Source organism: Streptomyces purpureus (assembly GCF_014648195.1).
In the GTDB taxonomy this organism is placed as follows: Bacteria; Actinomycetota; Actinomycetes; order Streptomycetales; family Streptomycetaceae; genus Streptomyces; species Streptomyces purpureus.
The window spans coordinates 1-56,716 of the sequence record NZ_BMQQ01000012.1 but is presented as its reverse complement, the minus strand read 5'-3'; the positions used below and the strand labels follow the sequence as shown (position 1 = coordinate 56,716).

General features: G+C 72.0%; 52 protein-coding genes (1 of these 52 cut by a window edge). 27 read left to right on the top strand and 25 right to left on the bottom strand.

The genetic code is table 11. The features are described 5' to 3' along the window. Positions 1-281: the 3' end of a GTP cyclohydrolase I FolE gene (folE, locus tag IEZ01_RS17030; protein ID WP_019888418.1), read on the top strand. Its footprint begins 325 nt before the window's first position; 281 of the gene's 606 nt are visible here — the last part of the coding sequence; the start codon falls outside the window, past its left edge; the stop codon is at positions 279-281. Between the two features lie 59 nt (positions 282-340). Here the strand turns inward: folE and IEZ01_RS17025 are convergent, their stop codons facing one another. The 6 genes from IEZ01_RS17025 to IEZ01_RS17000 form a co-directional block, all read right to left on the bottom strand. Continuing rightward, positions 341-820, bottom strand: a complete 480-nt coding sequence (locus tag IEZ01_RS17025) for a DUF3180 domain-containing protein (protein ID WP_019888419.1) — start codon at positions 818-820, stop codon at positions 341-343. 43 nt (positions 821-863) lie between these two features. Then, complete coding sequence (gene folK, locus IEZ01_RS17020) at positions 864-1,451, bottom strand: 2-amino-4-hydroxy-6-hydroxymethyldihydropteridine diphosphokinase (protein ID WP_019888421.1); 588 nt, start codon at positions 1,449-1,451, stop codon at positions 864-866. Continuing rightward, on the bottom strand, positions 1,448-1,807 hold the full coding sequence (folB, locus tag IEZ01_RS17015; RefSeq protein WP_019888422.1) for a dihydroneopterin aldolase: 360 nt from the start codon (positions 1,805-1,807) through the stop codon (positions 1,448-1,450). The genes folK and folB overlap by 4 nt, the downstream gene beginning before the upstream one ends. Positions 1,808-1,940: 133 nt before the next feature. Continuing rightward, complete coding sequence (locus tag IEZ01_RS17010; protein ID WP_019888423.1) at positions 1,941-2,399, bottom strand: nuclear transport factor 2 family protein; 459 nt, start codon at positions 2,397-2,399, stop codon at positions 1,941-1,943. Then, positions 2,396-3,253 carry a dihydropteroate synthase gene (gene folP / locus IEZ01_RS17005; RefSeq protein WP_078513368.1) on the bottom strand — a complete coding sequence of 286 codons (858 nt, stop codon included), beginning with the start codon at positions 3,251-3,253 and terminating at the stop codon, positions 2,396-2,398. The genes IEZ01_RS17010 and folP overlap by 4 nt, the downstream gene beginning before the upstream one ends. 37 nt (positions 3,254-3,290) lie before the next feature. Then, the gene (locus tag IEZ01_RS17000) at positions 3,291-5,123 is read right to left on the bottom strand and encodes a phosphatidylglycerol lysyltransferase domain-containing protein (RefSeq protein WP_189202435.1); all 1,833 of its coding nucleotides are present in this window, start codon (positions 5,121-5,123) and stop codon (positions 3,291-3,293) included. Positions 5,124-5,275: 152 nt separating this feature from the next. On the opposite strand from IEZ01_RS17000, the gene IEZ01_RS16995 reads away from it, so the two are divergent. Continuing rightward, on the top strand, positions 5,276-6,388 hold the full coding sequence (locus tag IEZ01_RS16995) for an alpha/beta hydrolase (RefSeq protein ID WP_019888428.1): 1,113 nt from the start codon (positions 5,276-5,278) through the stop codon (positions 6,386-6,388). Here IEZ01_RS16995 and IEZ01_RS16990 read toward each other — a convergent pair. Then, on the bottom strand, positions 6,375-7,523 hold the full coding sequence (locus IEZ01_RS16990; RefSeq protein ID WP_189202433.1) for an ABC transporter ATP-binding protein: 1,149 nt from the start codon (positions 7,521-7,523) through the stop codon (positions 6,375-6,377). The genes IEZ01_RS16995 and IEZ01_RS16990 overlap by 14 nt on opposite strands. A 144-nt stretch (positions 7,524-7,667) precedes the next feature. On the opposite strand from IEZ01_RS16990, the gene IEZ01_RS16985 reads away from it, so the two are divergent. The 4 genes from IEZ01_RS16985 to IEZ01_RS16970 all read left to right on the top strand — a co-directional run bounded on the left by IEZ01_RS16985 (position 7,668) and on the right by IEZ01_RS16970 (position 11,163). Beyond that, entirely contained in the window at positions 7,668-8,345 is a 678-nt protein-coding gene (locus IEZ01_RS16985; RefSeq protein ID WP_189202431.1) for an ABC transporter permease, read from the top strand. After that, positions 8,345-9,049, top strand: a complete 705-nt coding sequence (locus tag IEZ01_RS16980) for an ABC transporter permease (protein ID WP_019888431.1) — start codon at positions 8,345-8,347, stop codon at positions 9,047-9,049. Before IEZ01_RS16985 ends, IEZ01_RS16980 begins: the two co-directional genes overlap by 1 nt. A gap of 25 nt (positions 9,050-9,074) precedes the next feature. Next, positions 9,075-10,058, top strand: a complete 984-nt coding sequence (locus IEZ01_RS16975; protein ID WP_028797812.1) for an ABC transporter substrate-binding protein — start codon at positions 9,075-9,077, stop codon at positions 10,056-10,058. Between the two features lie 97 nt (positions 10,059-10,155). Then, entirely contained in the window at positions 10,156-11,163 is a 1,008-nt protein-coding gene (locus IEZ01_RS16970) for a hypothetical protein (protein WP_189202429.1), read from the top strand. A gap of 145 nt (positions 11,164-11,308) precedes the next feature. Here IEZ01_RS16970 and IEZ01_RS16965 read toward each other — a convergent pair whose 3' ends face one another. The 3 genes from IEZ01_RS16965 to IEZ01_RS16955 are packed head-to-tail and all read right to left on the bottom strand — an operon-like array spanning position 11,309 to position 13,849. Beyond that, a complete protein-coding gene (locus IEZ01_RS16965; protein ID WP_019888434.1) occupies positions 11,309-11,911 on the bottom strand; it encodes an AAA family ATPase in 603 nt (200 codons plus the stop codon). 5 nt (positions 11,912-11,916) lie between these two features. Further along, the gene (locus tag IEZ01_RS16960; RefSeq protein WP_019888435.1) at positions 11,917-12,594 is read right to left on the bottom strand and encodes a response regulator; all 678 of its coding nucleotides are present in this window, start codon (positions 12,592-12,594) and stop codon (positions 11,917-11,919) included. Between the two features lie 52 nt (positions 12,595-12,646). Beyond that, on the bottom strand, positions 12,647-13,849 hold the full coding sequence (locus IEZ01_RS16955; RefSeq protein ID WP_019888436.1) for a sensor histidine kinase: 1,203 nt from the start codon (positions 13,847-13,849) through the stop codon (positions 12,647-12,649). 95 nt (positions 13,850-13,944) lie between these two features. On the opposite strand from IEZ01_RS16955, the gene IEZ01_RS16950 reads away from it, so the two are divergent. Both IEZ01_RS16950 and IEZ01_RS16945 read left to right on the top strand, forming a co-directional pair. Continuing rightward, the gene (locus tag IEZ01_RS16950) at positions 13,945-15,021 is read left to right on the top strand and encodes an SAM-dependent methyltransferase (protein WP_373287626.1); all 1,077 of its coding nucleotides are present in this window, start codon (positions 13,945-13,947) and stop codon (positions 15,019-15,021) included. Positions 15,022-15,223: 202 nt separating this feature from the next. Then, positions 15,224-16,366 (top strand): NADH-quinone oxidoreductase subunit D, encoded by a 1,143-nt coding sequence (locus tag IEZ01_RS16945; RefSeq protein WP_019888438.1) that lies wholly within the window; start codon positions 15,224-15,226, stop codon positions 16,364-16,366. A gap of 26 nt (positions 16,367-16,392) precedes the next feature. On the opposite strand, the gene IEZ01_RS16940 is transcribed toward IEZ01_RS16945, so the two are convergent. After that, positions 16,393-17,481, bottom strand: coding sequence for a DUF5937 family protein (locus IEZ01_RS16940; protein ID WP_189202427.1), 1,089 nt, complete (start codon positions 17,479-17,481; stop codon positions 16,393-16,395). A gap of 285 nt (positions 17,482-17,766) precedes the next feature. Between IEZ01_RS16940 and IEZ01_RS16935 the strand changes: the two genes are divergently transcribed. The 10 genes from IEZ01_RS16935 to IEZ01_RS16890 all read left to right on the top strand — a co-directional run bounded on the left by IEZ01_RS16935 (position 17,767) and on the right by IEZ01_RS16890 (position 25,926). After that, on the top strand, positions 17,767-18,666 hold the full coding sequence (locus tag IEZ01_RS16935; protein WP_019888441.1) for a Rossmann-like and DUF2520 domain-containing protein: 900 nt from the start codon (positions 17,767-17,769) through the stop codon (positions 18,664-18,666). Then, positions 18,663-19,655, top strand: coding sequence for a pantoate--beta-alanine ligase (gene panC, locus IEZ01_RS16930; RefSeq protein ID WP_019888442.1), 993 nt, complete (start codon positions 18,663-18,665; stop codon positions 19,653-19,655). The genes IEZ01_RS16935 and panC overlap by 4 nt, the downstream gene beginning before the upstream one ends. Continuing rightward, entirely contained in the window at positions 19,652-21,346 is a 1,695-nt protein-coding gene (locus tag IEZ01_RS16925) for an L-aspartate oxidase (RefSeq protein WP_019888443.1), read from the top strand. Before panC ends, IEZ01_RS16925 begins: the two co-directional genes overlap by 4 nt. Positions 21,347-21,348: 2 nt before the next feature. Next, positions 21,349-22,368 (top strand): carboxylating nicotinate-nucleotide diphosphorylase, encoded by a 1,020-nt coding sequence (gene nadC, locus IEZ01_RS16920; protein WP_028797813.1) that lies wholly within the window; start codon positions 21,349-21,351, stop codon positions 22,366-22,368. Continuing rightward, positions 22,368-23,174, top strand: coding sequence for a type III pantothenate kinase (locus IEZ01_RS16915; RefSeq protein WP_019888445.1), 807 nt, complete (start codon positions 22,368-22,370; stop codon positions 23,172-23,174). The genes nadC and IEZ01_RS16915 overlap by 1 nt, the downstream gene beginning before the upstream one ends. 353 nt (positions 23,175-23,527) lie before the next feature. Further along, the gene (locus tag IEZ01_RS16910; protein ID WP_189202528.1) at positions 23,528-24,091 is read left to right on the top strand and encodes a hypothetical protein; all 564 of its coding nucleotides are present in this window, start codon (positions 23,528-23,530) and stop codon (positions 24,089-24,091) included. Positions 24,092-24,105: 14 nt separating this feature from the next. Further along, the gene (locus IEZ01_RS16905) at positions 24,106-24,285 is read left to right on the top strand and encodes a hypothetical protein (protein WP_019888447.1); all 180 of its coding nucleotides are present in this window, start codon (positions 24,106-24,108) and stop codon (positions 24,283-24,285) included. Between the two features lie 126 nt (positions 24,286-24,411). Continuing rightward, positions 24,412-24,882 (top strand): BlaI/MecI/CopY family transcriptional regulator, encoded by a 471-nt coding sequence (locus IEZ01_RS16900; protein ID WP_078513369.1) that lies wholly within the window; start codon positions 24,412-24,414, stop codon positions 24,880-24,882. Between the two features lie 9 nt (positions 24,883-24,891). After that, positions 24,892-25,440, top strand: a complete 549-nt coding sequence (locus tag IEZ01_RS16895; protein ID WP_189202425.1) for an amino-acid N-acetyltransferase — start codon at positions 24,892-24,894, stop codon at positions 25,438-25,440. Between the two features lie 144 nt (positions 25,441-25,584). After that, on the top strand, positions 25,585-25,926 hold the full coding sequence (locus IEZ01_RS16890; protein WP_019888451.1) for a histone-like nucleoid-structuring protein Lsr2: 342 nt from the start codon (positions 25,585-25,587) through the stop codon (positions 25,924-25,926). Here IEZ01_RS16890 and IEZ01_RS16885 read toward each other — a convergent pair. Beyond that, on the bottom strand, positions 25,905-26,474 hold the full coding sequence (locus tag IEZ01_RS16885; protein WP_019888452.1) for an SCO3374 family protein: 570 nt from the start codon (positions 26,472-26,474) through the stop codon (positions 25,905-25,907). The genes IEZ01_RS16890 and IEZ01_RS16885 overlap by 22 nt on opposite strands. A gap of 441 nt (positions 26,475-26,915) precedes the next feature. Between IEZ01_RS16885 and IEZ01_RS16880 the strand changes: the two genes are divergently transcribed. Next, positions 26,916-29,441 (top strand): ATP-dependent Clp protease ATP-binding subunit, encoded by a 2,526-nt coding sequence (locus IEZ01_RS16880; RefSeq protein ID WP_019888454.1) that lies wholly within the window; start codon positions 26,916-26,918, stop codon positions 29,439-29,441. A gap of 93 nt (positions 29,442-29,534) precedes the next feature. On the opposite strand, the gene IEZ01_RS16875 is transcribed toward IEZ01_RS16880, so the two are convergent. The 3 genes from IEZ01_RS16875 to IEZ01_RS16865 are packed head-to-tail and all read right to left on the bottom strand — an operon-like array spanning position 29,535 to position 35,864. Further along, positions 29,535-32,399, bottom strand: coding sequence for an NACHT domain-containing protein (locus tag IEZ01_RS16875; RefSeq protein WP_189202423.1), 2,865 nt, complete (start codon positions 32,397-32,399; stop codon positions 29,535-29,537). Next, positions 32,399-32,725: a trypco2 family protein gene (locus IEZ01_RS16870; RefSeq protein WP_019888457.1), complete on the bottom strand. Its 327-nt coding sequence runs from the start codon at positions 32,723-32,725 to the stop codon at positions 32,399-32,401. Before IEZ01_RS16870 ends, IEZ01_RS16875 begins: the two co-directional genes overlap by 1 nt. A gap of 58 nt (positions 32,726-32,783) precedes the next feature. Continuing rightward, the gene (locus IEZ01_RS16865) at positions 32,784-35,864 is read right to left on the bottom strand and encodes an NACHT domain-containing protein (protein WP_189202421.1); all 3,081 of its coding nucleotides are present in this window, start codon (positions 35,862-35,864) and stop codon (positions 32,784-32,786) included. A gap of 481 nt (positions 35,865-36,345) precedes the next feature. Here IEZ01_RS16865 and IEZ01_RS16860 point away from each other — a divergent pair, with 481 nt between their 5' ends. Next, on the top strand, positions 36,346-37,035 hold the full coding sequence (locus IEZ01_RS16860) for a M23 family metallopeptidase (RefSeq protein ID WP_189202419.1): 690 nt from the start codon (positions 36,346-36,348) through the stop codon (positions 37,033-37,035). A gap of 12 nt (positions 37,036-37,047) precedes the next feature. Here the strand turns inward: IEZ01_RS16860 and IEZ01_RS16855 are convergent, their stop codons facing one another. After that, positions 37,048-37,602 (bottom strand): TetR/AcrR family transcriptional regulator, encoded by a 555-nt coding sequence (locus IEZ01_RS16855; RefSeq protein WP_019888460.1) that lies wholly within the window; start codon positions 37,600-37,602, stop codon positions 37,048-37,050. A 118-nt stretch (positions 37,603-37,720) separates the two neighbouring features. Here IEZ01_RS16855 and IEZ01_RS16850 point away from each other — a divergent pair, with 118 nt between their 5' ends. Beyond that, complete coding sequence (locus tag IEZ01_RS16850) at positions 37,721-39,283, top strand: MDR family MFS transporter (RefSeq protein WP_189202417.1); 1,563 nt, start codon at positions 37,721-37,723, stop codon at positions 39,281-39,283. A 90-nt stretch (positions 39,284-39,373) separates the two neighbouring features. Here IEZ01_RS16850 and cseC read toward each other — a convergent pair whose 3' ends face one another. The 6 genes from cseC to IEZ01_RS16820 all read right to left on the bottom strand — a co-directional run bounded on the left by cseC (position 39,374) and on the right by IEZ01_RS16820 (position 44,634). Next, positions 39,374-40,687, bottom strand: a complete 1,314-nt coding sequence (gene cseC, locus IEZ01_RS16845; RefSeq protein ID WP_019888462.1) for a two-component system sensor histidine kinase CseC — start codon at positions 40,685-40,687, stop codon at positions 39,374-39,376. 52 nt (positions 40,688-40,739) lie between these two features. Next, positions 40,740-41,444 carry a two-component system response regulator CseB gene (cseB, locus tag IEZ01_RS16840; protein ID WP_019888463.1) on the bottom strand — a complete coding sequence of 235 codons (705 nt, stop codon included), beginning with the start codon at positions 41,442-41,444 and terminating at the stop codon, positions 40,740-40,742. A 9-nt stretch (positions 41,445-41,453) separates the two neighbouring features. After that, a complete protein-coding gene (locus tag IEZ01_RS16835; RefSeq protein WP_373287625.1) occupies positions 41,454-42,158 on the bottom strand; it encodes a hypothetical protein in 705 nt (234 codons plus the stop codon). Beyond that, the gene (locus tag IEZ01_RS16830; RefSeq protein ID WP_019888465.1) at positions 42,146-42,709 is read right to left on the bottom strand and encodes a SigE family RNA polymerase sigma factor; all 564 of its coding nucleotides are present in this window, start codon (positions 42,707-42,709) and stop codon (positions 42,146-42,148) included. The genes IEZ01_RS16835 and IEZ01_RS16830 overlap by 13 nt, the downstream gene beginning before the upstream one ends. A gap of 235 nt (positions 42,710-42,944) precedes the next feature. Continuing rightward, complete coding sequence (locus tag IEZ01_RS16825; protein WP_019888466.1) at positions 42,945-43,952, bottom strand: iron-sulfur binding domain-containing protein; 1,008 nt, start codon at positions 43,950-43,952, stop codon at positions 42,945-42,947. 22 nt (positions 43,953-43,974) lie between these two features. Beyond that, complete coding sequence (locus tag IEZ01_RS16820; protein WP_019888467.1) at positions 43,975-44,634, bottom strand: phosphatase PAP2 family protein; 660 nt, start codon at positions 44,632-44,634, stop codon at positions 43,975-43,977. Positions 44,635-44,928: 294 nt separating this feature from the next. Between IEZ01_RS16820 and IEZ01_RS16815 the strand changes: the two genes are divergently transcribed. Beyond that, the gene (locus IEZ01_RS16815; protein WP_189202526.1) at positions 44,929-45,720 is read left to right on the top strand and encodes a hypothetical protein; all 792 of its coding nucleotides are present in this window, start codon (positions 44,929-44,931) and stop codon (positions 45,718-45,720) included. A 111-nt stretch (positions 45,721-45,831) separates the two neighbouring features. Here the strand turns inward: IEZ01_RS16815 and disA are convergent, their stop codons facing one another. Both disA and radA read right to left on the bottom strand, forming a co-directional pair. Then, positions 45,832-46,956, bottom strand: a complete 1,125-nt coding sequence (gene disA / locus IEZ01_RS16810; RefSeq protein ID WP_189202415.1) for a DNA integrity scanning diadenylate cyclase DisA — start codon at positions 46,954-46,956, stop codon at positions 45,832-45,834. Positions 46,957-47,082: 126 nt separating this feature from the next. Beyond that, positions 47,083-48,489: a DNA repair protein RadA gene (gene radA, locus IEZ01_RS16805; RefSeq protein WP_019888471.1), complete on the bottom strand. Its 1,407-nt coding sequence runs from the start codon at positions 48,487-48,489 to the stop codon at positions 47,083-47,085. 176 nt (positions 48,490-48,665) lie between these two features. Between radA and IEZ01_RS16800 the strand changes: the two genes are divergently transcribed. Then, positions 48,666-50,378, top strand: a complete 1,713-nt coding sequence (locus IEZ01_RS16800) for a BACON domain-containing protein (RefSeq protein WP_444545488.1) — start codon at positions 48,666-48,668, stop codon at positions 50,376-50,378. A 135-nt stretch (positions 50,379-50,513) separates the two neighbouring features. On the opposite strand, the gene IEZ01_RS16795 is transcribed toward IEZ01_RS16800, so the two are convergent. Next, complete coding sequence (locus IEZ01_RS16795) at positions 50,514-51,353, bottom strand: DUF3109 family protein (RefSeq protein ID WP_229833014.1); 840 nt, start codon at positions 51,351-51,353, stop codon at positions 50,514-50,516. Between the two features lie 40 nt (positions 51,354-51,393). Here IEZ01_RS16795 and IEZ01_RS16790 point away from each other — a divergent pair, with 40 nt between their 5' ends. From IEZ01_RS16790 to ilvD, 4 genes are all read left to right on the top strand, one after another. Further along, positions 51,394-52,359, top strand: coding sequence for a Ppx/GppA family phosphatase (locus IEZ01_RS16790; RefSeq protein WP_052185671.1), 966 nt, complete (start codon positions 51,394-51,396; stop codon positions 52,357-52,359). 290 nt (positions 52,360-52,649) lie between these two features. Then, entirely contained in the window at positions 52,650-53,492 is an 843-nt protein-coding gene (locus IEZ01_RS16785; protein WP_078513370.1) for a sugar phosphate isomerase/epimerase family protein, read from the top strand. Further along, positions 53,489-54,232 carry a TetR/AcrR family transcriptional regulator gene (locus IEZ01_RS16780; protein WP_078513371.1) on the top strand — a complete coding sequence of 248 codons (744 nt, stop codon included), beginning with the start codon at positions 53,489-53,491 and terminating at the stop codon, positions 54,230-54,232. The genes IEZ01_RS16785 and IEZ01_RS16780 overlap by 4 nt, the downstream gene beginning before the upstream one ends. 93 nt (positions 54,233-54,325) lie before the next feature. After that, entirely contained in the window at positions 54,326-56,176 is a 1,851-nt protein-coding gene (gene ilvD / locus IEZ01_RS16775; RefSeq protein ID WP_019888478.1) for a dihydroxy-acid dehydratase, read from the top strand. Positions 56,177-56,716: the final 540 nt, after the last annotated feature.

The following is a 56,716-nucleotide window of genomic DNA, read 5'->3' as shown; positions in this document are numbered from 1 at the left end:
CCACGGGCAAGATCACGGGCCTGTCCAAGCTGGCCCGGCTGGTAGATGTCTACGCCCGCCGCCCCCAGGTCCAGGAGCGTCTGACCACGCAGGTCGCCGACTCCCTGATGGAGATCCTGGAGCCGCGCGGAGTGATCGTGGTCGTCGAGTGCGAGCACATGTGCATGTCGATGAGGGGCATCCGTAAGCCGGGAGCCAAGACGATCACCTCGGCCGTTCGTGGTCAGCTGCGCGACCCCGCGACCCGCAACGAGGCGATGAGCCTGATCATGGCTCGCTGAGCGCCCGGGACAGACGCCCTCGGCGCCCGACGGCGTGTTCCGCCGGGCGCCGGAGCGGTTCAGACCGTCGTGGTGCCCGGGGGCTGGTCGTCCTCGGGGAGTTTGCAGACGCGCTCCAGGAAGAGGGCCGCCGCGATCACGGCGATGCCCGCGAGGACCGAGAAGGCCGCGTAGATCGCCTGGTCACGGCGGGCCGGGATGTCCAGGGAGCCGAGCAGGTAGACGCCCGTACCGCCGTACATGCCGGAGACCAGGGCCGCCACCAGGGCGCTCGCCTGGCCGAAGACCACGGCGCGGGCCGCCATCAGGGGTTCCACGCCCTTCGCGCCGGGGCGGCGCTCGCGCTGGGCCCTCAGGCGGGCGCGGATCGACAGGGCCGTGGCCATGAGGACCACGGCGATCGCGGCGAGCACGATGGGCGCGGCGAGGGGCACGCTGGGCAGGGTGCCGAAGGCCTCCCAGAGCCGGGCGCCGCCCCAGGACAGGATGCCGGCGACGACGAACAGTCCGGCCAGAACCTTCAGCCGCAGTTGCTTCACCAGGTGCCTTTCGCTGCGTGGTCGTCGAGGAGGGTCGGGGCGGCTATTCGGGCAGGCGGAGTTCCAGGTCGGCGCGGGCGGTCACACCGTCGAGGCCGACGCCGGCCAGCAGGTCGGTGACCTGGCCGTGGCCGGGCAGCTGGGCCTCGGGGTCCACGTCGTGCCAGGGGGCGAGGACGAAGCCGCGCTGGTGGGCGCGGGGGTGGGGCAGCGTCAGCACCGGGTCGTCGGAGACCACGTCGGCGTACGTGACGATGTCCACGTCGATCGTGCGTGGCCCCCAGCGCTCCTCACGGACCCGGTCGTAGGCCTCCTCGATGGCGTGGGCGCGCTCCAGTAGCGAGGACGGCGGCAGGGTCGTCTTCACGACCACGACGGCGTTGAAGTACGACGGCTGGGAGCCGGGCTCGACGCCCCAGGGCTCCGTCTCGTACACCGGGGAGACCGCCTTGACCCGCAGACCCGGGGTGTCCTCCAGGGCGTCGATGGCGCCCTGGAGGGTCTCCAGCCGGTTGCCCAGGTTGGAGCCGAGGGCGATCACGGCCCGTTTGGGGTTGGAGAGCGTGACGTCGGCGGCGTCGACCGTCTCCACCACGGAGGTGGGGACGGGCTGCACCGTGGGGTCGCTCATGCTCGCCTCCGGGTGATGGTGATGGTCACGTCGTCGAAGGGGACCGTGATCGGCGCGTCCGGCTTGTGCACCACCACCTCGACCTCCTGGACGCCCTCGTGCTTCAGGCACTGCTGGGCGATCCGCTCGGCGAGCGTCTCGATCAGATCGACCGGCTCTCCCTGGACCACGTCCACGACCTCTTCGGCGACCACGCCGTAGTGCACGGTCTTCGCCAGGTCGTCGTCGGCCGCCGCCGGGCGGGTGTCGAGGCCGAGCACCAGGTCCACGATGAAGGTCTGGCCCTCCTCGCGCTCCCGGGGGAAGACGCCATGGTGCCCGCGGGCCTTGAGGCCGCGCAGCGCGACACGATCCACGCGAATCACTCCTGCTGTTCGTAGGTCTTGCGGCATGCTGCCGGGTGCGGACGGCGTTGTGCCACCTCTCGAATCTACCTGCGGGTACCGACAGTGCCCGCCCATGGGGTGTGTCTGCCCCCCGCTTACCCACTCAGGCGGCGGTGTCGTCGCCTTCCTCGTCACCGGTTTCGGTGAGGACCGGCGAACCGTGGTGGGACCAGATCCGCCACCCCCCGGTTGTGCGCCGGAACACATTCGTGGCGACCACGAGCTGGCCGACCAGGGGGCCGAGTTCGGCGCCGTCCTCGGCGGGCCCGCCGCTGAGGATGTTCTCCGTGCAGGTGACCAGCGCGGTGTCGCCGGCCAGGGAGACCTGGACGTCGGTGAGGAAGAACTGGATGTATTCGGTGTTCGCCATGATCAGGGCGTACGAGCGCAGAACCTCGCCGCGGCCGGTGAGGACCGGCCAGCCGGGGTGGACGCAGGTGATCGTGGAGCGCCGGTCGTCGAGCCAGAGGTCGGAGATCTCCTCGAAGTCGCCGCGCTCCATCGCCTCGTAGAAGGCGGTGTTGACCGCCTCCACGGCCTCGATGTCGGTGGCGCGCGTCACGCGGCTCCCTCGACGGCTCGGGCGACCCGCACGGCGTCGGCGGTGGCGCGCACCTCGTGGACGCGGACCGCCCAGGCGCCCTGGTGGGCGGCGATGGCGGAGACGGCGGCGGTGGCGGCGTCCCGTTCGCGGGCCGGCGGCGGGCCGCCGTCGCCGGCCAGGACGTGGCCGAGGAAGCGTTTACGGGAGGCGGCGACCAGAAGTGGGCGGCCCAGTTCGCGCAGGTCGCCGAGGTGGGCGACGAGGGCCAGGTCGTGCGGGGCCTGCTTGGCGAAGCCGAGGCCGGGGTCGACGACCAGCCGCTCGGGGGCGATACCGCCCTCGACGACGGCTTCCATGCGGGCGCGCAGTTCGGTGAGGACCTCGGCGACCACGTCGTCGTAGACGGCGAGGCTGTTCATGGTGCTGCTGAAGCCGCGCCAGTGCATGACGACGAAGGGGACTTCGGCGGCGGCGACGGCCGGGACCATGTCCGGGTCGGCGAGGCCGCCGCTGACGTCGTTGACGAGGGTGGCGCCGGCCGCGACGGCCTGGGCGGCGACCGAGGCGCGCATGGTGTCGACGGAGACGGTGACGCCTTCGGCGGCGAGGCCTCGTACGACCGGTATGACCCGCCGCAGCTCTTCGTCCTCGTCGACCCGGCTGGCGCCGGGGCGGGTCGACTCGCCGCCCACGTCGACCATGTCCGCGCCTTGGGCGACCAGGTCGAGTCCGTGCTTGACGGCGGCCGTGGTGTCGAACCAGCGGCCGCCGTCGGAGAAGGAGTCCGGCGTCACATTGACGACTCCCATGACCGCACAGCGATCCCACTCCGGCAGGCCCCAGGCCGTGCCCCGTCCGCGCAACGTACTCATGTCTCCAGCCTAGGGCCCAGCGGGTGCGGGGCCCGGTTCAGGCGGCGCGTACTTCGCGGTCGGTGTGCTGCGGGACGATGTGCGCGCAGGGCCGGGGCTGGGCGGCCGGCCTGCGGCGGGCGAAGGGGCGGGGCAGGGAGAAGCTGACGAAACCTTCCGCCTGCATCGCCGCGAAGCCGATGCGGGGCAGGTCGCGGCTCTTGCGGTAGACCACGAAGCGGGGTTCCCAGCGAGGCCGGAACTTGGCGTTGAACTTGTACAGCGACTCGATCTGGAACCAGCGCGAGAGGAAGACGAGCAGTCCGCGCCAGAGCCGCAGGACGGGGCCGGCGCCGATCTTCTCGCCGCGCGCGAGGGCGGCGCGGAACATGGCGAAGTTCAGCGAGACGCGCTCGATGCCGAGCCGGGGGGAGTCCTGGAGCGCGGCGACGATCAGCAGTTCGTTCATGCCGGGGTCGGCGCTGCGGTCGCGGCGCATCAGCTCCAGGGACATGCCGTCCTTGCCCCAGGGCACGAAGTGGATGATCGCCTTCAGGTCGCCGTAGGGGGAGTCGGGGTCGTCCTTGTGCGCGGTGGCGATGACGGCGTCACCGTCCCCGGGGTCGCCGATCCGGCCGAGGGCCATGGAGAAGCCGCGCTCGGTGTCGGTGCCGCGCCAGTCGGCGGCGGCGCGCCGGACGCGCTCCAGCTCTCCTTCGGAGAGGTCACGGACGCGCCGGACCTTCGTGGTGTAACCGTTGCGCTCGATGCGCTTCACCATCTGGCGCACGTTGCGCATGGCGCGCCCGGTGAGCGAGAAATCCGCGACGTCCACCACCGCCTCGTCGCCGAGCTCCAGCGCGTCGAGTCCGGTCTCGCGGGTCCAGACCTCGCCGCCGGTCTCGGAGCAGCCCATGACGGCGGGGGTCCAGGAGTGGGCCTTGGCCTCGTCCATGAACCGCTCGATGGCGCCGGGCCAGGCCTCGACGTCGCCGATGGGGTCGCCGCTGGCGAGCATCACTCCGGAGACGACGCGGTAGCAGACGGCGGCCTTGCCGCTGGGGGAGAAGACGACGCCCTTGTCGCGGCGGAGCGCGAAGTGGCCGAGGGAGTCGCGGCCGCCGTGCTTGGCGAGCAGTTCGCGCAGCCGGGACTCGTCGTCCTCGGTGAGCCGGGCGGCCGGGTGCTCGGGGCGGAAGGCCAGGTAGATGGTGGTGACGGCGGTGAGCAGGCCGAGCGCGCCGAGCGAGTAGCCGACGGTCCAGTCGACGTTGCTTGAGTAGCGGACGGGGCCTTCGTAGCCGAAGAGGCCCCACAGGACGTGCTCGAGCCGGTCGGCGAGGCTGGGGCTGCCGATGACGCGGCCCGGGTGGGCGCTGACGATGACCAGTCCGAGCCCGATCGACCCGGCGCCCATGAGGACGAAGTTGGCGAGCGCCTTCCAGCGGCTGCGCGGGTCGGGCAGGGCGGCGAACTCGCCGCGGTGGCGCAGCAGCAGGGCGAGCAGCACGACGGAGAGCAGGACGCCGACGACGGAGTGGCGCCAGACGAACTGGGCCACCGCGCCGAGCGGCAGCAGGATGACGGCGGCGCGCCAGGCGCGGCGCTTGTGGCGCTTGAGGCCGTGGGCGAGCAGCAGGAGCAGGACGCCCACGCTCAGGGACAGCGCGGCGGAGAGCGGGCCGAGCGTGCCTGGCAGCACTTCGGCGAGGGCGTGCATACGGCTGGCGCGGAAGCGGGGGAACACCCCGGCCGCGATGTCGATCAGGCCGATGAACGTGCAGGCCGTACCGACGAGGGAGGGGACCGCTTCGGGGCGCGGCCCGCGGAGTATCCGGCGTACCCGATCCGGAACCAATCCTGTTTTGTCCCCATCTACCGTGACAGACATCGCTTCCCGTGGCTCTGCGAAAGATTTGGTGTCCGGCCGCCGTGGTCAATGGGCGCCGGACCGGATGATGTGCGCCCTCTAGGACGACACGTCGGGGGAGCGGGTTCACTCGCTCTCAGGAAAATTCTCAAGGAAGAAAGCTCGAACGACTCATGGGTCTCACCAGCAACAAGGTCTTGGCGCTGGCCATCGTGCTCGCCGTGGTGTTCTTCGTAGCCACGGTGTGGCTCTGGCCACGGCTCTCCCGCCGCAGCTGGCGCGCCGTCCTCGGCCGGGTGGGGCTGCTCCTCGCCACCCAGCTCGCGCTGTTCGCGTCGGTCGGACTCGCGGCCAACAAGTCCTTCCTCTTCTACGGCTCCTGGGCCGACCTCTTCGGCCAGGAACAGGAACTGGGCGTGGTCGTCGACCATTCGGCGGGCGCCAAGGACATCAAGGTGGTCGCCACGCAGAAGCCGGACGTGCCGGGCGCGGGCCGCCCGTCGGTCGGCGGCCAGATCCAGAAGGTGGTGATCGCCGGCGAGAAGTCGAAGATCGACAGCCCGGCGTACGTCTACCTGCCGCCGGAGTACTTCCAGCCGCGGTACGCCAAGAGCACCTTTCCGGCCTCGATCGTCCTGACCGGCTACCCGGGCACCGCCGAGAACCTGCTCAAGGGCCTCAAGTACCCCAAGACCGCCCACCAGCAGGTACAGGCGGGGAAGATGCGGCCGATGATCCTGGTGATGATGCGGCCGACCGTCGCGCCGCCCCGGGACACCGAGTGCGTGGACATCCCCGGCGGCCCGCAGACCGAGACGTTCTTCGCCAAGGACCTGCCCAAGGCGGTGTCGGAGACGTACCGCGTCGGCAAGAAGCCGCAGAACTGGGGCTTCATCGGCAACTCCACCGGCGGCTACTGCGCCCTGAAGATAGCCATGCACCACCCCGAGCAGTTCTCGGCGGGCGCGGGCCTGTCCGCGTACTACAAGGCGGCCGAGGACGTGACCACCGGCGACCTCTTCCACGGCAACCAGAAGGAGCGTGACCGCGCCAACCTGCTGCGGAGCCTGGACAAGCTGCCGCCGTCCAAGAGCTCGTTCCTCGTGACCACGTCCAAGCAGGGCGAGGGCAATCTCAAGGGCACCCTGGCCTTCATCTCCAAGGTGAAGGCGCCCGCGCGCGTCTCCTCCATCACGCTGGACAGCGGCGGGCACAACTTCAACACCTGGAACCGCGAGATCCCGCCGATGCTGGCGTGGATGAGCAGCCGGCTCAGCGCGAGCTGACCGTCTCCAGCTCCACGTCGGTACGGGCGATGTCCTGGGCGTCGGCGGCGGTGGAGCGGCGCAGCGCCTCGTGCAGCGTGGCCGGGGTGAGGACGCCCAGGAAGCGGCCGGTCTCCGCCGCGTCGATGACCGCGATCCAGCCCGCGTCGTGCTGGAGCATGGTCGCGAAGGCCTGCTTGAGCGAGGCTCCGACGGGCAGCCATGCCTCCATACGGCGGGCGTGGTCCCGTACGCGGCCCTTGCCGTGGGCGGCCTGTTCGGAGGAGATCCAGCCGTGCAGGTTCTCCTCCTGGTCGAGGACGACCGCCCACCGGGAGTCGAGCGGGCGGGGCAGCGGGTCGTCGAGATGGACCACCGGGGGCTGTTCGAGGTCGCCGGACTCGATCCGGGTGACCGAGAGCCGCTTCAGACCGCGGTCCGCGCCGACGAAATCGGCGACGTACGGGGTGGCGGGGGCGCCCAGCACGGCGGCCGGGGCGTCGAACTGCTCGATCCTGCCGTTGCCGTAGACGGCGATACGGTCGCCGAGCCGCACGGCCTCCTCGATGTCGTGGGTGACGAAGAGGATGGTCTTGCGCACCTGGGACTGGAGCCGCAGGAATTCGTTCTGCAGGCGCTCGCGGACGACCGGGTCGACCGCGCCGAACGGCTCGTCCATCAGCAGCACCGGCGGATCGGCGGCCAGCGCCCGCGCCACCCCGACGCGCTGGCGCTGCCCGCCGGAGAGCTGGTCCGGATAGCGGTCGCCGTAGGTGGCGGGGTCGAGGCCGACCAGGTCGAGGAGTTCGGCGGCCCGCGCGCGGGCCTGGGCGCGGGGGACGCCGAGCAGGTGCGGCACGGTCGCGGTGTTGTCGAGGACCGTCTTGTGCGGGAAGAGGCCGACCTGCTGGATGACGTAGCCGATACGGCGGCGCAGCTGGACCGGATCGGTCTCGGCTATGTCCTGGCCGTCGAGGTATATCCGGCCCTCGGTCGGCTCGATCAGCCGGTTGACCATCTTCATCGTGGTGGTCTTGCCGCATCCAGACGGCCCGACGAGCGTGACCAGTTCACCCTCGGCGACCTCGAAGGACAGGTCGTCCACGGCGGTCGTGCCGTCGGCGTACCGCTTCGTCACGTTCTCGAATCGGATCATGGCTCCCATTGTGGTCGCTCGCCCGGGCAGGTGTGTGAAGGGCGTGTTGCCGGAATGTGGTGGTCCTCGGCGATTGTCAGTGGTCGGGGATAGGGTCGTTTTCGGTCGAACACTGGATCGGCTGACCGGGACAGGGGGTGGGGCATGAGCTGTCTGGCGACCAACGACTGGATCTGCGGGGAATATCTGCGCACCCGCAGCCAGGAGTTGACCGACGCGACGCTCCAGCACGTCGGGATCACGGTGGTCTCGGTGCTGATCGGCCTGGTCGTCGCCGTGCCGCTGGCGCTGATCGCCCGCGCGAGACCGCGGTTCGCCGGGCCGGTGCTCGGGCTGACGACCGTGCTGTACACGGTGCCGTCGCTGGCGATGTTCTCGCTGCTGCTGCCGCTGTTCGGGCTGTCGGCGGCGCTGGTGGTGACCGGTCTGGTGATGTATTCGCTGACGATTCTCGTACGGAACACCCTGGCCGGCCTCCAGGCCGTGCCCGCCGAGGCGCGGGAGGCCGCGCGCGGGATGGGGTACGGACCCGCGCGGCTGCTGTGGGAGGTCGAACTGCCGTTGGCGCTGCCGGCGCTGATGGCCGGGATACGGATGGCGACGGTCTCCACGATCGCGCTCACGACGGTCGGGTCGATCGTCGGCCGCGGCGGTCTGGGCAACCTCATCGAGGACGCCCTGCCCAGCTTCTTCAAGGCGCAGGTGCTCACCGCCTCCGTCCTCTGCGTGTTGCTCGCCGTCGTCGCCGATCTGCTGCTCCTGGGGCTCCAGCGCCTGCTCACGCCCTGGACCCGAATACGTGTCGCGGGAGGGGCCGGCTGATGGGCGTGGTCTCGGAGGCGTGGGGGTGGCTGGCCACCGGCGCCAACTGGTCGGGGGACGGCGGCGTCTGGCACCGCCTCGGCGAGCACCTGTACGTCAGCGGGGTCGCCCTCGCGGTGGCCTGCGCGGTCGCGCTGCCGCTGGGGCTCTTCCTCGGCCACCGCGGCCGGGGCGGGGCCCTCGCCATCAACGTGTCCAACGTGGGGCGGGCGGTCCCCGTCTTCGCGGTCCTCGCCCTCTTCATGGTGTCGCCGCTGCGCAACGCCGGATATCTGCCGACGATCGTCGCGCTGGTCCTGTTCGCCGTCCCGCCGCTGCTCACCAACGCGTACGTGGGCATGCGGGAGGTGGACCGGGCCGTGGTGGAGGCCGCGCGCGGCATGGGGATGTCGGGCGGGCAGCTCTTCCGCAAGGTCGAACTCCCGCTCGCGCAACCGCTGGTCATGACCGGGCTGCGGTCCGCCGCCGTGCAGGTGGTCGCCACCGCGACCATCGCGGCGATGGTCGGGCAGGGCGGCCTCGGCCGGATCATCACCGCCGGCTTCAACACGTACAACACCCCGCAGGTGGTGGCGGGCGCCCTGCTCGTGGCCGTGCTCGCCCTCCTGGTGGAGGCCGTGCTGGTGGGGGTGGGCAGGCTGCTCGGCCCGGGGCGCCCGGCGCCCGTACGCGAGGACCGCGGCCCGCTCCGCAAGACCGTGTGAAGACTCAAGACTGGGAGAGTGACTCGTGAGCAGGATCTCGCGTATCGCGGGTGCCGTGGTGGGCGCGCTGGCGCTGACGGCCGGACTCGCCGCGTGCGGCGGCGACAGCCTGGAGAAGCAGGGCGGCGGTTCGGCGGGTGCCGGCGGCGCGGGCGACGGCAAGAAGGGCTCGCTCGTCGTCGGAGCGGCGGCCTTCACCGAGTCGAAGGTGCTGGCCGAGCTGTACGCCCAGGTCCTCGGCGACGCCGGGTACCGCACCTCCGTGACCACGGTGAAAAACCGCGAACTGTACGAACCGTCGCTGGAGAAGGGTGAGATCGACGTCGTCCCCGAATACGCGGCGACGATCGCGGAATTCCTCAACGCGAAGGTGAACGGCCCGAAGGCGCCCGAAGAGAAGCCGGTCGCCAGCAGCGACCCGGCCGCCACCGTTGCGGCGCTGAAGAAGCTCGCCGAGCCGCTCGGGCTGAAGGTGCTCCCCGCCGGAGAGGCCGTCGATCAGAACGCCTTCGCGGTCACGAGGGAATTCGCCGAGAAGAACAAGCTCAAGACGCTTTCCGATCTCGGCGCCGCCAAGATCAAGGTGAAGATCGCGGCCGGCGACGAATGCTCCGTACGGCCCTTCTGCGCCCCCGGTCTGAAGAAGACCTACGGCATCGACGTGGCCGGGGTGGACCCCAAGGGCGTCGGCACCCCGCAGGCCAAGCAGGCCGTCAAGGACGGGGTGGACCAGCTCGTGCTGACCACCACGACGGACGCGACGATCGACTCCTTCGGGCTGGTGTTCCTGGAGGACGACAAGAAGCTGCAGAACGCCGACAATGTGCTGCCCGTCGTCAATGCGAAGGACGCCGGGGCACCGGAGATAGCCGCCGCGCTGGACAAGCTCACCAAGGCCCTGACGACGGCCGATCTCGCGGAGTTGAACCGCAAGGTGGACGCGGAGCGGGCGAAGCCGAGGGACGTCGCGGAGGAGTACCTCCGGTCGAAGGGACTGATCAAGAAGTAAGAGGTGGGTAAGGGGAGTCGGCCTGTTGCAGAGAAGTAAGCAAGAGAATGCCGGGCCGACCCCCCATACAGCGCCTACGCACGGTAAATTTCAGGCCATGCCACGTGGACGCCACCGCCATTCCCCACCCCTGCACAGGCTTCTGCCGCCCTCCGCGGTCGCCGGAGCTTCGGTCCTCTGTGCCGCCGGCGCCTGGCTCTTCGCCGACCCGGTGGTCCTGCGCACCCTGGTCGCCGCGGCCGCTGCCGCGGCCGTCACCGGCTCGGTCCTCATGCGCAGTTGGGACCGGAGCGCGGGCCGCAAGGTCGCCGAGCTCACCCGGGCCCGCCTCGGTGACCAGTGGAAGACCGAGGAGCGCATAGCCGAGCTGGAGTCCGACATCGAGGAGTCCCGCGAGCTGCGGGCCCGCCTCGACGCCAAACTGCGCGCCAAGCGTGTGGAGCTGGCGGGGCTGCGCGGGGAGCACGCGGCCCTGCTGCGCCGGTACGCCACGGCGGAGACCGAGCGCGCCAGCGCCCTGGAAGGCCGCCGGCAGCTCGCCATAGAGGCGTCCTCCCCGGCCAAGGCGCTGCCCGTGGCAGGTTCGACGCCCACCCCGGCCTCCTACCTCGCGGCGGCCAGGGCGCTGGAGAACCTCTCGCGCAACGCTGCCACCCAGGAGGCCCGCCGTACCGCCGAGGCGGCCCGCAAGCGCGACCTGGCCGAGCGGGCCCGGGAGACGGAGGAGCCGCGGGGGAAGCACGCGGCGGGCGGTGCGCAGCAGGAGACCGAGCACCACACCCGCCCTCAGCGCGCCCTGCCCGCGGTCTCCGCGGTCCCCGCCGTACGGGCCGTCCCGGCCGCGGCCGCGATCGTCCCGTACACGCAGCACCGCCCGGTACCGCGCCCCGAGGGCGGGTTCGACTTCTTCGGCACGCAGAAGAAGGCGGCGGCCGCGATCGAGGCGGTCGCCGGCGAAGACCTCGCCGACGTGGTGGGGGCCGAGGCGCTCGCCGCGCACCGGCGAACCGAGGAGCGCGCGGTCGGCAAGGTCATCGACCTGACCGCGCACGACGAGACCGAGCAGCTCGATGTGGCCGAGCTGCGCGGAGCGGTGAATTCCTGACGCCAGGCACTGTTTACCGCGGTAATCCGACCGCACTGATCGTGGCGCCTCTGCCCGCACCTCACGGCCGTCCGGCCGCCGGGGTGCGGGCAGAAGCATGTCCGGGGCCCTGGAGCCGCCACGCGCAGCCGTCAGCCGCCAGCCGTCAGATGAAGCGGATGTGGCGCACGCCGACCTGCATGCGGCGCAGCCGGTGCCGCATCGGGCTGTCCGTGTTCGGGACAAGGGTGAGCCCCGCCGAGGCCGCGATCCGGTCGGCGACCTGAGGGACCGTCAGCCGGTCCGTCCGGATGTGCTGCGCGAACTCAGGTCCTTGGAGCCGCTCCAGGCAGCGATCCAGCTTCGCGACGGCGAAGCTCTCCCGCTTCAGGCCGCGCCCGAGCCCCCGCTCGCTCAACCGGCGCAGCACCGTCTCGCGGCGCGCGAGCAGCGCGAAGTGGTGCACGTCGTGCCCGCTCTCCCGGAGCCGTCCGACGATCTCCTCGAAGTACGGGCCCTCCACCAGCGTCATGGGGACGATCACCGCGCCCCTGTGGCGCCGCAGAGTCAGATCCAGCACCTCGAAGACGCCCTGGCGCCAGGCCGGCAGGTCCTGGAAGTCACCGCGCAGCGCGCGGGGCGTCATCCGGTGCAGACCGAACCCGACCTCCTCCGGGTCGCACACCACGCTCCCCGGCAGCCGGCGCCGCAGCTCGTAGGCGGTCTGCGTCTTGCCGCCCCCGAAGGGGCCGTTGATCCACAGCAGCATGGGGCTCAGACTGCCCCGCCACCGCCCGCCCGAACCAGTCCGGTCTCGTAGGCGAGCACCACGACCTGCACGCGGTCGCGCAGGTTCAGTTTGGTGAGGATGCGGCCCACATGGGTCTTCACGGTCGCTTCGGAGAGCACGAGACGGGCGGCGATCTCGCCGTTGGACAGCCCCTGGGCGACCAGCATCATGACCTCCCGTTCCCGGTCGGTGAGCTTCTCCACTGCCTTGTGCCGCGGCTCCTTGCCCCCCGACGGCAGCAGCGGCGAGAACCGGTCGAGCAGCCGCCTCGTCGTCGACGGCGCCACCACCGCGTCACCGCTGTGCACCGAGCGGATGGCACCGAGGAGTTCGCTCGGCGGCACGTCCTTGAGCATGAAGCCGCTGGCACCCGCCTTCAGCCCGGAGAAGGCGTACTCGTCCAGGTCGAAGGTGGTCAGGATCAGCACCTTCGGGGCGTCCGGCTGCGCGCAGATACGGCGGGTGGCCTCGACCCCGTCGAGCTTCGGCATCCGGACGTCCATGAGGACGACGTCCACGGCGGTGGAGCGGAGGTTCTCGATCGCCTCGACGCCGTCACCGGCCTCCGCGACGACCTCCATGTCCGGCTGGGCGGCCAGCACCATACGGAAACCGGTGCGCAGGAGCATCTGGTCGTCGACGAGCATCACACGGATCGTCATGGCTGTCCTTTACGGGCTGTGGGGCGGGCGGCCCCAGGGGGCCGGGGCGGCGCTAGTGGGCGGGCTTGAGGGGAAGCAGGGCGCTGATGCGGAAGCCGCCGCCGGGCCGCGGCCCCGCGTCCAGCGTGCCGCCGACCATGCCGACCCGTTCACGCATACCGATCAGACCGTGACCGCGGCCGTCGGCGCCACCGTCCTCGTACATCTCGTGCGTGGCGCCCCGGCCGTCGTCCTCGACGAGCAGTCCGAGCCCGTCGTCGAAGTAGACCAGCCGTACGCTCGCCCCGACGTCCGGACCGCCGTGCTTGCGGGTGTTGGTGAGGGCTTCCTGCACGATCCGGTACGCGGTGAGCTCGACGCCGCTGGGCAGCGGCCGGGGCGTGCCCTCGATCTTGAAGTCGACGGCGAGACCGGCGCTGCGCACCTGCTCGACGAGGTCCCCGATCTGTTCGACGTCCGGCTGGGGCACGTACTCCCCGGCCTCCTGGTGCTCGCCGGTGCGCAGTACGCCGAGGAGCCGGCGCATCTCGGCGAGCGCCTGCCGGCCGGTGCTGGAGATGGTCTCCAGGGCCTGCTTGGCCTGGTCGGGTGCGGCGTCCAGGACGTAGGCGGCGCCGTCGGCCTGCACCACCATCACGGAGACGTTGTGGGCGACGACGTCGTGCAGTTCGCGGGCGATCCGGGCGCGTTCGGCGGCGACGGCGACCTTGGCCTGCGCCTCGCGCTCCTTCTCCAGACGCGAGGCGCGTTCCTCGAGTTGGGCGAAGTAGGCGCGGCGGGTGCGCACCGAGTCACCGAGGACCCAGGCGAGGGCGAACGGCACCGTCATGATCACCGTGAAGAAGACCTCGGCACCGAGCCCGGCCTCGGCCGCCGTCGGCCAGCGCAGCTGCGTCAGGGTGGCCGCGCTCAGCCCGCCCACCAGCGCCAGTCTGGAGGCCCAGCGCGGCCCGTCGTGCGCCGCGACGGTGTAGATGATCACGAGCATGGCGAAGTCGCCGATGTTCGGCTCGACGTTCACGGCAAGCTGGAGCAGGCCGAGGACGGCCGCGAGCAGAAGCATCTTCTCCGGCGCGCGGCGGCGCAGGGCGACCACGGTGCTCAGGCCCAGGGCGACGCAGACATGGCCGGCGAGCGGCTCGACCGACGAGGCTTTGGAGACCACCCACAGCATGGAGAACCCGAGGAGGACGACACCCCAGAAGGTGTCGACGCCCGTCGGGTGTCTGCGGAGAAAGTCGTAGAGGCGCTGCACGTGACAAGCGTAGGGAAAGCGGATAGGTGCATGGGTCAACCGGAGGGGCGATCCGGTCGGCCGGGGCGTACTCCGCAAGGTGGAGACTGGTGATCATGACGGACGAAGCATCGGGTGATGCGTGTAACCCACCCGGCGGACCGGACCGCGGACCGGACCGGGGACCGGGCGGCGGGCCGGACGCCGGACCGGACGCCGGACCGGGCTGGCTCGGCTGGCGGGAGGCGACCGAGCGGGCGCTGTACGGGCCCGGTGGCTTCTATCTGCGCCCCGAGGGCCCGGCCGGTCACTTCCGTACGTCCGTCCACGCCTCCCCGCTCTTCGCGTCCGCCGTGGCCAGGCTGCTGACGCGGCTCGCGGACGAACTCGGCGGCGGCGAGACAGGCGACGACGAGATCGCGCTGGTTGACATCGGCGCCGGGCGCGGGGAGCTGCTGACCGGGGTGCTGGCGGCGCTCGAACCCGGCCTGCGGGAGCGGGTCCGCGCGTACGGCGTCGAGCGTGCGCCCCGCCCGTCCGGTCTCGACCCGCGCATCGAGTGGACCGGCCGGCCGCCCGTCGGCGTGCGAGGGCTGCTGTTCGCCAACGAGTGGCTGGACAACGTCCCGGTCGACATCGCGCAGACCGACGAGGACGGGGTGCGCCGGTATGTGGAGGTACGTGCGGACGGCACCGAGCGCCTCGGCGCACCGGTCCAGGGCGCGGACGCCCAATGGCTGGCCCGCTGGTGGCCGCGGACCGGGCCGGGGGAGCGGGCCGAGATCGGCCGGCCCCGCGACGAGGCCTGGGCTGCGGCGCTCGCCACGCTCACCGAAGGCCTCGCGGTCGCGGTCGACTACGCGCACGTACGCGAGGCCCGGCCGCCGTTCGGGACGCTGACCGGCTTCCGCGCGGGCCGGGAGGTCCGGCCCGTCCCCGACGGCAGCTGCGACCTCACCTCCCATGTGGCGCTGGACGCCTGCGCGGCGGACGGCGGCGAATTGCTGACCCAGCGGGAGGCGCTCGCCCGCCTCGGCGTCGCCGCCGAGCGGCCCCCGCTGGCCTTGGCCTCGTCCGACCCGGTGGGGTACGTCCGGGCCCTGTCGGCGGCGGGCGAGGCGGCGGAGCTGCTGGCGCGCGGCGGACTCGGCGACTTCACCTGGCTGATGCGACGGGTGCCGGCGGGAAGCTGACGGGAGGGGGAGCCGCCGGCTTTCGCGCGGCACGCGCGCTTGGGCGCGGCCTCGGCGTCGGTGACGGCGGCATCGACGATGTGCCGCGGGTACGCGCGCGTGGCGAGGCGAGAGGCTGTGCGGCCGTTTCCGCGGGGCGCCCGTCCGTCCGTACCTCGGAGGGGAGAGGACCGTGTCGGAGGCGCGAGGGATACTGTCCGACATGACGGAGACCACGGTCGGCATCGGCGGCGCGGCGGAGAGCACCGACATGGTGCTCAACATCGGCCCCCAGCATCCCTCCACCCATGGCGTGCTCCGCCTGCGCCTGGTCCTGGACGGCGAGGTGATCCGGCACGCCGAACCGGTCGTCGGCTACATGCACCGCGGCGCCGAGAAGCTGTTCGAGGCCCGCGACTACCGCCAGATCGTGATGCTCGCCAACCGCCACGACTGGCTGTCGGCGTTCTCCAACGAGCTCGGTGTGGTGATGGCCGTCGAGCGCATGCTCGGCATGGAGGTTCCCGAGCGCGCGGTGTGGACGCGGACGCTGCTCGCCGAGCTGAACCGGGTCCTCAACCACCTGATGTTCCTCGGCTCGTACCCCCTCGAACTGGGTGGAATCACCCCGATCTTCCACGCGTTCCGGGAGCGGGAGGACCTCCAGCACGTCATGGAGGAGGTCTCCGGCGGCCGGATGCACTACATGTTCAACCGCGTCGGCGGGCTCAAGGAGGACCTGCCGGCCGGCTGGCTCGGCCGGGTCCGCGAGGCCGTCGCCGCCTGCCGAGGGCGGATGGACGTGTACGACCGGCTGGTCCTCGGCAACGAGATCTTCCGCGGCCGGACGAGGGGCGTGGGCGTCCTGGCGGCCGAGACCGTCCACGCGTACGGCGTGAGCGGCCCGATCGCGCGCGCCTCCGGCGTCGACTTCGACCTGCGCCGCGACGAGCCGTACCTCGCCTACGGCGAGCTCGGCGACGTGCTGCGCGTCGTCACCCGGCAGGAGGGCGACTGCCTCGCCCGCTTCGAGTGCCTCCTGGAGCAGACCCACAACTCCCTGGACCTGGCGGACGCCTGCCTGGACCGGCTGGCCGAGCTGCCGCCCGGCCCGATCAACCAGCGCCTGCCGAAGGTGCTGAAGGCCCCCGAGGGCCACACGTACGCGTGGACCGAGAACCCCCTCGGCATCAACGGCTACTACCTCGTCTCCAAGGGCGAGAAGACGCCGTACCGCCTCAAGCTGCGCTCGGCGTCGTACAACAACATCCAGGCGCTGATCGAGCTTCTGCCGGGGACGCTGGTGGCGGACATGGTGGCGATCCTGGGCTCGCTGTTCTTCGTCGTCGGCGACATCGACAAGTAGGCCGGGCCCCGGCCCTTCCGCCGGGGCTAGCGGAGGACCGCCTCCAGGAAGTCGGAGCCGATCCGGGCGACGGCGGCGACGTCGAGCTGGTGCATGACGTAGCGGCCCCGGCGGCGGGTGGAGAGCAGCCCGGCCTTCTTGAGCACCGCCAGGTGCCGGGAGACCTCGGGCGCGGTGATGCCGTACGCGTCGGCCAGCTCGCTCGTCGTGTACGACGCCCTGGCGAGGTTGCGGCACAGCCGCATCCGCAGCGGGTGGGAGACCGCCTCCAGCCGGAGCTTGACCGTCTCCACGGGGAGGACGCCGGCCAGCTCGCCGGAGCTGACCGGGTACTGGATCACCGGCTGCCAGCCGGGGGCGTACAGCGCGATCAGATGCGGCCAGCCGAAGGCGGTCGGCAGGAACGTCACGCCACTGCCCTGTGCGGTCGTACGGCCGTCCGACAGCTTGTCGACGACGAGCCGGGAGCCGTGGGCGTCCTCCTCCAGGGTCAGGGCGGACGACACGGCCGCGACGGCCCCGGACAGGCCCTTGCGGCGCATCAGCTCCGTCTTGTGCCGGGCGTCCGTGGCGAGCTGGACGTGGACACGGCGCCAGGTGTCCGCGAAGAACGCCTCGTCGCAGTCCTCCAGGAGACGGCGGATCCACGCGCGCGTGCCGGGCGGATCGGCGAGCATCCGGCGGACGAACGCGGCCTGCCGCGGGCCGCGGGCGGCGGCGAGATCGAGCGCGCGCTGCCGCATCGCCGCGTCGACGAGCGGTGAGGGGCCGCTGCGGTCGTAGAACCCGGCGCAATTGATCTCCAGCGCCGCCGCGACGTACCGCTCGTCGTCCATCCGGTCCAGATCGTCCAGCTCCTCGGCGAGCGTCTCCCGGGGCTGGGCCGGCAGCAGGATGTCCGACCGGGTCGACCGCCACATGAAGTCCGCCTCATGGAGCCGGTCGGCGAGCTCGGGCTTCAGCCCGGCGGCGGTCGTCGTCGTCCAGCCGTGCAGCCGCGCGTGATGCCCGGGCTCGGACAGCGCGTGCAACGCGGCGCCGAGCTCGGCGAGCGGCGAGGGCCCGAAGGCGATCCGCTCCTGCGGCAGTCCGGTGATGTCGATGGTTACGCTCACGCCCCTATGGTGCGGCCCGAAGGCGGCACGAGAGCACGCCGTTTGACGAGCCCCGTCAATCGACGCCCGGCTGCCCCGTACCCGCGGGCCGGTGGGGCCGGCCCCCGGCGGGGTTTCGGGAAGGGGCGGGGTGGGGGAAAGCACCCCCCGGCACCGGACCCCGACGCCAGTCGTACCGCGGCCCACAGCCTGTGGACAGTCACGGAAGCGAGCCAAACGCTGGCGTAGCATGACGAAGAATCGTCCGGTACCCCCCGCGGACTGGAACGGAAGGCCGTCCTCAGCGTGAACGCACCACCAGAACCCCGCCCCGCCCGTCTCACCGTCGGCGTCGTCGGTGCAGGCCGGGTCGGACCCGCACTCGCGGCGTCCCTTCAGCTCGCCGGGCACCGCCCGGTCGCCGTCTCCGGGGTCTCCGACGCGTCCGTGCGCCGGGCGGCCGCCCTGCTCCCCGATGTGCCTCTCGTGCCGCCCGCGCAGGTGCTGGAGCGCGCCGAACTGGTGCTGCTGACCGTTCCCGACGACGCCCTGCCCGGGCTGGTCGAAGGCCTCGCCGAGACCGGAGCCGTACGCCCCGGGCAGCTCCTGGTCCACACCTCCGGGCGGTACGGCACCAAGGTCCTGGACCCGGCCCGCCGCGCCGGGGCGCTGCCGCTCGCCCTGCACCCGGCCATGACCTTCACCGGCACCGCCGTGGACGTGCAGCGGCTGGCCGGCTGCTCCTTCGGCGTCACCGCCCCCGACGAGCTGCGGCTCGCCGCCGAGGCGCTCGTCATCGAGATGGGCGGCGAGCCCGAGTGGATCGAGGAGGAGGCCCGCCCGCTCTACCACGCGGCCCTCGCCCTCGGCGCGAACCACCTGGTCACGCTCGTCGCCCAGTCCATGGAGCTGCTCCGCACGGCCGGGGTCGCCGCCCCCGACCGGATGCTCGGCCCGCTGCTCGGCGCCGCGCTCGACAACGCTCTGCGCTCCGGCGACGCCGCCCTGACCGGCCCCGTCGCGCGCGGTGACGCCGGTACGGTCGCCGCGCACATCGCCGAGCTGCGCAAACACGCCCCCGGCACGGTCGCCGGCTATCTCGCGATGGCCCGCACGACCGCGGACCGTGCCCTCGCCCATGGCCTGCTCAAGCCCGAGCTCGCCGAAGACCTGCTGGGAGTCCTCGCGGAGGGGGACCAAGGATGAGCCTCGAACCGGTCCGTACGGCGGGCGACCTGCACGCCCTGCCCACCAGCGGCCCCCGCGCCGTGGTCATGACCATGGGCGCCCTCCACGACGGCCACGCCACCCTCGTACGGGCCGCCCGCGCGCACGTCGGCCCCGAAGGCTTCGTCGTGGTCACCGTCTTCGTCAACCCGCTCCAGTTCGGTGCGGGCGAGGACCTCGACCGCTACCCCCGCACCCTGGAGGCCGACCTCAAGATCGCCGAGGAGGCCGGCGCCGACGCCGTGTTCGCCCCCTTCGTGGACGAGGTCTACCCCGGTGGGGAGCCCCAGGTCCGGATCGCGGCGGGCCCCATGGGCGAGCGCCTCGAAGGTGCCTCCCGGCCCGGCCACTTCGACGGCATGCTCACCGTCGTCGCCAAGCTCCTCCACCTCACCCGCCCCGACGTCGCCTTCTTCGGCCAGAAGGACGCCCAGCAGCTCGCGCTGATCCGCCGCATGGTCCGCGACCTCAACTTCCCGGTCGAGATCGTCGGCGTACCGACCGTCCGCGAGCCCGACGGCCTCGCCCTCTCCAGCCGCAACCGCTACCTGTCCGCGCCCGAGCGGCGCACCGCCCTTGCCCTGTCCGGGGCCCTGTTCGCGGCCCACGACCGGCTCGCCGCCCAGCAGGCCCTGCGCGCGCGTGCCGAGTCCCTGCCCGCCCCGCAGGACCGCGCCGAGGCGCTCTCCCGGCTGGGCGAGGCGCGCGCCGCCGCCGACGCCCACGCGGTCGCCCAGGCCGGCCCCGGCTGTGCCGACGCCGTACGGGCCGCCGCCCGCGCCGTCCTCGACGACGCCGCCAAGGCCACCCCGCCGCTCACCCTCGACTACGTCGTCCTGGTCGACCCGGCCGACTTCACCGAGGTCCCCGACGACCACACCGGCGAGGCGATCCTCGCCGTCGCCGCGCGCGTGGGCACGACGCGGCTGATCGACAACCTTCCCCTGACCTTCGGAGCCTCCCAGTGACCGGAATACGGCTGCACGCGCCCGCGCCGGGCTGGGCCATCGACGCCGACGTCGTCGTGGTCGGCTCCGGCGTCGCCGGACTCACCGCCGCCCTGCGCTGCACCGCCGCCGGCCTGCGTACGGTCGTCGTCACCAAGGCCCGCCTCGACGACGGGTCCACCCGCTGGGCCCAAGGCGGCATCGCGGCCGCGCTCGGCGAGGGCGACACCCCCGAGCAGCACCTGGACGACACCCTCGTCGCGGGCGCGGGCCTCTGCGACGAGGTGGCCGTACGCACCCTGGTCACCGAAGGCCCCGACGCCGTACGCCGCCTCATCGCCACCGGCGCCGACTTCGACAAGGACGCCGGCGGCGCCATCGCCCTCACCCGCGAGGGCGGCCACCACCGGCGCCGGATCGCCCACGCCGGAGGCGACGCCACCGGCGCCGAGATCTCCCGCGCGCTCGTCGAGGCCATCCGCGACCGCGGCGTCCGCACCATCGAGCACGCCCTCGTCCTGGACCTCCTCACCGACGCCGAAGGCCGTACGGCCGGTGTCACCCTGCATGTGATGGGCGAGGGCCAGCACGACGGCGTCGGCGCCGTCCACGCCCCCGCCGTGGTCCTCGCCACGGGCGGCATGGGCCAGGTCTTCTCCGCCACCACCAACCCGTCCGTCTCCACCGGAGACGGCGTGGCGCTCGCCCTGCGCGCCGGGGCCGAGGTCTCCGACCTCGAATTCGTCCAGTTCCACCCGACCGTGCTCTTCCTCGGCGCGGACTCCGAAGGCCAGCAGCCGCTGGTCTCCGAGGCGGTACGGGGCGAGGGCGCCCATCTCGTCGACGCCGCCGGCACCCGCTTCATGGTCGGGCAGCACGAGCTCGCCGAGCTCGCCCCCCGCGACATCGTCGCCAAGGCGATCACCCGCCGGATGCTGGAGCAGGGCACCCAGCACATGTACCTCGACGCCCGTCACTTCGGCGCCGAGATGTGGGAGCAGCGCTTCCCGACGATCCTGGCCGCCTGCCGCTCCCACGGCATCGACCCGGTCACCGAACCCGTCCCGGTCGCCCCGGCCGCCCACTACGCCTCCGGCGGCGTCCGCACCGACCTGCACGGCCGGACCACCGTCCCCGGCCTCTACGCCTGCGGCGAGGTCGCCTGCACCGGCGTGCACGGCGCCAACCGCCTGGCCTCCAACTCCCTCCTCGAAGGGCTGGTCTTCGCCGAGCGCATCGCCGAGGACATCGCGGCGACCGCCGCCCGGGCCGGCGAGGCGGTCCCGCACCCCGCCCCCGTCACGCTGCCGCTGCCCGACCCGGGCGCCCGGGTCCGTATCCAGCGGATCATGACCGCCGGCGCCGGGGTGCTGCGCTCCGCCGAGAGCCTGGCGGCCGCCGCCGAGGCCCTGGACGGGCTGCACGCCGACGCCGTCGCCGCCGCGGACGACGACCGCAAGGCCGCCGAGCCGGGCGTCGAGTCCTGGGAGACGACCAACCTGCTGTGCGTCGCCCGGGTCCTGGTCGCCGCCGCGCGCCGCCGCGAGGAGACCCGCGGCTGCCACTGGCGCGAGGACCACCCCGACCGCGACGACACCGGCTGGCGCCGCCACCTCGTCGTCAGCCTCACCCCGGACCGCGCCCTGGACGTCCGGGCCACCGGCACCCAAGACTTCCCCCCGACAGTCGCCGACGCCCCCCTGGAGCCGTAACCGTGAGCACGCCCGAAGAACGTCCGCGTCCCGTGGACGTACCGCTGATCCAGATCGGCGCCCCCAGCGCCTCCGGCGAGGAGAGCGGCGGCTGCGGCGAAGGCTGCGGCTGCGGCGACGAGGTGTACGAGTGCGGGCTCGACCCGGCCCTCGCCCAGCTCCTCGCCGACGCCGGGCTCGATCCCGTCCAGGTCGAGGACATCGCGCACCTCGCCATCGAGGAGGACCTCGACGGCGGCGTCGACGTCACCACCGTCGCGACCGTCCCCGAGGACGCCGTAGCCACCGCCGACTTCACCGCCCGCGAAGCGGGCGTGGTGGCCGGTCTGCGGGTCGCCGAGGCCGTCCTGTCCATCGTCTGCACGTCGAGCTTCGAGGTGGAGCGGCACGTCGAGGACGGCGCGCGCGTGGAGCCCGGACAGAAGCTGCTGTCCGTCACGGCCCGCACCCGCGACCTGCTCACCGGCGAGCGCAGCGCCCTGAACATCCTGGGCCGCCTCTCCGGCATCGCCACCGCCACGCGCGCGTGGGCCGACGCCCTCGAAGGCACCGGCGCCAAGGTCCGCGACACCCGCAAGACCACCCCGGGCCTGCGGGCCCTGGAGAAGTACGCCGTGCGCTGCGGCGGCGGCGTCAACCACCGCATGTCGCTCTCCGACGCCGCCCTGGTCAAGGACAACCACGTGGTGGCCGCGGGCGGCGTCGCGCAGGCCTTCAAGGCCGTACGGGAGCAGTTCCCCGGCGTGCCGATCGAGGTCGAGGTCGACACCCTGCACCAGGTCCGCGAGGTCCTCGACGCGGGCGCCGACCTGATCCTCCTGGACAACTTCACCCCCCTGGAGACCGAGGAGGCCGTCGCCCTGGTGGCCGGCCGCGCCGCCCTGGAGTCCTCGGGCCGCCTCACCCTGGAGAACGCGGCCGCCTACGCCGCGACCGGGGTGGACTACCTCGCCGTCGGCGCGCTCACCCACTCCGCCAAGGTCCTGGACATCGGCCTCGACCTGCGTGAGGCGAACGCCTGATGCTGCTCACCATCGATGTCGGCAACACCCACACCGTCCTCGGACTCTTCGACGGCGAGGAGATCGTCGAACACTGGCGCATCTCCACGGATCCGCGCCGCACCGCCGACGAGATGGCGGTCCTGCTCCAGGGCCTGATGGGCATGCACCCCCTGCTCGGCATGGAGCTGGGCGACGGCATCGAGGGCATCTCGATCTGCTCGACCGTCCCCTCGGTCCTGCACGAGCTGCGCGAGGTGACCCGGCGGTACTACGGCGACGTGCCGGCGGTGCTGGTGGAGCCCGGCATCAAGACGGGCGTGCCGATCCTGACGGACAACCCCAAGGAGGTCGGCGCGGACCGCGTGATCAACGCGGCCGCGGCGGTCGAGCTCTACGGCGGCCCGGCGATCGTCGTGGACTTCGGCACGGCGACGACGTACGACGCGGTCACCGCGCGCGGTGAGTACGCGGGCGGCGCGATCGCCCCCGGTATCGAGATCTCCGTCGACGCCCTCGGCGTCCGCGGCGCCCAGCTCCGCAAGATCGAGCTGGCCCGCCCGCGCAGCGTGATCGGCAAGAACACGGTCGAGGCGATGCAGGCGGGCATCGTCTTCGGCTTCGCCGGCCAGGTCGACGGTGTGGTCTCGCGCATGAAGCGCGAGCTGACGGGCCCCGGCGGGGACCCCTCCGACGTCACGGTGATCGCGACCGGCGGTCTGGCGCCGATGGTCCTCGGCGAATCCACCGAGATCGACGAGCACGAGCCATGGCTGACCCTGATCGGCCTGCGCCTGGTCTACGAACGCAACGTCTCCCGCATGTAGCGCCCGGCCCTGCGGGCCCCAAGGCGCCCGGGGCGCCTCGGGGCCGTCGGCAACTGCTCCGCCGGACCGCTCCGGGCGTGCTCGGGGCAGCTCGCCCGGCTCCACGAGCCTCAAGGCGCCCGGTGCGCCCTCGGGCCGCCCCTGGCGCCGGGGCCCCAGCCCCCGGCAACGCGTTCCGGGGCAGCCCGCCCGGCTCCCCGCCCTCAAGGCGCCTAGTGCGCCCTCGGGCCGGGCCCGAGCCGCCGCCGGGGCCCCAGCCCCGGCAACGCGCCCGGCTCACTCACCTAAACGAATTTTGTCCGATTAGCGCGTATCGTCGGCCCATGCCCACGCCATACGGATCCCGCGGCGGCATGGCGTTCAGCGCAGACGAGCTGCGTGTGCTCCGACGCGCCCTCGCCATCGCCCTTCACCCGACCCCCCTCGCCGTCGAGGAGGTCCAGGACTGCCTGAGTCTCGCCGACTCCGTGGACGAAGCCGTACGCGAGGCCGGGCGGCTGCGCGCGTTCCTGGTCGACGATCTGGGCCGCTACCGCGCGGCCCTGCCCGGTTCCGCCGCCGGCTACCTGGAGCTCCTCCAGGACGTCCTCGCGGCCGGCTACGAACCCCGCGCCGAGGATCTCGCCGCCCTGCGCACCCTGCGCGCCACACCCGCTGGAGCGCTGCTCCTCGACCGCTGCCAGGGCCTCGCCGAGCAGTCCGTACGCGCCCGCCTCACCAGGACGCCCGCGCCCCGCACCCGGCTGCTCGCCCTGCCCGGAGGCCGCTGCGCCGACGACAAGCCCAAGCCCGCGCCGAAGGAGCCCGCCCCCAAGCAGCCCGCGCCAGCCGAGCGCCCCGTCCCCAAGCCCTCCGAGGTCTTTCCGCCACGCCGGCGCCCCGCACCGCCCCCGTCCGAGCAACTCGCCGCCGGATAGCTACTCTGGACGGCATGGAATACCTCTCCGCGCTCCTGCCCCCCGTCGTGATGGCCGTGTTCTTCATCGGCCTCGTCGTGACGATCGTCAAGAGCCAGGGCGGACCCAACAAGGCCAAGGAGGACGCCGCCGTGGACGCGGCGCTCGCCCGCGCCGAGGCCGCCCGCCAGGCCGACGGCACCACCACCCCGTAGGGCCGGCCGCCGCCCGCACGGGCCGCCCCGCACCAAGGACGTACGACTTCATGCCGTACGTCCTTTTTGCTCCGTCTGGCCAGTTCAATAACAGTCCATTACGAGATCGCCCACTATGGTGGCGCTGTGCCCCGTCAATTGGGAGAGCTCGAAGACGCCGTCATGTCCCGCGTCTGGCAATGGAACCGCCCGGTGACCGTCCGGGAAGTCCTGGAGGATCTGCAGCAGGAACGGTCCATCGCCTACACGACGGTCATGACGGTTATGGACAATCTCCATCAGAAGGGCTGGGTGCGCCGGGAAGTCGACGGCCGCGCCTATCGATATACCGCGGTCTCCACACGCGCCGCCTACGCGGCCGCTCTCATGAACGAGGCCTGGGCCCAGAGCGACAACCCCGCCGCCGCCCTTGTCGCCTTCTTCGGCATGATGTCGCCCGAGCAGCGGGTCGCACTCCAGGACGCCGTCCGCATGGTCCAGCTGGACGAGCCGCAGCCCGGCCCGGAAGAGGAAGGCACACCGCGGCGGACTCCGGAACAGGCCCCGGAAGAGGCCGGAGAACAGGCCGCCGACCAGGGTCCGGAGCCGGGGCGATAGCGTCCCCCCATGTCGTCCACCGCGCCTCCGTCCCCGACCCCGAATCCCGCGCCAAAAGCCGTGACCGTACGCCGCGCCCGTACCGGCGATGTCGCGGCCGTCCGCCGACTCGTCGACCCGTACGTCACCTCGGGCATCCTGCTCGACAAAGCGACGGTCACGCTTTACGAGGACATCCAGGAGTTCTGGGTCGCGGAACGGGACGAGGACGGTGTGGTCGTCGGCTGCGGCGCACTCCACGTGATGTGGGAAGACCTCGCGGAAGTGCGTACCCTCGCGGTCGATCCCGACTTCAAGGGCGCCGGCGTCGGCCACCAGGTGCTCGACAAGTTGTTGCACACGGCCCGCTGGCTCGGCGTCCGCCGGGTTTTCTGCCTCACCTTCGAAGTCGACTTCTTCGCGAAGCACGGCTTCGTCGAGATCGGCGAGACTCCGGTCGACGGAGATGTCTACAGCGAGCTGCTGCGTTCCTATGACGAGGGCGTCGCGGAGTTCCTCGGTCTCGAACGAGTGAAGCCGAACACCTTGGGCAACAGCCGGATGCTTCTGCACCTGTGATCGTATCGATCGCCCGGAACCCTATGTCCGAATCGCGCACGTTTCCCGCGCTGTCGGGGATCTGAACCTCTCCCAGGGGTTTGTGTTTTTCAGAGAAAAGCGGTTTCCTTTCCGCGTACTGCATTTTCGATGAAAGGAAATCCGGTGGCACAGAAGGTTCAGGTCCTTCTTGTCGACGACCTCGACGGCGGCGAGGCGGACGAGACCGTGACGTTCGCTCTGGACGGCAAGACCTACGAGATCGACCTCACCACCGCCAACGCGGACAAGCTCCGCGGCCTGCTCGAGCCGTACACCAAGAGCGGTCGCCGTACCGGCGGCCGGTCCGCCGCCGGCCGTGGCAAGGGCCGCAGTGTCGCCGCCTCCGGCGGGAACAAGGACACCGCGGAAATCCGCGCCTGGGCGAAGGCGAACGGTTTTGAGGTCAATGACCGCGGCCGCGTCCCCGCGACCGTCCGCGAGGCCTACGAGAAGGCCAACGGCTGAGTCCGCAGCAGCCGGGCCCGGTGGCATTCCGTCGCCGCCGCGTCCACGAGTCGTGCGAGACCGGAGCCGGCGCCCCCCACCGCGGGCAGAGCCGGCAGTGACGGCTCGACCTCGCGCCCGGGCTCGGGGGGCCGCAGCCATACGGCGGCCCCCTGCGGGCCGGAGCCGCTCCATCCTGGGGGAACAGGAGCGGTGATCCGGCCGCCCGCGCCGAGGACCGTGAGGTCGAGGGCGATGCCGCCCCACTCCAGCCAGTCGAGCAGCCCCGACAGCTCCTCGGCGCTTCCCGCGGCCACCAGCAGCCGCATACGGGGTCCCATGAGGGCCACCGGGCCCGTGCCGCCCATCCTTCGCAGCACGGCGTAGCCGGCCACCGCAGGCAGGTCCAGGACGTCGAAACGGCGTCCGGTGGGCAGCAGTACCGGGGAGCCCGCCGCCCCGCCCTCCGTGGCCCAGCCGAGCTCGTCCTCGTACCAGCGCGCGAGGTCGGGCCGTTCGAGCGGTGTCCGGCAGAGCGGTGTCCGGGGGAGCGGGACGGTGAAAGCCATGCCGGGAAAACTCCGCCGGCCCACCACCGGTTACGCGGGTGGTAACGCTCCGTCCTTCGCCGTGTGCGCAGAGTGTCCGGCATGGGGGCGTACGGGTGTATTCGTGAGCGCAAGGATGTTCGCCCGTAGCGGAGGGAACGGGGGAATGCCGCATGGAGTGTCAGTGCGAGCGGGTAAGACATTCCTAGTGGGGAGGGGCGACACGCAGGCCTTGAGGTCTCACGTTCGCCATCGGCGTACAGATGGCACGGGTAACCGCTTGGCCTGCGGGAACATCGTCTCGCACCATCGAGTTGGAGCAGTTGTCGGCGTTCGGGGTCAGGAGGCCAAGGACGGTGTCGGCAGTTGGAATGAGCGGTCCCTGCTTGCGGGACTAAGCTGCGGAAGGACAGGGAGGGGATCGACCCCTAACTGACTGACCGCTCTGAGGAGCGATTAACGATGTTCGAGAGGTTCACCGACCGCGCGCGGCGGGTTGTCGTCCTGGCTCAGGAAGAAGCCCGGATGCTCAACCACAACTACATCGGCACCGAGCACATCCTCCTGGGCCTTATCCACGAGGGTGAGGGTGTCGCCGCTAAGGCCCTGGAGAGCCTCGGGATTTCGCTCGAGGCGGTCCGCCAGCAGGTGGAGGAGATCATCGGCCAGGGCCAGCAGGCCCCGTCCGGGCACATCCCGTTCACCCCTCGTGCCAAGAAGGTCCTGGAGCTGTCGCTCCGCGAGGCCCTTCAGCTGGGCCACAACTACATCGGCACGGAGCACATCCTGCTCGGCCTGATCCGCGAGGGCGAGGGCGTCGCCGCCCAGGTCCTCGTGAAGCTCGGCGCCGATCTCAACCGGGTGCGGCAGCAGGTCATCCAGCTGCTCTCCGGCTACCAGGGCAAGGAAGCCGCCACCGCGGGCGGTCCTGCCGAGGGCACTCCCTCGACGTCCCTGGTCCTCGACCAGTTCGGCCGGAACCTCACCCAGGCCGCTCGTGAGTCCAAGCTCGACCCGGTCATCGGGCGCGAGAAGGAGATCGAGCGGGTCATGCAGGTGCTGTCCCGCCGGACCAAGAACAACCCCGTGCTCATCGGCGAGCCCGGCGTCGGCAAGACCGCCGTCGTCGAGGGCCTGGCGCAGGCCATCGTCAAGGGCGAGGTGCCCGAGACCCTCAAGGACAAGCACCTCTACACCCTCGACCTGGGCGCGCTGGTCGCCGGCTCCCGCTACCGCGGTGACTTCGAGGAGCGCCTGAAGAAGGTCCTCAAGGAGATCCGCACCCGCGGCGACATCATCCTGTTCATCGACGAGCTCCACACCCTGGTGGGTGCGGGCGCCGCCGAGGGCGCGATCGACGCGGCTTCCATCCTGAAGCCGATGCTCGCGCGCGGTGAGCTCCAGACCATCGGTGCCACCACCCTCGACGAGTACCGCAAGTACCTGGAGAAGGACGCCGCGCTGGAGCGCCGCTTCCAGCCGATCCAGGTCGCCGAGCCGTCGCTGCCGCACACGATCGAGATCCTCAAGGGTCTGCGCGACCGGTACGAGGCCCACCACCGGGTCTCCATCACGGACGAGGCCCTGGTCCAGGCCGCGACCCTGGCGGACCGCTACATCTCGGACCGCTTCCTGCCGGACAAGGCGATCGACCTGATCGACGAGGCCGGTTCCCGGATGCGCATCCGCCGGATGACCGCGCCGCCGGACCTCCGCGAGTTCGACGAGAAGATCGCCGGCGTCCGCCGGGACAAGGAGTCCGCGATCGACTCCCAGGACTTCGAGAAGGCGGCGTCTCTCCGCGACAAGGAGAAGCAGCTGCTGGCGGCGAAGGCCAAGCGGGAGAAGGAGTGGAAGGCCGGCGACATGGACGTCGTCGCCGAGGTCGACGGCGAGCTGATCGCCGAGGTCCTCGCGACCGCCACCGGCATCCCGGTCTTCAAGCTGACCGAGGAGGAGTCCTCGCGACTGCTCCGCATGGAGGACGAGCTCCACAAGCGCGTCATCGGCCAGAAGGACGCGGTCATCGCGCTCTCCAAGGCCATCCGCCGTACGCGGGCCGGTCTGAAGGATCCGAAGCGCCCCGGTGGCTCGTTCATCTTCGCCGGCCCGTCCGGTGTCGGTAAGACCGAGCTGTCCAAGTCGCTCGCCGAATTCCTCTTCGGCGACGAGGACGCGATGATCTCGCTCGACATGTCGGAGTTCAGCGAGAAGCACACGGTTTCCCGCCTCTTCGGTTCCCCGCCCGGATACGTGGGTTACGAAGAGGGCGGCCAGCTCACCGAGAAGGTGCGCCGCAAGCCGTTCTCCGTCGTCCTCTTCGACGAGGTCGAGAAGGCCCACCCCGATATCTTCAATTCCCTGCTCCAGATTCTGGAAGACGGTCGTCTGACCGACTCCCAGGGCCGGGTCGTGGACTTCAAGAACACGGTCATCATCATGACGACCAACCTCGGGACCCGGGACATCTCGAAGGGCTTCAACCTGGGCTTCGCCGCCCAGGGCGACACGAAGTCCAACTACGAGCGGATGAAGAACAAGGTCAGCGACGAGCTGAAGCAGCACTTCCGCCCCGAGTTCCTCAACCGTGTGGACGACGTCATCGTCTTCCCGCAGCTGACGCAGGACGACATCCTCCAGATCGTCGACCTGATGATCAACCGGGTGGACGAGCGCCTCAAGGACCGGGACATGGGCATCGAGCTCAGCCAGTCCGCCAAGGAGCTGCTCGCCAAGAAGGGCTACGACCCGGTGCTGGGCGCCCGTCCGCTGCGTCGGACGATCCAGCGCGAGGTCGAGGACACCCTCTCCGAGAAGATCCTCTTCGGCGAGCTGCGCCCCGGCCACATCGTGGTCGTGGACACCGAGGGCGAGGGCGAGGAGAAGAAGTTCACCTTCCGCGGCGAGGAGAAGTCGGCGCTGCCCGACGTCCCGCCGATCGAGCAGGCGGCCGGCGGTGGCGGGCCGAACCTCTCGAAGGACGCGTAAGCGCCTGAAGGCTGAGGACTGAAGACAGGGGCTGCCCCGGACCGTGTGCAACGGTCCGGGGCAGCCCCTTTTCCCGTACGTGTGACGTGCCGGCTAGGCGCGCAGGGTGAGGCGGTCCCCGAGCGCCTCACGGCCGAGGACCTGCCGCTTGCTCAGGCCCACTACCGTCACCCTCAGCTCCGTCAGGTCCCGCAGCGGCGTGAGGTCGAGCCGGTCCGCCGGGACCAGCGGGGCGAGGAGACTGAGCGCGCGCAGCTTCGGGATCGCGGAGATCGCCGCCACATCGTCCCGGGTGACCCGCATGATCTGCAGATCCAGTGAGTCCAGCTCCGTCAGCTCCGACAGCGGCGACAGATCCCCGATTCCCCCACATCTGCGCAGCACCAGCCGCCGCAGCTCCCCGCCGCAGCCGCGCAGAAATTCGAGGTCCTTCACGAGCCCGTTGACGCTCAGGACGAGGGAGGCGAGCCGCCGCCCGGACAGCGCCGCGTCGAGATCGGCGCCGGAGAAGTCCCCGGCCACATCCAGATGCACAGCACCCGGCAGCAGCGCCAGCAGGCTCAGCCTCTCGTGGCCGTTGACGAACACCGGCGCCTCACCCAGATCGATCCGGGTCAGGACCTCGTCCACGTACGCCCGCGCCGGATACCGGTGCCAGCCGCGGGCGAGCGGGAACGCGTCGTCCGGCGCGGTGAAGGCCCCGGCGTACGGCACGGCGGCGGCGCCGCCGATCTCGTTGATCAGCTCGATCACCTGGGTGCGGGAGTCCCCGCTCAGCCGTGCGGGCGACGGCAGGATCGGCAGCAGGTACGCGCCGAGCCGGGCCAGATCCTGCAGCTGGCTGGGGTTGCGGTGCGGGACGACGGACCGGACGGCCTTGCGAACCCGGTCATGGGTGGCGCCGTCCAGCCAGGCCGCGTGCTGCGCGCACAGCGCCGCCAGGACGTACAGGCTGGTCCGTACGGAACGGTCCCGGGTCGCCGCGCCGGCCGCGATCAGCCCGTCGACCAGCTGCCGCAGATCGCGCCGCGAGCAGTGCCCGGCGGCCAGTAACAGCACGTCGTGCCACTGCTGCTCATAGGTGTGCCGCAGCAGTTCGTTCATCAGGTCGTCCTCGATGAACTCCTTCGCCGCCAGGAAGTCCTGGAAGGTCCGGTGCACGAACTGGAAGACGTCCTCCGTCCGGGGCTGGAGCAGACCGCTGCGGTTGAGCAGATGCGTCAGGATCGCCTCCGCGTCGCCCTGGGCCCGTACCCGCGGCATCCCGGCCAGGCCGCGCTCCAGCTGATGCAACGCCTGCTCCCTGGTGAACTCGGTCTGCCCGCCCCGCACCAGCCACACCGCGATCCGCTGGAGCAGCTGCTGATGCTCCTCCACGCTCATCGTGATGCCGTCGGGGGAGGTGATGCGGCGCCGCTTGTCCCGCTCGCCGAGCAGCATCTGCAGCGCCGACTCGTACAGCGCCCAGCGGGTCTCTGGCAGGAAGCCCTGCCGCAGCCGGTGCAGGGCGCAGATGACCGCGCAGAGCAGCGGGGTGCGGCCCAGGTCGGACAGGCTGGGATTGCGGCGGAACTGCTGGATCAGATCGTGCTCCAGCGCCTCCAGGTCCTCGTCCCCGTCGGGGTCGAGCCGGGCCGCCCCGTGCCAGGCCCGGATGAACGCCCGGATGTCCGCGTCCCGCATCGGCAGCAGCGTCAGTTCCTCGAAGCCCTGCGCCGTCAGCCACTCCGGCTCGACCGCGAGCGGCCGTACGGTCGCCACGCAGCGGGTCTTCGGAAAACGGTCGAGGAGGCTGGCCAGCCAGGCGTGCGCGGCCTCCCGGTCCTCCCGCGGCACCTCGTCGAGCCCGTCGACGAGCAGCAGCCCCCGCCCGGCGGCCAGCACGCGCCCCGCCCAGCCGTCCGGCGCGGCGTCCACCATCAGCCGCGCCGCCGCGGGCAGTTCGGCGGGTGAGGGGAACGCGCCTCCCTCGGCGCGCAGCGTCCGCATCGGTACGACGAACGGCACGAGCCCGTTGAGCTCGGAGAGCTCCGGCCCGAGCGTCCCGGCGGCGGCGTGCGCGGCCAGCCACCACACCAGGGTCGTCTTCCCGGCGCCCGCGTCACCGCGCAGCAGCACGCGCGGGCGGGTGGCGAGCAGGTCGTCGACGCGGGAAGGGCCGGAGGCGGAATCGCCCTTGGAGGTGGCCTCCAGGGAGAGGTAGGCGGTGTCGAGATCCCACTCGGAGGCGCGTTTGCCGAGCTCGTCAAGGCCGAAGATCTTGGTGCGGCGGTAGGCGGCGGCGAGGGCGTCGGCGTACTCCTCCTCGTAGCGGGAGTCGCCGGGGTGGAGGTCGGTGACGTATCTCAGCGTGGTCGAAGCGATGACCGGAACGACCCGGCGGAACTCCTCGTGGGCCACGATCGCGGTGAGCGGTACGCACTCCACCCGGCGGTGGCCCCGGCCGCGGGGCACCTCCTTGGCTATGCCGATGAGTTTGTCGCCGGCGAAGAGCGGCGCGCCGGACAGGCCGGCGAGGGGCGACTCAGGCCCCTCCTGCTCCGGCACCGCGGGCCGGTCGAGCTCCATGACGAGCGTGCGCCGGACGAGCCCGGCGGCGGGTAACACCGTGCCGGTGTACTGGTCCAGCTCCAGGCGGTTGCGGTCATACCGCTGGATCTTGGGGAATCCCAGGATCTGGCAGCCGGGCAGCGGCCGGTCGGTGGCGACGGCGCCCGGCAGGGCCGGCGCCGAGTTCAGCTGGTTCACCAGGAGAAGCGCCGCGTCGAGCCGGTCGTTCCGCCAGACGACCTGGCAACGCAGAGGGCTTCTCTCGCCGGGGAGGGCGATGTGGGGCGTAAGGCTCTGCCCCAGCACATGCGCACAGGTCACGATGTGCCGGAAACCGATGAACACCCCTGTGCCCTGGCGCTCGCCGAGGACGGCGACCACGCTCCGCGCGAGCCCCTCCACCGCCATCAACGGCCGAAGCCCGAGATGTCGGCGTCCTCGTCGTTGCCCACGAGCCAGGACCCGCCCGTGCGGGTGTCCTTCGGCGTGAGCGTGAAGGAGACGCGGTGCGTCTGCCCGCTCGTACGGGACCCGTCCGCACCGGCCTCGACGACCCACGCCTTGACCTTGCCGCTTCCCTTCACCTCCTTGCGGAGCTCGATCGTGAACTCCATGTCGATGTCGCCCACTTCGAAGGAGAGCGGCAGGCCGGAGGAGCGGGTGGCGGCTTCGACGAGCTGGTCGCGTACGGAGGCGATGGCGTCGGCGAGTTCGATGCGGTCGATGCTGGTCATGGGGCGGAACGTACCTGGAGGCCGGGTGCCCGGGCCCACAATTCAGCCGAGAGCAAGGTCAGTTGTGGACCTCGATAGAGTCGGGGAGCTGGTCTGCGCCGGTGACCGGGATGTCGGCGGTACGGACCTGCTCCAGCCGGCGCAGGGCCGCCAGGGGGGCAAGGTCGAGCGGGTGCGCGTCCTGCGGGCCGATGATCTCGAAGACCCTGAGCCCCGGGAACGCGTGCACCACGGGGTCCAGGATGCAGCCCGTGCCGCCGGTGACGAGGGCCAGCCACTCGATGTCCGGCATGTACCGTCCGTCGGCGAAGAACGTGAAGTCCCGGGGCTGCAAGGTGAAGGCTCTGAGGCGTGGAAGGGAGGCGATCTCCGCCCAGCGGTCGTCCGTCAGGTCGGCGTCGGTGAGGTCGAGATGCACCAGACTCTCGCGGTCACGCAGTCCCAGTAGACCCTCCTCGGGCCATCCGGGGAACGCGATCGAGGTCAGCGACGACGGCAGGACCTCCATGCTCCAGGCCGCGTCGTCGTCCAACTGGAGCATCAGGTCCTCCAGCCGGCCCAGGCCGGTCAGCGCGCTCAGGTCCGGCCGTTCGCCGGCCCTGTGCAGGTTCAGGCCGACCGGGTCGCAGAAGACCAGGAGGGTGGTCACGGCGCCGTCGGAGACCTCCCCGCGGACGTCCAGCCGGTCCGGGCGCAGCCCTAGACGCTGGATCTCCTCGGCCTGCTCGTCATTCGTGATCGTGTATTCGAGCTCGGCCGGATCGAGCCGGGCCACGATCTCCTCCCCGTACGTCCTCGTCTCGTACCGCGACCATGCCCAGACCAGCTGCGACCGAACCCGCAGAGACCGGTGCTCGGTGAAGCGCCGCAGGTAGGGCAGGGCCGCGTCGATCTTGATGTGGGAGGCCGCGACCACCGCCATCTCCGCCTGCTCGTCCTCCAGCCCTTCCGGCCCCGGCAGCAGTTCGAGCACCGCGCGCCCCGCCGATGCCAGCTCGCGTGCCTCCTCCGCCGTACGCGGCGGGATGACCTCCGCCGTGCGGTCCAGGATCGCCCGGCGGATCTCGGGGGCGACCTCCGTGGCGTGGTCCAGGGCCGTGGCCGCCACGACCAGGATCCGCAGCTGTGTACGGCGGTCCTCCGCCGCGTCCGCAGCGGCCAGCAGCTCCCGGAAGATGTCGGCGGCCTCACGCGGGCGGGCGTGGGCCACGCTCATGCGGATGACGTCCTCCCACTGGTCGTCCGCCGCGTGGTCGGTCAGGACCCCGATGTGCCACTCGTCGACCAGCGCCTTCGCCGCCAGATAGTCCTGGAAGGTGCGGTGGACGAAGTCGACCGTGTCGGGGCCTGGGCGGCGCAGCAGGCCGCTGCGGTGCAGGAGGTGGTTGAAGAGGGCGTCGGGGTCGGCGTGGGCGGCGGCTTCCGGGATCGCCGGGATCGCCGCGCGGACGATCGACTCGGCGTGGGAGCGGTCCATCTCGGTGCGGCCGTTGAGGGTGAGCCAGTACGCGAGGCGCTGGAAGAGCTGGATCTGTGGGGCCTCGCCGAGGTCGACCCCGTACGGCGTGCCCATGTCCCGCTCCCGGTCGCGGCGGGTGAGCAGCATGGACAGCGCGGCGTCGTACAGCGCCTTCCGGCCGCGCGGCAGATAGCCCCGGCGGTCCCGGTGGAGGGCGCAGATGAGCCCGCACATCAGCGGGTTCGTGGCGAGGAGTGCCAGGTCGGGGGAGGTGCGCAGGGCGTCGAGCAGGGGCTGCTCGTACGGCTGCGCGTCCGGCCCCGCGGCTTGGTGCCAGCGCTGGACGAAGGCGGTGACCTCGGCTTTCTTCATCGGCGAGAGGGTGAGCTCGGCGAATCCGTCGGGGGTGAGCCAGTCGTCCCGTACGGCCGAGGGGCGGGAGGTGACCAGCCAGCGGTTGCCGTCGTACGTGGCGAGCAGGTCGCGCAGCCAGCGGCGGGCGCGGTCCCGCTCGGCCTCGGGGACCTCGTCGATGCCGTCGACGAGGATCAGCCCGCGCCCGGCGGTCAGGACCCGGTCGGCCCACCCGTCCGGCGCGGTCAGCGGGCAGCCGACGGCGGACAGGAAACGGTCGGGGGCGGGCAGGCGCTCGCCGTGCCGGGTGAGGGTGCGCAGCGGGAGGACGAACGGGATCCGGTCGCGCAGGTACCCCATCCCGCCTCCGCCATCCCGCTTGTCGCGGGTGGCCGAGACCGCGAGCCACTGCACGAGCGTGGTCTTGCCGGAGCCGGCGAGGCCGCGCAGCAGGACGCGGGGGTGGCGGGCGAGAGCCTGGTCGGCGGAGAGGGGGGCGCGGGCGGCGGCGAGGACACGGATGTCACGCAGGCGGGCCGGCGGCCGGCCGCCCGGCACCGCATATACCTTGCCGTCCTTGTTCGTGGAGCCTTGCTCGGCCGGGGTGCCCGTCGCCTCCAGCGACAGATACGCCACGTCCAGCGGCCAGGCGTCCGGTGAGTGGTGCAGATCGATGCCGTAGATGGTCAGGCTGCCGTGCCTCTTGGCGGCATACGCGAGATAGCGGCGCTCGAACTCCGCGTCCCGCGCGTCGGCGCGTGGCGTGCGGGTGATCAGCGCGTCGACCTTGGCGATGAGTTCCGCCTGGTCACGGCTCTGCTCGACCAGGGTGCGGGCGACGAAGGTGGAGCGCTGGGTGAAGAAGTGCAGGATGTGCAGGCACGCCCACTCGGTGACGGACTCCAGGTAGAGCGTGGCGTCCTGGGAGAGCCCGTCCGGGGCGGGTCCGGCCGAGCGCAGCCAGCGGGCCAGGTCGCGGTGGCCGAGGCGGACCGCCTGTACGTCGTCCATGTCGAGGTCGCCGAGGGCCAGCAGGGTGCGGGCCAGGGCGTCGACGACGGCCTCGGTCTCGTCGGGCGGGAACGGCCGCTCGGCCCGGGAGGCCCCGGAGCCGCCGCTCATGGACTCCTCGACCAGGGCGGCCGCCAGGGTGCGCACGTCCCGGTCGGTGAGGGTGCGCTTCTCGCCGCGGAAGGAGACGAGGCGGGAGAGGCGGATGCGGCGGTCGGTGAGGCCCGCCCCCGGGCCGTCCTGGACGAGGAGCCTGCGGACCAGCGGCCCGATGGCGCTGGACGCGAGGCGGGTGCCGATGATCGCTGGATCCATGTCCGTCCCCCCGAGAAGCAAGATCGATCCGATCGTCAGCCTAACGACGGACGGGTTTCGAGGGGGCTTGGTTGCGTGACCCAGGTCGCATTGGGGCGTCCCGCGCCGTGACAAGGCGCACAGGCGTTTTCGGGCGTACTACGCGGAATAGTGGTGGCGATACCACCCATTTCGGGACGTTCGGCAGGTCTGGGGCGGGACCTTCGGGCCGGTTGGACCTCGGTGGGCGGATCCCCCGCCCCTGGGAGCCTTTCGGGCTTGCCGGACATGGGGTTAAACCCAATTCCTCATCATGTTTTGTCCGTATTTGGAGGCCGGGTTTCCGGCGCGTCAAGACCTTGCCGGCGCGGGAGATCGCTACGACGCAATGTCGTAGATGGGGCCTTTGAGTCGAGATGGGGGCGTGGGTTACCAAGGGATGGCACCACCGCCCGGCGCGCCGCTCGCGTCGGGTCCGCTCTTGTCCGGAGGTCTTTCCCGTATGTCGAAGCGCGCCAAGCATTCCGCCCGTACCACCGTCGCCGCCCTGATCGCCGCCGGCCTGGGTGCAACCGTCGTGTCCGGGGCCGGAAGTGCCTTCGCCGCTGAGAACAAGGCCGCTGTCCCGGCCGTCGCGGCCGGTACGTCCGCCGCCGTCGCCGCGCAGGCCGACGCGCAGGCTGCCGCCGCTGCCGCCAAGGTCCAGGCCGCCCAGCTCAAGGCCGCCGTCGCCAAGGCGAAGGCCGCGAAGGCCAAGGCCGCCAAGAAGCCGGCCGCCTGGGTCAAGCCGGTCATCGGCTACACCCTGACCGCCAGCTTCAACCAGGGTGGCGCCATGTGGTCCCACAAGCACTCCGGCCAGGACTTCGCCGTACCGGTCGGCACCCCGGTCAAGGCCGCCGGCGCCGGCACCGTCGTGAAGGCCGGCCCGAACGGTGGCGGCGACGGCCCCGCGTACGGCAACGCCATCGTCGTCAAGCACGCCAACGGCAAGTACTCGCAGTACGCCCACCTGTCGAAGATCAACGTGAAGATCGGCCAGAAGGTGAAGACCGGCCAGACGATCGCGCTGTCCGGCAACACCGGCAACTCCTCCGGTCCCCACCTGCACTTCGAGGTCCGCACCACCCCGAACTACGGCTCGGCCCTGAACCCGGCGGCCTTCCTGCGCTCGAACGGCGTCACCATCTGACCGGTCCGACCTTCAGGCCCCGTGGGCCTGGGCGACCAGATCGAGGGCGACCTCGAGGACGGCTTCATGCTTGTCCTCGGGGTCGCCCTCGACGTTCTGCATGAAGAACATCCCCGCGTGCATGGTGAACATCGCGCTGACGCAGCGGACCTTGTCCTTCATGGAGAAGTCCGGCTCCTGCACCAGGTCGATCAGCGTGAGCATGCGCTCCTTGAACGTCAGGCCGATGCTCAGGTCGCGCACCGTCGCCTGGTTCTCCTGCATGAAGCGGTACAGCGGGGCCGCGTGGGCGAGCGCGACCTGGTAGCGGCGCAGGATCTCCTGCTTGGTCTCCAGGGTGCGCGGCTGCTCCTCGGCCCAGGCGATCAGCTCGTCCATGGGGCGGGTGAGGTCGTGGAAGAGCCCGACGAGGATGTCTTCCTTGGTCTTGAAGTGGTAGTAGAGCGCCGCCTTCGTGACCTCCAGCCGCTCGGCGATCTCGCGCAGCGAGGTCTTCTCGTAGCCCTGCTCGGCGAAGAGTTCGAGGGCGACGTCCTGGATGCGCTGGCGCGTGTTGCCTCTGACCATGACTGCCTGCTCTCCCACGAAACTTACTTGACGCCCGGCTAGTTACGCGTCTACCGTCCCCATTGTAGTCAACTAGCCGGTCGGCAAGTAAGCGCCGGGCGGGGCGGGAGTGATCACGATGGACGCGACGACAGACACCGGCAACGAGGCGAAACGGCCGCGCAGCGTGCGGGTGGTCCTCCTCGCGCTGATGATCGCGATGCTGCTCGCCATGCTCGACAACGTGATCATCGGCACCGCGATGCCGACCATCGTGGGCGAGCTCGGCGGCCTTGAGCACCTCTCCTGGGTGGTCACTGCCTACACCCTCGCCACCGCCGCCTCCACCCCGATCTGGGGCAAGCTCGGTGACATGTACGGCCGCAAGGGCGTCTTCCTCACCTCGATCGTGATCTTCGTGATCGGTTCGGCGCTCAGCGGCATGGCGCAGGACATGGGCCAGCTGATCGGCTTCCGTGCCGTCCAGGGCCTGGGCGCGGGCGGCCTCATGGTCGGTGTGATGGCGATCATCGGCGATCTGATACCGCCCCGCGACCGTGGCAAGTACCAGGGCATGATGGCCGGCGTGATGGCCCTGGCCATGATCGGCGGCCCGCTCGTCGGCGGCACCATCACCGACCACTGGGGCTGGCGCTGGTCCTTCTACATCAACCTGCCGCTCGGCGCCGTCGCGCTCGCCATGGTCACCGCCGTGCTCCACCTGCCGAAGAAGGAGCGCGCGAGCACCCGGATCGACTACCTCGGCGCCACCCTGCTGACCGTCGGCATCACCGCCATCGTGCTGGTCACCACCTGGGGCGGAACCGAGTACGCCTGGGGCTCCGCCACCATCCTCGGTCTGACCGCCCTCGGGGCCGCCGCCCTCGGTGCCTTCCTGTACGTGGAGACCCGCGCCGCCGACCCGATCGTGCCGCTGCACATCTTCCGCAGCCGCAACTTCTCCCTCATGGCCGTGATCGGCTTCCTCACCGGCTTCGTGATGTTCGGCGCGGTGCTCTTCCTGCCGCTGTTCCAGCAGTCCGTGCAGGGCGCCTCCGCCACCAACTCCGGGCTGCTGCTCCTGCCGATGCTGCTGTCGATGATGGTCGTCTCGCTGATCGCGGGCCGGGTCACCACCAACAGCGGCAAGTACAAGATCTTCCCCATCGTCGGCGGCGCCCTGATGGTCGTCGGGCTGTTCCTCCTCGCCCAGATGGACACCGGGACCTCCCGGCTCACCTCCGGCGTCTACATGGCCGTGCTCGGCGCGGGCATGGGCTTCCTGATGCAGATCACCATGCTGGTCGCGCAGAACAGCGTCGAGATGAAGGACATGGGCGTCGCCTCCTCGTCCTCGACCCTCTTCCGCACGCTCGGCTCGTCCTTCGGCGTGGCGCTCATGGGCGCGCTCTTCACCAGCCGGGTGCAGTCGGAGATGGCCGCCCGGGGCGGCGCCGGGCTCACCCAGCAGTCCGCGCAGCTGGACGCGGCGAGTCTGGCGAAGCTCCCGGAGGCGCTGCGCGAGGCGTACCAGCACGCCGTCGCCGCGGGAACGCACTCCGCGTTCCTGCTCGGCGCGGCGGTCGCGGTGATCGGCTTCCTCGCGGCCTTCTTCGTCAAGGAGGTCCCGCTCCGTGGCGCGGGCCCCGAGCCCGCCGCGGTCTCCCCGTCACCCGAGGTGAAGGTCGCCGAGCCGGTCTGATCCGGCCGAACCGGTCCGACCCCGTTGCACAACAGCGAGGCCCCCGGCGCCCACACGGGCACCGGGGGCCTCACCCGTACAGATGGTGCGCTACTCCGGGAACTGGATCATCGGAAAGCTGCCCGTGTTCGTCGGCGCGTGGTCCGGCAGCCACAGGACCGCGATCGCCCCGCCGGACCTCTCCGCTCCCTCCGGCGCCGCGTTGCGGAACGTCAGCCGCGCCCCCAGCACCCGCGCCTGCCCCGCCGCGATCGTCAGACCAAGACCGTGCCCGTGCCCGGCCCGGTCGCTCGCGCCCGTACGGAACCGGCTCGGACCCTCCCGCAGCAGCGCCTCCGGGAACCCCGGGCCGTGATCACGGACCCGTACGACCCGGCCCTCGACGGTGACCTCCACCGGCGGCTTACCGTGCTTGGCGGCATTGGCGAGCAGATTGCCCAGGATCCGCTCCAGACGGCGCGGATCGGTGTTCACCCACGACTCGTGGACCACATGGACCACCGTCTCCGGGTTCAGCGCCCGCACCCGCCGCTCGACGAACTCGCCCAGCGCGATCTCCTGAAGCTCCGCCCGCTCGGACGCCCCGTCCAGCCGGGCGACCTCCAGCACGTCCTCGACGAGCGTCCGCATCGCCTGCGCCCTGTCCCGTACGAGCTCGGTGGGCCGGCCAGGCGGCAGCAGTTCGGCGGCCGTGAGCAGCCCGGTCACCGGCGTCCGCAGCTCGTGCGCGATGTCAGCGGTGACCCGGCGCTCCGCCTCGATCCGCTCGTGCAGCGCGTCGGTGAGGGCGTCGACCGCCCGCGCCAGCTCGTCCGTCTCGTCCCGCACGACGCCGCCGATGGCGTTGCGGACCCGTACGTCCGTATTGCCCTGCGCGACCTTCCCGGCCGCCGCCGCGGCCTTGCGCAGCCGGCGGGAGAGCTGACCGCCGATGAGCACACCGAGCGCGCAGCCGCCGAAGACGACCGTCACCGAGCCGATGATCAGGGCCCGGTCCAGATCGGCCATGATCTTGGCGCTGCGGTCGGCGAAGGGGATGTGCAGGGACAGGATGTCGCCGTTGGCCAGCGGCACCGCCGCCCACACGTCCGGCGGACCGCCGTCGCCGTGCTCCTGCACGAAGGTGCCGCGCCGCTGGTCGCGCATGAGCTCGCCGAGCTCGGGCGGCAGCATCGGGTCGTTGAGCTTGGTCCCGAAGCGGGGCTCCTTGGGCTTGGCGGACTCGTACATCCGCTGCGCGAAGAGCAGCCGCTCCATCTGCACCTCGCGCGCGTTCTCCAGCATCGAGACGCGCGCCGCGTTGTGCACGACCAGGCTGAGCGCCACCGCGATCAGCGCGCCCACCGCGGCGATCGCGATCGAGATCTTCCAGCGGACGCCCGTCCGGAGCGCGAACCGCCTCATCCGTCCAGTCCTATGGCCGCGGGTCCCGGGGGAGCGGGGTCATGGGTCGGGGTCATGGCTTGAGCTTGTATCCGAAGCCGCGGACCGTCTCGATCCGGTCCTGCCCGATCTTCGTCCGCAGCCGCTGGACATGGACGTCCACCACCCGGGTGTCGCCGCCCCAGCCGTAGTCCCACACCCGCTCAAGCAGCCGGTCACGCGACAGGACGGTGCCCGGGGACGCCGAGAACTCCAGCAGCAGCCGCATCTCGGTCGGCGTCAGCGCCACCGGCGCGCCGCCCCTGCGGACCTCCATGCCCTCGGTGTCGACCTCCAGGTCGCCGAAGACCAGCACCCCGCGCTCGTCCGAGGCCCCCTGCCCGTCGCCGCCGGCCGCCGGCCCGCCGGCGTGGCCGAAGCGGCGCAGCACTGCCCGGATCCGCGCGACGAGCACCGACCCGTCGAAGGGCTTGGTGACATAGTCGTCGGCGCCCGCCTCCAGACCGAGGACCACGTCGATGGAGTCGGCGCGCGCCGACAGCATGATCACCGGCACGGTCGACTCGTCACGGATCCGGCGGCACAGGCTGACCCCGTCCATGCCCGGCAGCATCACGTCCAGGAGGGCGATGTCGGGCTGCCGCTCGCGGAACGCCTCCAGCCCGGACAGCCCGTCCGGCATCGCGGTCACCGCGAAGCCGTCCCGCTCCAGCGCCAGCTGGGTGGCTTCCCGGATGACGTCGTCGTCCTCGACGAACAGCACATGGGTCTCGGCCATCGCGCGCTCTCAGTTCTCGCTCGGTGCGGCCGTCGACGGGCTGTCGATGCCTCCGTCGCCGACCGCTTTGCTGTAGTCGTTGTGCACCCAGTCGTGCTGGGTGAACTTGCTCCCCGACCAGCGGTACGTGATCACGTCCTCGCCGGAGGGGTACGCCACCGGATCCCCCTTGGCGTACACCTGCTTGGTCACCACCAGATCGCCCCGGTCGATCGTCGCGTACACCGCCGCGTCCTCGGTGGCGAACACGTTCCTGTACTCGCCGCCCTCCTCGCGGTACACGTACGTGCCGATGCCGACCGCGTCACCGCAGGTCATCACGTTCACTATGACGTCGGGCGCGGGCCCGCCGGTCAGGTTCCCGTAGGAGGTGTCCACGGGGTAGATGTTCTTCACGCACGGCTTCAGGTCGGCCTTGACCTGGTCGCTCACCTTGGGGTCGGACTTGATCAGCCGGGCCGCGTCGACCTTCTTGAAGTGGGCCGTGGAGGACGCGGGCGCGGACGGGACGGCCGCCGTCGGCGAGGTCTGGTCGGGCCGGGAGGCCGCGCCCTCGTCACGGGAGCCCGTACCACCGGTCGAACAGCCGACCACGAACACGCCGACGGCGACGAGCCCGGCCACTGCCGTGGTGCTCGCCGCCCCGATGCCGCCGAAACGGCGCGCGTCGTGGCGCGCGCCGTCGATGTCGTGTCTGGCCCTCAGGCCGCGCACCGCTCCCGCCACCCTTCGTCACGTCGTCCGCCGGACCGCTCCAGAGCACGGGCGTCGTCGATGCCTCGGCTCTCCAGTTCCTGGCGTAGCCGCGCCAGCGCACGGTGGAGCGTGCTCTTCACCGTACCGGTCGACATTCCGAGCGCGGCGGCGGTCTCCTCGGTGCTCATCTGCTCCCAGTGCCGCAGCACCACGACGCTGCGCTGCTTCGGCGCGAGCACCTTCAGCACGTCCATCAGCAGGGCGCGGTCGGCGTGCTGCTCGGTGGCGTCGTCGACGCTCGCGTCGGGCAGCTGCTCGGTGGGCACCTCTTCCAGCTTGCGGGCGCGCCACCACTCGGTGCGCGTATTGATCATCACCCGGCGAAGGTACGCGTCCGCGAGCGACTTGTCCGCTATACCGTCCCAGCGGCCGTACGTACGAACCAGCGCGGTCTGGAGCAGGTCCTGCGCGTCCACCGGGTCGGGGACGAGGCGCCGGGCGCTGCGCAGCAGGGCCTCCTGCCGCGTGCGTACGTACTCTTCGAACTCGAGCACCTCGCCGTGCGCCATCCGAACCGCCTCCGATCCCCGTGAAACTGCGTGGTCCCTCTTTGCGCCACTGAAGCTACGGAGGTGTTGTCACGGGGTTGTCCGGGGCAGCCGTCGGCGGATGCACGGCTGCCCATCGGTTGTGTAACAGCGTTTGTGTCAGATGGTTGCGGACGGTGAAACCCCAGGCCCGGAGGGGTTTCGGGGGTGCGGACCGGGGGTGGTGACTCCGTTTTCCGGAGGCTCGGGGTCGGGGTCAGGAGTGCGTGGCCGGGCGCACGGGGCGGCCCGTCGGCAACCGGTACATGCCCTGCGCCAGCGGCTCCACCAGCCCGTCGGCCACCAGCCCGTCCAGCGCCCTGGCCCGCTGCACCGGATCGGCCCACACGGCGTCCAGCGCCGCCTGGGGTACGGGCGAGGGGGCCTCCCGCAACACGGCGAGGAGCCGGCCGCGCACCTGCCGGTCGGTACCGGCGTACGTCTGGCCCCGGCGCGGCGGGCCGTCGTGCGCCGGCTTCCCCGAGAGCCGCCAGGCGCACCGGGAGGCGATCGGACACCGCTCGCACGCTTCGTTGCGGGCCGTGCACACCAGCGCGCCCAGCTCCATCGATGCGGCGGCCCAGTGCGCCGCCGTCGGCTCGTCGGCCGGCAGCAGCGCACGGGCCAGGCGCCGCTCGGCGGCGGTGGTGGCGTTGGGCGGGTACTGGATGCCGGTCGCCGCCCGCGCGAAGACCCGGCGCACATTGGTGTCGAGCACGGCGTGCCGCTGCCCGTAGGCGAAGGAGGCCACGGCCGCCGCCGTGTACTCCCCGATGCCGGGCAGCGCGAGCAGCTGCCCGTGGTCGCTGGGCACGTCGCCGCCGTGCCGCTCCGTTATCGCCACGGCCGCCCCGTGCAGGCGCAGCGCACGGCGCGGATAGCCGAGCCGGCCCCAGGCGCGCACGGCTTCGCCGGGGGCTTCGGCGGCCAGGTCGGCCGGGCGGGGCCAGCGGGCCAGCCACTGCTCGTAGACCGGCAGGACCCGCGCGACCGGGGTCTGCTGGAGCATGAACTCGCTGACCATCACGCCCCAGGCACCGGCCTCGGGGCGGCGCCAGGGCAGGTCACGGGCGTGCTGCTCGAACCACGCCAGCACGGGCGCGTGGAGCAGGGCCGCCTCGTCGGCCTGGGGGGCGTCAAGGACATCGGGGGTGGGGGCCTCGGCGTCGAGGAACTCGGAGGACGCCGGGACAGGGGCTTCGGAAGGGGCGTCTGTGGCAGTCATGGCACCTCCGATCCTGACACGTTCAGGACGAGTGGTGGTGTACCTGCTCCCGGCGCACGGTGGCGGCGTGCGCGCGCGCTCCGCGCCCCACGCACCACACCACTGCGCCGTTGCGGCTGGACCGACAGGCTTCCACGAGCCCCACGGCTGGCTTGGTGAGCAGGCGCATGAAGAGGAACGCGATCAGCGCGCCGAGCACCAGACCGACCGTCACGTCATGCGGGTAGTGCACGCCGACGAAGACCCGGGAGAACGCCATCAGCACCGCCATCACCGCCGCCGGCCAGGCGATCCACCGCCACGAGGCGACCAGCGCGAGGGTCACCGCCATCGCGGCGGCCCCGGCGATCGCCGAGTGGTTGCTGGGGAAGGACCAGTCGCCGTACGGCGGGCACTCCACCAACGACGGTCCGGCACCCACCACCGCCCGGCACGGACGCTCCTCGTCCACGAGCGACTTGAACGCCTCGCTCACCACATAGCCGAAGGCGGTCGCGAGCGGCGCGAGCAGCGCGAGCGCCATGGCGCGGGAATCCAGGGAGCGGGATCTGAACCAGCCGACGACGAAGAGCACTCCGAAGAGCAGCAGCCCGGCCTCGGTCCACAGTTCGGCGAGGAACTGGAACCACGAGGGGGTGCTGCGGGCGAAGTCGGTGATGGTGAGGTAGAGGTCCTGGCTCATGGTCAAGGACCGTACCTGGCCAGGTCAGGAGCTCGCCCGTGGCCTTCGTCGCCATCCGCCCCCGACGAAAGTAGGGGGTGGCGACCGGAACCGGACCGGACGGCGTCCGGAACCGGACCTGAGGGCGGCCAGCCCCGGACCGGACGGCGGCCCGCCCCGCCTGTCGGCCGGTCCGACCCGGCGGCCCGTTCTGTCCCGTCATCGGATGTGATCATCGGCAAAACTTGAGGTCTGAGGCGGCATGTGGGGCGGGAGTTGGTCCCGTTCTCTCGTAAGGTTTCGTCCGTGGGATCTATGCGCAATCCGGTCGGGCCGCTTCCCTCCTCCATCTACTGGCGACGGAGGGCGGTCGCGCTGTGCCTGATCGCACTGATGGCCGTGCTCATCGCCTGGGCCGTCGCCTCACTGGGGGGCAACGGGAGCGGCACCCCCAGCGACGGCGCCAACGGCGCCTCGCCCAAGCCGCCCGCCATCACCCCGGGCCCCTCCTCCTCCGGCCCGGCGATCAGTGAACAGCCCGGCGGACGCGACGAGTCGGGCGCATCCGGCGAGAGTGACGGCGACCCCTCCGACAGCGGTACGGGCACCGGCGGCGACGGCGGCAAGAACGGCGACACCGTCGGCAGCGGCGCCGCCGCCGGCACGGGCGCCGGCGCCGGCCAGCAGGTCCCCGCGAACTCCCCGCTGCCCAACTGCCCGCCCAGCTCCCTGCAGTTGACCCTGCGCACCATGAAGGTCTCCTACGCGCCCGGTGAGCGGCCGCAGTTCCAGCTGATCGTCCGCAACACCTCGGCGACCACCTGCAAGGCCGACTTCGGGCCCCGGCAGGCGGTTCTGACGATCAGCGACAGCGAGGACGACGACGTCTGGTCCTCGAAGGACTGCCCGCGCACGGCCGGCAGCCTGCTGCTGCGCGTTCCGGCGGGCGGCACGATCACCCACACCGTGGAGTGGGACCGGGCGCGCAGCGCCCCGCAGTGCGCGACGCCGCCGACGCGGGCGGTGGAGCCCGGAACGTATCTCGTCGAGGCGCAGGTGCCGGGCGTGAAGGTGATGCCGGCGTCGTTCACGCTGGCCAAGGACTGACCTCAAGGCCGACGGCGAATCCGACGGCAAGGGCTTGTGGCGAGGCGGCGGGACCCGAGGGTCCCGCCGCCTCCGCCGTACGTACGGCCGACAGCTACCGCGTACGCGGGTTCAGACGTACCGCTCGAGGATCGAGGACTCCGCGAGCCGGGAGAGGCCCTCGCGGACGCTGCGGGCCCGGGCCTCGCCCACGCCGTCGACCGTCTGCAGGTCGTCGACGCTCGCCGCGAGCAGCTTCTGCAGCCCGCCGAAGTGCTCCACCAGCCGCTCGATGATGGCGCCCGGCAGCCGCGGCACCTTCGCCAGCAGCCGGTAGCCGCGCGGGGAGACCGCCGAGTCCAGCGTCTCGGGAGAGCCGCTGTACCCCAACGCCCGGGCCACTATGGGAAGTTCGAGGAGCTCGGCATGGGTCAGCGCGTCGAGCTCGGTGAGCGCCTCGGCGACCGTACGGGACCGCTTCGCGGTCGGCTCGGGGACGTAGTCCCGGATGACCAGCTCGCGCTCCGGCTCCACGCCCGCGATCAACTCGTCCAGCTGGAGCGAGAGGAGCCGGCCGTCGGTGCCCAGCTCGACCACGTACTCCGCGATCTCGGTGGCGATCCGGCGCACCATCTCCAGCCGCTGCGCGACGGCGGTCACGTCCCGGACCGTCACCAGGTCCTCGATCTCCAGCGCGGAGAGCGTCCCGGCGACCTCGTCGAGCCGCAGCTTGTACCGCTCCAGGGTGGCGAGGGCCTGGTTGGCGCGGGAGAGGATCGCGGCGGACTCCTCCAGCACCCGGCGCTCGCCGTCCACGTAGAGCGCGATGAGCCGCATCGACTGGGAGACCGAGACGACCGGGAAACCGCACTGCTTGGAGACCCGGTCCGCGGTGCGGTGGCGAGTGCCCGTCTCCTCCGTGGGGATGGAGGCGTCCGGGACGAGCTGGACACCGGCCCGCAGGATCTTGGTGATGTCCTTGTCGAGGATGAGCGCGCCGTCCAGCTTGCACAGCTCACGCAGCCGGGTCGCGGTGAACTCCACGTCCAGCACGAAACCGCCCGTGCACATCGACTCGACGGTCTTGTCCATGCCGAGGACGATCAGACCGCCGGTGTTGCCACGGAGGATGCGCTCCAGACCGTCCCGCAGGGACGTGCCGGGAGCGACGGCGCTCAGGGACGCCCGCATCAGCGCTTCGATGCCGGAGCCTCCGCCGGACTTTCCGGGATTTGCTGCCCCGTCCTTGGCTGCCACTGCACTCCTCCGGCTCGTACGGATGGGCGAGACCAGGGCAAAGTCTAGCGACCCGGCTGTCGCGCCGGTGTGGGCAATCGCTGCGCCGCTCCCCGGCCGCCTCCGGGCCGCCCCGCCCGCGGCCCGTCAGCCGAGCGGGTCCGCCTCCCGCGCGGGGGCCCGCCGGCTGCGCGGCAGCACCCGCAGCGCGTCCCCCATGTCCGCCACCTCGAGCACCTTCATGCCCGCCGGGACCTTCCCCGGATCGCCCGGCACCAGGGCGTGGGTGAAGCCCAGGCGGTGCGCCTCCGCGAGGCGCCGCTGCACGCCCGTGACGCGTCTCACCTCGCCCGCGAGGCCCACCTCGCCGATCGCGACCAGGTTCTTCGGCAGCGGGGTGTCACTCGCGGCGGACGCCAGGGCCAGCGCGATGGCGAGATCGGCGGCGGGCTCGGAGAGCTTCACCCCGCCCACCGTCGCGCTGTAGATGTCCCGCTTGCCGAGCGCGGTGATCCGGCCGCGCTGCTCCAGGACCGCCAGCATCATCGAGACCCGGGAGGTCTCGAGCCCCGAGGTGGTCCGCCGCGGCGAGGGGATCTGCGAATCGACCGTGAGCGCCTGCACCTCGGCCACCAGCGGCCGGCGGCCCTCCAGGGTCACCGTCAGGCAGGTGCCCGGCACGGGCTCGTCACGACGGGTGAGGAAGAGCCCCGAGGGATCGGCGAGACCGGTGATCCCCTCGTCGTGCAGCTCGAAGCAGCCGACCTCGTCCGTCGCGCCGTAGCGGTTCTTGACGCCGCGCACCAGCCGCAGCCGCGCGTGCCGGTCGCCCTCGAAGTGCAGCACGACATCGACGAGATGCTCCAGCAGCCGCGGCCCGGCGATGGCCCCGTCCTTGGTGACATGGCCGACCAGCAGCGTGGACATGCCCCGCTCCTTGGAGGCCCGGATCAGCGCCCCGGCGACCTCCCGCACCTGCGCCATGCCGCCCGGCGCCCCGTCGATCTCCGGAGAGGCCACCGTCTGCACCGAGTCCAGGATCAGCAGCGACGGCTTGACCGCGTCCAGATGCCCCAGCACCGCGGAGAGGTCGGTCTCGGCGGCCAGGTAGAGATGATCGCTCAGCGCGCCGATCCGGTCGGCGCGCAGCCGGACCTGGCTCGCGGACTCCTCGCCGGTCACATAGAGCGTGCGGTGCTCGTCGCCGGCCGCCTTCGCCGCCACGTCCAGCAGCAGCGTGGACTTGCCGACACCCGGCTCGCCGGCGAGCAGCACCACCGCCCCGGGCACGAGTCCGCCGCCCAGGACCCGGTCCAGCTCGGCCACTCCGGTCGTACGGGCCGTGGCCTGACGCCCGTCGACCTGCGCGATGGGGACCGCGGCGGTGGAGACCCGGCCCACGGCGGTCGTACGGACGGCGGGCGCGCCGTACTCCTCGACCGTCCCCCAGGCCTGGCACTCCGGGCAACGGCCGAGCCACTTGGCGGTCGTCCAGCCGCACTCGGTGCAGCGATAGGACGGCCGGTCCTTGGCGGATTTCGTACGGGCAGCCATGCGCCAAACCGTAGCGGTGCCCACTGACAACGCCGCCGCCGCGGCCCGTTCAGGGGGGCGCACAGGGGCGTGCGAAGGGCGCCCCGTGTCCCCTTTTGAGGGATACGTTCACCCGTAAGGATTAAAAGTACGCAAGGCGCGCGAAGGGCATGCTCTCCCTTGCCTACCGTCGCCGGGTGACGAGCAGCAGGCTGGAACCCCCCACCCACACCACCGGCGCACACCGGGCGCACCGGCGCGCGCCCCGGTCCGTCTCGGACACCCCCGCCGGCGCCACCACCTCTTCCGAGGGATCCGCCTCCCGGACGCTCCGCCGGCGCCCGCCCTCCCGCTACGAGCCTTACCTCGACGGACTGTTCACGTACTGCCTCGCGGTGCTCTGTGACCACGACACGGCCACCGCGGTCCTCGGCGACGTCCTCGCCATCGCCGAGCGCCAGCACGGCCGATGTCCCGCCGACGAGGCCGAGCGGAAGGCCTGGCTCTACGCGCTGGCCCGCTGGGCCTGTCTGCGCAGCCTCGGCGAACAGCGCCGCAAGCGCCAGGGCGCGCACACGGGCCGCCCCGCCGTCGTCCCGCCGACCGAGCCCCCCGTCTCCGAGGAGACCGCCGAGCGCCGCCGCGCCGAACTGGCCCTGCTCGCCTGGCCGGAGGCGGCCGGCACCACCCCCGAACAGCGCGAGGCCCTGGAGCTGGCCGTACGACACCAGCTCGCCCCCAAGGAGGTCGCCGCCGTCCTCGGCCTGGACCCGCTCGCCGCCCGCGACCTCCTCGCCTCCGCCGCCTGCGAGGTGGAACGCACCCGCGCCGCGCTCGCCGTCGTCGAGACCGGCAGCTGCGCCACCGTCGCCCGCCTCACCGGTGACCACCAGGTCCTGCTCTCGGCCGCCCTGCGCCGCGAACTCGTCCGGCACGTCGACGACTGCCCGCGCTGCCGCCGGGTCGCCGAACGCGCCGGAGCGAGCGGCCCCTGGCCGGGCGCGAGCGTCACCCCGGCCCGGCTGCCGGTCGTCGAGGCGCCGAGGGCCGCCGCGTACGTCGCGATGCTGCACGTACCACGCGCGCGTGCCGGGGCCCCGCGCTTCGGGCCCGGCGGCTTCCCGATGGACCCCAAGGACCACGCTGCCCGGCGCGACCGGCTGCGGGCCCGCGCCGTCACCACCACCGTCGTCGCGGCCGTCGTCGCCGCGCCCGTCCTCGCCCTGTGGGCCGCCTATCGCGGCGCCCCGCTCACCGGCGAGGCCCAGGGCGGCTCCCGGGTCACCGCGAGCGAGGTGGACGAGCCCGCCGGGATGGACGTCCGCCCGCCCGAGCACTACGAGAACACGGGCAACGCCCGTACGAAGCCCGACTCACGCTTCACCACCGGCGGGCGAACCCCGGACGTCGGCGTGGAAGTGATCAGCACCGGCACACCCGCCCCGCCCGGCCGCCCCGGGCACGGCCCCGGCCGGCTCACGGTCACCGCGCAGCCGGCCGACGGCGCGACGGTCCTCACCCTCACCGCCTCCGGCGGTGAGCCGGTCGTCTGGACGCTGTGGACGGACGCGCCCTGGCTCGTCGTGAGCCGGACGTCCGGCACGCTGCGGCCCGGCGAGTCCGTGACGATCCACATCGCCGTGGACCACGCGCGCGAACCGCACGGCCCCTGGAGCGGGCGGGTGGGCGTGGAGCCGGCGGGCGCGGTCGTCGAGATCGGCGGCCACGGCGCGCCGGCGCCGCCCTCCAGCACGCCGCCTTCGCCGCAGCCGCCCTCCTCCGAGCCGCCGACCGCGCCACCGTCGTCCCAGCCGCCGTCGTCGCAGCCCCCCTCGCCGACCCCGACCCCGACGCCGTCACAGAGCGTGCCCCCGAGCGACCCGGCGACAGCCCCGCCCTCACCGAGCTGAGCGGCCCGATGGGGCGGTGGCCCTCGGGGGCAGCGGGCCTGCGGGTCAGCAGGCCCCTGGGGTCAGCGGATCAGCGGTCAGCGGGCCCCGGACTCGGCGGGTCAGCGGGCTCAGCGGAGTCCTTGGCTCAGCGGGTCAGTGCGGGTCGGCCGGGTGCGGGGCGACCAGCGGCAGCTGGGACGCCAGCCGCGCCTCGCACAGGCCCACCAGCACCTCGTACGCCTCCTTGCCCATCAGCTCCGTCAGCTCGGGGCGGTAGGTCACGTACACCGGCTCACCCGCGCCGTGCGCGGACGTCGCCGAGGTGCACCACCAGTGCAGGTCATGGCCGCCCGGGCCCCAGCCGCGCCGGTCGTACTCACCGATCGAGATCTGCAGCACCCGGCTGTCGTCGGGGCGGTCGATCCAGTCGTACGTCCGGCGCACCGGCAGCTGCCAGCACACGTCCGGCTTGGTCTCCAGCGGCTCCCGGCCCTCGTTGAGGGCCAGGATGTGCAGCGAGCAGCCCGCGCCGCCCTTGAAGCCCGGCCGGTTCTGGAAGATGCACGAGCCCTCCCAGCGCCGGGTCTGCCGCTCGCCGTCCTCGTCCTTCTGCACCCAGCCGCTCGCCGTGCCGACGTCGTGGAACTGCCACAGGTCCGGCGTGAGCCGCGCCACGTGCGAGGCGACCCGCCGCTCGTCGTCCTCGTCGGAGAAGTGGGCGCCCAGCGTGCAGCAGCCGTCGTCGGCCCGGCCGGCCTGGATCCCCTGGCAGCCGCTGCCGAAGATGCACGTCCAGCGTGAGGTGAGCCACGTCAGGTCGCAGCGGAAGATCTGCTCGTCGTCGGCCGGGTCCGGGAACTCGACCCAGGCACGCGCAAAATCAAGACCCTTCTCGTCTTGTTCGAGAGTTTTGCCCGGCTTTTTGGGCGTCTTGAGGGGCTTGATGGCCTTCACGGCTTCTTTGCCCGGCTTCGCCTTTTTCGTCTTTGGCACACCACAAGCGTATGCGCGCGGGCGCAGTAGCGTTCCGTCCATGAGACTCGGAGTCCTCGACGTCGGTTCGAACACAGTGCACCTGCTGGTGGTGGACGCCCACCCCGGCGCCCGCCCCCTGCCCGCCCACTCCCACAAGGCGGAGTTGCGCCTCGCCGAACTCCTCGACGCCTCGGGAGCAATCGGCACCGACGGGGTCGACCGGCTCATCGCCACCGTGCACGCCGCCCTCCAGGCCGCCGAGGACAAGGGCTGCGAAGAGGTCCTGCCGTTCGCCACCTCCGCCGTCCGTGAGGCCAGCAACGCCGACGCCGTCCTCGCGCGCGTGAAGGACGAGACCGGCGTCGACCTCCAGGTCCTCTCCGGCGAGGAGGAGGCCCGGCTCACCTTCCTCGCCGCCCGCCGCTGGTTCGGCTGGTCCGCCGGCAAGCTGCTCCTCCTCGACATCGGCGGCGGCTCCCTGGAGATCGCATACGGCATCGACGAGGAACCCGACGCCGCCGTCTCCCTCCCGCTCGGCGCGGGCCGCCTCACCGCCGCCTGGCTGCCCGACGACCCGGCCGACGCCACGGACGTACGCGCCCTGCGCCGCCACGTCCGCGCCCAGATCGCCCGTACGGTCCACGAGTTCACCCGCTTCGGACCGCCCGACCATGTCGTGGCCACGTCCAAGACCTTCAAGCAACTCGCCCGGATCGCCGGCGCGCCAGGTTCCGGCGAGGGCCTCTACGTCCAGCGCGAGCTCAGCCGCAAGGACCTGGAGGAATGGGTCCCCAAGCTCTCCGCCATGACCTCCGGCCAGCGCGCCGCGCTCCCGGGCGTCTCCGAGGGCCGCGCCGCCCAGCTGCTCGCCGGGGCGCTGGTCGCCGAGGGCGCGATGGACCTGTTCGGCGTGGAGGAGCTGGAGATCTGCCCCTGGGCGCTGCGCGAGGGCGTCATCCTGCGCCGCCTGGACCACCTCCCGGAGGCAGCGGCCCCGGCGCCGGGCCCGCTGCCGGAGGTGTAGGGGGCGGGGCCGGAGCCGTACGGGGCGGTGCCATGGCAGTGCGGGGGAGGGCCGGCCGGAGCCGTGACCCAGAGCCGCCCCGGGGCGTGACTCGGACGCGCCCAGGGCGGTGCGGACCGTACGGAGAAGGGCCGACCGGACCCGTACGAGAAGGACCGACCCGACCGGTACGGGAGAGGGCCGACCGGACCCGTACGGAGGATGCGCCCGGCGCCCGGACGGGGAATGCCGGGGCCGGGGGGCCTGGACCGGCCTCCCTCCGCCCCGCGACGGCCCGTACGCTGTCCCTCGTGGCAGAACAGGTGGTGCGCATCCCGGATGCGAAGGTCGCCCTGTCGACGGCCTCGGTCTATCCGGAGTCGACGGCGACGGCCTTCGAGATCGCCGCGCGCCTCGGCTACGACGGCGTCGAGATCATGGTCTGGACGGACCCGGTCAGCCAGGACATCGAGGCGCTGCGCCGCCTCTCCGACTACCACCAGGTGCCGATCCTGGCCGTCCACGCGCCCTGCCTGCTGATCACCCAGCGCGTCTGGTCCACCGACCCGTGGGTGAAGCTCCAGCGCGCCCAGGCCGCCGCCGAGAAGCTGGGCGCCACCACGGTCGTGGTGCATCCGCCGTTCCGCTGGCAGCGCCAGTACGCGCGCGACTTCGTCTCCGGCATCTGGCGGATGGCCGACGAGACGGAAGTACGGTTCGCGGTGGAGAACATGTATCCCTGGCGCTACCGGGACCGGGAGATGCTCGCCTACGCCCCCGAGTGGGACGTCACCAAGGACGACTACCGCCACTACACGATCGACCTCTCCCACACCGCCACCTCCCGCACGGACACCCTCGCCATGCTGGACCGGATGGGCGACCGCCTCGGCCATGTCCACCTCGCCGACGGCAAGGGCTCCGCCAAGGACGAGCACCTGGTCCCGGGCCGCGGCGACCAGCCGTGCGCCGAGGTGCTGGAGCGGCTCGCCCGCCGCGGCTTCGACGGCCATGTGGTGGTCGAGGTCAACACCCGTCGCGCGATGTCTGCCGCCGAACGGGAGGCCGACCTCGCCGAGGCGCTCGCCTTCACCCGCCTGCACCTGGCGTCCGCGGCGGCGCCCTCCTCCTCGCCGCGGGTCCCGCGCGCATGACCGATTCACCGACCGACCCGGTGAGCGAGCCACCGACCGATTCGCCGACCGATTCGTCGTCCGGTCCGCCGACCGGCCCGGTGAGCGATTCGCCGAGCGACCCGGTGACCGGCCCGCCGTCCGATCCGGCGACCGATCCGGCACCCCGCCGTCGCGGCCGGCCCGCCCGTTCCGCCGAGGACACCGGGCCCGGCGCCCGCGAACGGATTCTGGAGGCGGCCCGGGAGCTGTTCGCCGAGCGCGGCTACGACAAGACGTCCGTACGCGGCATCGCCAAGGCCGCCGACGTGGACCCGGCACTCGTCCACCACTACTTCGGTACGAAGGACGAGGTCTTCGCCGCCGCCATCGAGGTCTCCTTCGAACCCGCCATGGTCGTCCCGGCGCTGCTCGGCGAGGGCGCCGAGGGCATCGGCGAGCGGCTGGCCCGCTTCTTCCTCTCCATCTGGGAGAACGAGCAGACCCGGGCGCCGCTCCTCGCGATCATCCGCTCCGCGGTGACCCACGAGACCGCGGCGAAGGTGCTGCGCGGCTTCGTGCTGCGGCGGCTGCTGGAACGGATCGCGGCCGAGCTCGACGTACCCGACCCGAAGTTCCGGGCGGAGCTGGCGGCCTCCCACATGCTCGGCATCGCGATGCTGCGGTACGTCCTGCGCATGGAGCCGCTGGCCTCGGCGGACCCGGAGACGATCGTGGCGATGGTGGCCCCGACCCTCCAGCGGTACCTGACCGAAAGCTGAACAACCAGTCCGCCATACGGACATGATGTCCAGATCTTGGAGAGGCGGCGTACGCTCGCTCGTAGGAACACCCGTCACGAGGAGCGAGCGACGATGCCCGAGCTGAGGTCCCGCACTGTCACCCATGGCCGCAACATGGCGGGCGCCCGCGCCCTAATGCGGGCGTCGGGCGTAGCGAGCGAGGACATCGGCAAGCCGATCGTCGCCGTCGCCAACTCCTTCACCGAGTTCGTCCCCGGCCACACGCACCTGGCCCCCGTCGGCCGGATCGTCTCCGACGCCATCCGCGCGGCCGGCGCCGTCCCCCGCGAGTTCAACACCATCGCGGTCGACGACGGCATCGCCATGGGCCACGCCGGCATGCTCTACTCCCTGCCCTCCCGCGACCTGATCGCGGACAGCGTGGAGTACATGGTCGAGGCCCACTGCGCCGACGCCCTGATCTGCATCTCCAACTGCGACAAGATCACCCCCGGCATGCTGATGGCCGCCATGCGCCTCAACATCCCGGTCGTCTTCGTCTCCGGCGGCCCGATGGAGGCCGGCCAGGCCACCCTCGTGGACGGCACCGTCCGCAAGCTCGACCTGATCGACGCGATGGTCGACGCGGCCAACGAGAACGTCTCCGACGCCGATGTGCTCCGCATCGAGGAGAACGCCTGTCCGACCTGCGGTTCCTGTTCGGGCATGTTCACCGCGAACTCGATGAACTGCCTCGCCGAGGCCATCGGCCTGGCCCTGCCCGGCAACGGCTCGGTCCTCGCCACGCACACCGCCCGCCGCGCCCTCTACGAGGAGGCCGGCCGCACGGTCGTCGAGATCACCAAGCGTTACTACGAGGGCGACGACGAGTCCGTCCTGCCGCGCAACATCGCCACCCGCCAGGCCTTCGAGAACGCCATGGCCCTCGACATCGCCATGGGCGGCTCCACCAACACGATCCTGCACCTGCTGGCCGCCGCGCAGGAGGCCGGGCTCGACTACGACCTCACCGACATCGACGAGGTCTCGCGCCGGGTGCCGTGCCTGGCCAAGGTCGCGCCGAACGTGGCCCCCGGCGGCACGTACTACATGGAGGACGTGCACCGCGCCGGCGGCATCCCCGCGATCCTCGGCGAGCTGCACCGCGGCGGCCTGCTCAACAAGGACGTGACGACGGTCCACTCCGCCAACCTCGAGGACTGGCTGTCGACGTGGGACGCCCGCTCCGGCACCGCCTCGCCGGAGGCGATGGACCTCTGGCACGCGGCCCCCGGCTGCGTGCGCTCCGCGACGGCCTTCTCCCAGTCCGAGCGCTGGGACACCCTGGACCTCGACGCGGAGGGCGGCTGCATCCGCTCCGTCGAGCACGCGTACTCCAAGGACGGCGGCCTCGCGGTCCTGCGCGGCAACCTCGCCGAGGACGGCTGCGTCGTGAAGACGGCGGGCGTCGACGAGTCGATCTGGACCTTCGAGGGCCCGGCGGTCGTGTGCGAGTCGCAGGACGAGGCGGTCGAGAAGATCCTCACCAAGCAGGTCAAGGAGGGCGACGTCGTCGTCATCCGCTACGAGGGCCCGCGCGGCGGCCCGGGCATGCAGGAGATGCTCTACCCGACCTCCTTCCTCAAGGGCCGCGGCCTGGGCAAGACCTGCGCCCTCGTCACCGACGGCCGCTTCTCCGGCGGCACCTCGGGCCTCTCGATCGGCCACGCCTCCCCGGAGGCGGCCTCGGGCGGCACGATCGCCCTGGTCGAGGACGGCGACCGCATCCGCATCGACATCCCCAACCGCTCCATCGAGCTCCTGGTCGACGCCGAGACCCTGACGGCCCGCCGCGAGGCGCTGGGCGGCGTCTACGCCCCGAAGAACCGCGAACGCAAGGTCTCGGCGGCGCTGAAGGCGTACGCGGCGATGGCCACGAGCGCGGACAGAGGCGCGGTGCGGGACGTCTCGAAGCTGGGCTGAGGGCGCGGGGGCTTGAGGCGGGCCGTCGGTCCGCCTCACCGGGTCCGGCCCTGCCGGCCGGTCGCCCGTCGAGGCTGGGTGGGCCCGCCTCGGACTCCGGTCGGGACCTGCAGGCTGGAGCCTTGCGGGTCGCGTTCCGCCATAGGCGGTACGGGCGTCTGTGCGTCCCGCCGGGGCCGGGGCCCGCTCCGGGCGCCGGCTCGCGCGGCTGCGTACCGTCGGCGCTGACTGCGGCGCAGTCCCGTACCCGCCCTGCTGTGGCGGCGTGCAGCCCGTCGGTCCCGGGGGTGCGACTCGGGCTGGATCGCCCGGCCGCCTACCGCCGGAACTGACCTGCGGCGACTGCCGCGTCCGGTGCCGCTCACGCCCCTGGCGTCGGTGCCTCCGCGGCTCCCAAGCGGTCCTGGCCGCGTTGTGCCTGCGGCGCCCACCCCGGGCACCGGCCCCGGGGTCCGCGGCCCGGCCCGGTTCGCCCGCGTCGGGCGTCGCTCGGGCGGCCTTCCAAACCCCGGTCAGCTGCCTCCGCGGCGCCGCCCGCGA

Coding starts and splice junctions, on each gene's coding strand:
- folK (WP_019888421.1), bottom strand. CDS start 1,451: ATGAGCGACCCCACGGTGCAGCCCGTCCCCACCTCCGTGGTGGAGACG.
- folP (WP_078513368.1), bottom strand. CDS start 3,253: ATGAGTACGTTGCGCGGACGGGGCACGGCCTGGGGCCTGCCGGAGTGG.
- IEZ01_RS17000 (WP_189202435.1), bottom strand. CDS start 5,123: ATGTCTGTCACGGTAGATGGGGACAAAACAGGATTGGTTCCGGATCGG.
- IEZ01_RS16995 (WP_019888428.1), top strand. CDS start 5,276: ATGGGTCTCACCAGCAACAAGGTCTTGGCGCTGGCCATCGTGCTCGCC.
- IEZ01_RS16990 (WP_189202433.1), bottom strand. CDS start 7,523: ATGATCCGATTCGAGAACGTGACGAAGCGGTACGCCGACGGCACGACC.
- IEZ01_RS16985 (WP_189202431.1), top strand. CDS start 7,668: ATGAGCTGTCTGGCGACCAACGACTGGATCTGCGGGGAATATCTGCGC.
- IEZ01_RS16980 (WP_019888431.1), top strand. CDS start 8,345: ATGGGCGTGGTCTCGGAGGCGTGGGGGTGGCTGGCCACCGGCGCCAAC.
- IEZ01_RS16970 (WP_189202429.1), top strand. CDS start 10,156: ATGCCACGTGGACGCCACCGCCATTCCCCACCCCTGCACAGGCTTCTG.
- IEZ01_RS16965 (WP_019888434.1), bottom strand. CDS start 11,911: ATGCTGCTGTGGATCAACGGCCCCTTCGGGGGCGGCAAGACGCAGACC.
- IEZ01_RS16960 (WP_019888435.1), bottom strand. CDS start 12,594: ATGACGATCCGTGTGATGCTCGTCGACGACCAGATGCTCCTGCGCACC.
- IEZ01_RS16950 (WP_373287626.1), top strand. CDS start 13,945: ATGACGGACGAAGCATCGGGTGATGCGTGTAACCCACCCGGCGGACCG.
- IEZ01_RS16945 (WP_019888438.1), top strand. CDS start 15,224: ATGACGGAGACCACGGTCGGCATCGGCGGCGCGGCGGAGAGCACCGAC.
- panC (WP_019888442.1), top strand. CDS start 18,663: ATGAGCCTCGAACCGGTCCGTACGGCGGGCGACCTGCACGCCCTGCCC.
- IEZ01_RS16915 (WP_019888445.1), top strand. CDS start 22,368: ATGCTGCTCACCATCGATGTCGGCAACACCCACACCGTCCTCGGACTC.
- IEZ01_RS16910 (WP_189202528.1), top strand. CDS start 23,528: ATGGCGTTCAGCGCAGACGAGCTGCGTGTGCTCCGACGCGCCCTCGCC.
- IEZ01_RS16905 (WP_019888447.1), top strand. CDS start 24,106: ATGGAATACCTCTCCGCGCTCCTGCCCCCCGTCGTGATGGCCGTGTTC.
- IEZ01_RS16895 (WP_189202425.1), top strand. CDS start 24,892: ATGTCGTCCACCGCGCCTCCGTCCCCGACCCCGAATCCCGCGCCAAAA.
- IEZ01_RS16885 (WP_019888452.1), bottom strand. CDS start 26,474: ATGGCTTTCACCGTCCCGCTCCCCCGGACACCGCTCTGCCGGACACCG.
- IEZ01_RS16880 (WP_019888454.1), top strand. CDS start 26,916: ATGTTCGAGAGGTTCACCGACCGCGCGCGGCGGGTTGTCGTCCTGGCT.
- IEZ01_RS16875 (WP_189202423.1), bottom strand. CDS start 32,399: ATGGCGGTGGAGGGGCTCGCGCGGAGCGTGGTCGCCGTCCTCGGCGAG.
- IEZ01_RS16870 (WP_019888457.1), bottom strand. CDS start 32,725: ATGACCAGCATCGACCGCATCGAACTCGCCGACGCCATCGCCTCCGTA.
- IEZ01_RS16865 (WP_189202421.1), bottom strand. CDS start 35,864: ATGGATCCAGCGATCATCGGCACCCGCCTCGCGTCCAGCGCCATCGGG.
- IEZ01_RS16860 (WP_189202419.1), top strand. CDS start 36,346: ATGTCGAAGCGCGCCAAGCATTCCGCCCGTACCACCGTCGCCGCCCTG.
- IEZ01_RS16855 (WP_019888460.1), bottom strand. CDS start 37,602: ATGGTCAGAGGCAACACGCGCCAGCGCATCCAGGACGTCGCCCTCGAA.
- IEZ01_RS16850 (WP_189202417.1), top strand. CDS start 37,721: ATGGACGCGACGACAGACACCGGCAACGAGGCGAAACGGCCGCGCAGC.
- cseC (WP_019888462.1), bottom strand. CDS start 40,687: ATGAGGCGGTTCGCGCTCCGGACGGGCGTCCGCTGGAAGATCTCGATC.
- cseB (WP_019888463.1), bottom strand. CDS start 41,444: ATGGCCGAGACCCATGTGCTGTTCGTCGAGGACGACGACGTCATCCGG.
- IEZ01_RS16830 (WP_019888465.1), bottom strand. CDS start 42,709: ATGGCGCACGGCGAGGTGCTCGAGTTCGAAGAGTACGTACGCACGCGG.
- IEZ01_RS16825 (WP_019888466.1), bottom strand. CDS start 43,952: ATGACTGCCACAGACGCCCCTTCCGAAGCCCCTGTCCCGGCGTCCTCC.
- IEZ01_RS16820 (WP_019888467.1), bottom strand. CDS start 44,634: ATGAGCCAGGACCTCTACCTCACCATCACCGACTTCGCCCGCAGCACC.
- IEZ01_RS16815 (WP_189202526.1), top strand. CDS start 44,929: ATGCGCAATCCGGTCGGGCCGCTTCCCTCCTCCATCTACTGGCGACGG.
- radA (WP_019888471.1), bottom strand. CDS start 48,489: ATGGCTGCCCGTACGAAATCCGCCAAGGACCGGCCGTCCTATCGCTGC.
- IEZ01_RS16790 (WP_052185671.1), top strand. CDS start 51,394: ATGAGACTCGGAGTCCTCGACGTCGGTTCGAACACAGTGCACCTGCTG.
- IEZ01_RS16780 (WP_078513371.1), top strand. CDS start 53,489: ATGACCGATTCACCGACCGACCCGGTGAGCGAGCCACCGACCGATTCG.
- ilvD (WP_019888478.1), top strand. CDS start 54,326: ATGCCCGAGCTGAGGTCCCGCACTGTCACCCATGGCCGCAACATGGCG.